Consider the following 47,832-nt stretch of genomic DNA (forward strand, 5'->3'; position numbering starts at 1 on the left):
CATACCTCGACGCAATCAGTCGCGCTCCCGCTGAGTGTCGGTGGCTGGGTGGTCGACACTCCCGGGATCCGGTCATTCGGCCTGGCACACATCGAACCCGATGATGTGATGCTCGCTTTCTCCGATCTGGCCGAGGCGATCAACGACTGCCCGAGGGGCTGCGGCCACATGGGCCCGCCTGCCGACCCCGAATGTGCACTCGACACGCTGACCGGTCCCGCCGCCGTTCGGGTCGCCGCCGCGCGCCGACTGCTGGCGGCGCTGCGGGAGGGTCACTGAAAAGAGCGAGGCCCTCTCCTTGCGGAGAGGGCCTCTGAAGGTGTGGGCTCAGCGGTGATAGCCGGGGACCATTTCCTCGACACGGCCCACGCCGTGATGGGTGGTGGGCGCCTGGGGGGCGGGGTGCGCGGTGGTCGTGGGGGCGTACTGGTAGCCGGGGCCGACCGGTTCTTGGGTCTGGGCGTTGGCGATGCCGGCCATGCCCAGCGCGGCGGCGCCGATGGCCAGCGGCAGTGCGATGCGGGCGACGGTCTTGGCGAAGGTGTGGTTCTTCATGTCGATACTCCTGTGTGAGTTGGCTTTCGGCCATATCGCCGGGGTGTGCCTGCGATGACTCAAGATTGCCGCCTCCTGGTGTCGGTGTATGTCGGGCGATCAGCCGGTCCACCGGGGGATTCGCGTGTCCCCCGATCGGCGGACACGAAAAAGCCCTCCCCGAAACGGGAAGGGCTTTCTCGGTCGATCAGATCAGGCGGCGAGTTCCCGCCCGCTTTGCAGCCGCTTCTCGCGACGTCGTGCGCGCACTGCGGAGATCGCCGACTTGAGCCCACGTCGCTGCTCGGGCTCGAGTTCGTCGAACATCCGCTCACTGCGGGTCTCCGGTGCATCGTCGCGGGTGGCGCGCAGGTACTTGTCCGGCAGCGACAACTTGGCGATGGTGCGCCACGTCTTGCCGTACTGCACGAGGAAGTTGCCCGTCGTGTACGGCAGGTCGTACTTGTCGCACAACTGGCGCACCCGGATCGAGATCTCCTCGTACCGGTTGCTCGGCAGGTCCGGGTACAGGTGATGCTCGATCTGATGGGACAGGTTGCCGCTCATGAACCGCAGTGCAGGACCCGCTTCGAAGTTGGCACTGCCCAGCATCTGGCGCAGGTACCACTGACCCTTGCTCTCGCCGACCATGTCGGTCTTGGTGAATTTCTCTGCGCCGTCGGGGAAGTGGCCGCAGAAGATCACGGCGTTGGCCCACACATTGCGGATGACGTTGGCAACCGCGTTGGCCTTCAGCGTCGACATGAAAGTCGCACCCGGGGACAGCGACGTCAGCGCCGGCCACACCACGTAATCCTTGGCGACCTGGTGGCCGGCCTTCACGCCGAACTCGCGCACGCGTTTCATCGTTGCGGCACGGTCGTCGCCGCCCTTGGCGATCTTGCCCAGCTCCAGGTGCTGCAGCCCCACACCCCATTCAAAGCCGATGGCCAGCAGGGTGTTGAAGAGCAGGTTGCCGTAAAGGTTGAACGGCTTCCACTTCGCGTCGCGCGTGACCCGAATGACGCCGTAGCCCACGTCGTCGTCCATGCCCAGGATGTTTGTGTACTTGTGATGCATGAAGTTGTGGGTGAAGCGCCAGTGCTTGGACGACCCGCTCATGTCCCACTCCCACGTCGAGGAGTGAATCTCGGGATCGTTCATCCAATCCCACTGGCCGTGCATGACATTGTGGCCGATTTCCATGTTCTCGATGATCTTGGCCACGCCCAGGGTGACGGTGCCCGCCCACCACGCCGAGCGGCGCGAGCTCGCGGCCAGCGTCAGTCGACCCGCCAACTCGAGAGCACGCTGGGCGGCGATGGTGCGGCGGATGTAGCGCGAGTCGCGCTCGCCGCGGGAGTCTTCGATGTCCTGGCGGATGGAATCCAGCTCAACAGCCAGACTCTCGATGTCCGCTTCGGACAGATGCGCGAATTCAGGAACGTCAGTGATTGCCATCGTCAAACCTCCTCTCAAATACCTACGTTATCGTAACCTACGTACCCGTAGGTTACTGGTCGGTAAACCTTATACGTCCAGTACGCAGTCGCCCGAAGCTGCGGAAACACAGGTCTGTATCCGGGTGCCCGGCTCGTGTTCGGCGCCCGTACGCAGGTCACGGACGTGCCCGTCGAGCAGGCCCACGACACAGGATTGGCAGATGCCCATCCGGCAGCCAAATGGCATCCGCACACCGGCACCCTCGCCGGCATCCATCAACGGCGTCGCGGCGTCCACCGTCACGGTCTTACCGCTGCGTGCAAACTCCACGGTGCCGCCCTGACCGTGTGCCGCGGCCTTGGACACCGCGAAACGTTCCAGGTGCAGTTGATCGGCGATGCCCGCGGCCGACCACACGCGCTCAGCGGCGTCGAGCATGCCCTCGGGGCCGCACGCCCAGACGTGGCGCTCGCGCCAGTCGGGCACCTCATGGTCGAGGCGAGACAGATCCAGGCGACCCTCGGTTCGGGTGGCACGCAGTCGTAAGCGGTACCCCTCATGACCGCGCTGCAGGTCCGCCAGCTCCGTCGCGAAGAGCACATCGGATTCCGTTGGCGCCGAATGCAAGTGGACGATATCGGTGATCTGATCGCGACGGGTCAGGGTACGCAGCATCGACATCACCGGGGTGATGCCCGAACCGCCGGTGATGAACAGCACCTTCGCCGGAGCCGGGTCGGGCATCACGAAGTTGCCCTGCGGTGCGGCCAGTCGCACGATCGTGCCGGGTGCGACCCCGCCGACGAGGTGGGTCGAAAGGAATCCCTCGGGCATGGCCTTGACCGTGATCGTGATCGTGCGCCTCGACCTGGAAATCACCGGTCCCGTGGCGCCGGCCGTGACCGGGCTCGAGGTCAGCGAGTACGACCGCCAACGCCAGCGTCCGTCGACCAGCAGTCCGATGCCTATGTACTGGCCCGGTTGGTAGTTGAAGGAAAAGCCCCACCCCGGCTTGATGACGAGGGTCGCCGAATCCTCGGTCTCGCGGCGCACTTCCACCACTCGGCCGCGCAGTTCACGCGCCGACCACAGCGGGTTGGCGAGTTTGAGGTAGTCGTCGGGTAGCAGTGGTGTGGTGATCCGCTGAGCGACGGTACGCAGCGCATGCCAGGCCGGGTGCTTCTCACCGACGACACCCGCTCGGGCCGTGTCGGCGACATTAGCCGAGATCTTTATCGAGTTCTTGGCCACGCAACCTACGGTACCGTAACTTACGGTCCCGTACTCAATACAGTTACCGCCGTCACAGCAGCTCGAGCAGGAACGGCAGCTCCTGCGGGGCGTACCAGGCCAAGTCATGGTCTTGGGCATCGCCGACCACGAACTCGGCGTCTTCGTCACCCAGGTCAGCGTCGTCGACGGCCTCGATTGCGGCCACCACCGCGGGCTCGGCATCGGCGTTGTCGACGTACGCCGCGATCACGTCGCTGAATGCGATCGGGCCGGACAGCCGCACCACCGCGTCGTCGAGATCGGGCCGAGGTGTCAGGTCACCGGCCTCGGCCACCACCACCGCCCGGCGCGACGGCATGTCCGATGCGCCCTCCCCTGCGAGCAGTCGCAGCGACGCGAGTGCCGCCTCACGCAGCGCCACGTCGGCCAATTCGTCGTCGTCGCCCTGGGCATAGGCCTCGCGCAGCGTCGGCGTCACCGCGAACGCCGTTCCGCTGCGGGCGTGCAACATTTGGTCCGCGACGAGCTGCTGCAACATGGCCAGGGTCGCTGGGACGTAGACGCGCACGTCCGAAGGTTAACCGGCTCCGCTCTTGCCGGCTTCGGGATCCTTCTCGACCACGATCACGAAATCGTCGCCGTGCTGTGTGACCCCGCTGACGACGGCGTTGTTGACCGCTTCGGACGCGTACTGCCGCCGCACCACCTTCGGGTCGTTGCGCAGGTCTTTCACCAGCGCGACCGCCAGGCCGACCATGACGAGCAGGAAGGGCAAAGCCGCGATGATGGTGATGGTCTGCAGCCCCTTCAGCGCGTCTTCTCCGCCGACCAGCAGCATCACGGCCGCCACCGCTCCCATCGCGACACCCCAGAAGATGACGGTGCCCCGGCCCGGTTTGATGGTCCCCCGTTCGGATAGCGAACCCATCACGATCGACGCTGCGTCCGCGCCGGAGACGAAGAAGATCGCGACCAGCACCATCACCAGAACGCTCGCGACCGTCGCTATCGGGTATTGGTCGAGCAGACCGAACAGCTGCGCCTCGATGCTGCCCTCGCCCGCGAGGTCGACGCCTTCCTGCTGGAGCTTGATCGCGGCTCCACCGAAGACCGCGAACCACACCAGCGAAACCAGGCTGGGCACCAGCAGCACCCCCGCGACGAACTGCCGGATGGTGCGCCCACGCGAGATCCGTGCGATGAACATGCCGACGAACGGCGTCCAGGACACCCACCATGCCCAGTAGAAGATGGTCCACGCCTGCAGCCAGGTGTTCACCTCGGCGCCCTCGGCCCCGGTGCGCGCGGACATCATCGCTATGTCGCCCAGGTAGCTGGCCATCGCGGTCGGCATCAGGTTGAGGATGAAAACCGTTGGGCCGACGACGAATACGAACAGCGCCAGCGAGACGGCCAGTACCATGTTGATGTTCGACAACCATTGGATGCCGCGGGCGATCCCCGACACCGCGGACAGTACGAACGCGATTGTCAGCACGGTGATGATCACGATCAGGATCGTGTTGCCGGATTCGCCGATTCCGCCGACGATCTGCAGGCCGCTACGGATCTGCAGCGCCCCCAGCCCGAGCGATGCCGCTGATCCGAACAGCGTGGCGAAGATCGCCAACATGTCGATGACCTTGCCCCACGGGCCATTTGCGCGTGCGCCCAGCAGCGGCTCGAACGCCGCGCTGATCAGCTGTAGCCGGCCCTTCCGGTACACGCCGTACGCGATCGCCAGCCCGACGACCGCGTAGATCGCCCAGGGGTGCAGGGTCCAGTGGAACAGCGTGGTCGCCAATGCGTTCTGGACCGCCTCCGGATTACCCGCGTCGCCGGTTCCCGGCGGCGGGGTGGTGAAGTGCGTCAGGGGCTCGGCGACACCGAAGAACATCAGCCCGATCCCCATGCCTGCGGAGAACATCATGGCGATCCAGGACACTCCGTTGAACTCGGGCTCCTCATCGTCGCGGCCCAGCGGGATGGTTCCGTAGCGGCCGAGCGCCAGCCAGAGCACGAAAACCACGAACCCCGAGCCCGTCAGGACGAACAACCAACCGGTGTTGTCCATGACCCAGGTCAGCGCGCTGCCCGACGCGTCGGCCAGCGACGGGGTGCTGACGAAGCCCCAGACCAGAAACCCGACCGCGATGACTGCGGTGACCCCGAAGACGACCCAGTCCACTCCGCGCGACCGCGTGTACGCGGCTTCTTCGACGGGTACATCCAGGACTGGATGCGGAACGACCCGGTCAGTGGGCGACGAGAGGGTCCGCCGGATGGACGTCTTCGGTTTTGGGTGCTCGGCGTCGATGCTCACCGATGAGCCATTCCCACCGCGGCTGAATTTCAACCAAGATCAGAAATGCGACCGTTCATCGTGCGGCTTCGAGCAATTCATCCAGCGATTCGCGCAACAGGGCCGGCAGCATGTCGACGTCGCTCATCGCGTCGCGGTCGGCGTTGATACCGAAATAGAGCATGCCGTTGTACGACGTCACACCGATGGCAAGGACCTGGTTGTGCAATAGCGGTGGTACCGAATAGGTCTCGAGCAACTTGGCGCCCGCGACGTACATCTGCTTCTGCGCGCCAGGAACATTGGTGATCAGGAGGTTGAACTGGCGCGCCGAGAAGCCCGTTGCCACGCGAATGCCCATGGCGTGCAACGTCGGTGGCGCGAAGCCCGACAACGTGACAATGGTCCTGGCGTCGACCAAACTGGCGGCGGTGGGGTGCGACTCGGTGGTGTGCGCGATCTGCGACAGCCGGACGACCGCATTGCCCTCCCCTACCGGAAGATCCACGAGGAACGGCGATACCTCGCTGATCGCCTGGCCGGGCCCCGTCGTGTCGAGGTCGGCGTCGGGGTAGACCGACATCGGGGCCATCGCGCGCATCGTCGTGGTCGCCGAAACCGGCTCGCCGCGGGACAGCAGCCAGTTTCTCAACGCACCCGCCACCACCGCGAGCACCACGTCGTTGACGTCACAGTCGTACCGGGCCCGGACCAGGCGGAAATCCTCCAGGTCGCCGCTGGCCACCGCGAACCGGCGGTTGCGGGACACCGTGGTGTTCAGCGGGCTGTTCGGCGCGGTGCCACGCGCGGCGGTACGGACCACGTCGACGAATCGCCTGCCGACGTCGGCCAGTTGACCGGCATTGGTGACGACACCGGTGACCGCCGAGCGCAGCTCCCCGATTTGTTCGGCGGGACGGGTTACCCATTCGCCGACGGCGCCGAACAGCAGTCCGCGGTCACTGGGTTCGCGCGCCGGAATCCAGATATCCTCACCGAACTCCGGGCGCTTCTGCGTGCGGTCGGCGATGACGTGTCCGATCTCCAGCGCCGTCATCCCGTTCACCAGCGCCTGATGCGACTTGGTGTAGATCGCGATCCGGTTCTTGGCCAGACCCTCGATCAGGTACATCTCCCACAGGGGCCTGGACTTGTCCAACTGCCGGGAGCCCAGCCGTGCGATCAGTTCGTGCAGCTGGTTGTCGCTGCCCGGAGACGGCAGGGCCGAACGGCGAATGTGGTAGGTGATATCGAAGTCGGGGTCGTCCACCCAGACGGGGCGCGCCAGTCCGAGGGTCACTTCGCGAACCTTCTGGCGGTAGCGCGGAATCTGTGGGAGCCGCTGCTCGACGGTTTCGAGCAGGGTTTCGTAGCTCAGTCCATTGCGCGGCTTGCGCAGAATCGACAGCGACCCCACATACATCGGCGTCGACGTGTTCTCCATACGGAAGAACGCCGCGTCGGAGGCCGACAACCTGGTCACCATCGCCGCGACGCCCCCTCGTTGACTACGCGGTTCTCGGCCGCGGTGGTTCTGATTACCAACGTAGCGACCAATCCTGTCGCTGCGCAGCACGGGTGCAGAGAACCCACTGCAAACCGTGCGATCATGAACAGGTCTGCAACTCTCCGGCAGATGCCGTCCCTGCCCCGTCAATCGCCGGAGAGCATTTCATGACCACACCCCCGACCCCTAAGCCGGGTGCACCATTGGTATCGCCGGTAGTCGACTACGAGCCGCAGCCCGTCGGCTTGGCGGCATGCCGATCGAAGCCGGTGCTGCACCGTCGTGCCTCGCGGCCGTCGTCGCCCGCGCGATACGGGGCGGCGGTTCGGGAAGCGGATCCGCCGCGCACCGCCGTCATGTTCGCCGATGCCGCGTTGCGAAGGGTGCTCGAGGTGATCGATCGGCGCAGGCCGGTGGCGCAGCTGCGGCCACTGCTGGCGCCCGCGCTGATCGACACGGTCATCGAGTTGAGCCGGTCCTCGCATAGTCGGAACGATCGCACGACAGGGGTGCGCACCGTCGCGAGGCTGCACCGGGTGCGGCTGCGCATCGTCGACGGCACCGACGGCACCGAAGCCGAGGTGTTCGGGACGTTCACCAATGGGCCGCGGGTGCGTGCGCTGGCCGCACGCATCGAGCTTTACCGGGATCGCTGGCGCATCGTCGCTCTGCAGATCGGCTGAGCCGGCGACCCGCCCTAGCCGCGCCGCTTGGTTTCGCGGGCCTGCTGACGCGCGGCCTCCCGCCGTTCCCTGCGTGAGCCGGTGGATGCGGCATGCTTACCGCCCCCGCCCGTGCGCCTGACCTCGGTTGACCCGTCCTCGGCAGGGCCGCTGTAGGTCATCGGTGGCGGTTCGTTGTCAATTCCCTTGGCTTGTATGCCGGTCGGCGCCGGACGCTCCTTGGTGGCGACTCCACCCTGGGTGCCCTCCTGAGCCTTGGCAGCGGCGGCCTGCGCGAACTCCGCGAGTCCCTGCGGCGCGGCGACCGGCGCCACCGCCGGTGCGGGCGCGGCTTCGACCGACACGTTGAACAGGAAGCCGACCGACTCCTCCTTCATGGCATCGAGCATGCCGATGAACATGTCGTAGCCCTCACGCTGGTACTCGACCAGCGGGTCGCGCTGCGCCATCGCGCGCAGGCCGATGCCCTCCTTGAGGTAGTCCATCTCGTAGAGATGCTCGCGCCACTTGCGGTCGACCACGTTGAGCAACACGTTGCGTTCCAGCTGACGCATCGCGCCCTCGCCGGCGATTTCCTCGAGCTCCTTCTCGCGGACCGCGTACGCGCGCTCCGCGTCCTTGATCAGCGCGTCGAGCAGCTCTTCGCGGGTCAGCTCGCCGGGCTCGCCGACGGCGTCGGAGTCGATGAGGTCGTGATGGTCGATGCCCACGGGGTACAGCTGCTTCAGCGCGGTCCACAGCTGCTCGAGGTCCCAATCCTCGGAGTAGCCCTCGGCGGTCGCACCGTTCACGTAGGCCGTCACCACGTCGATGAGCATCTTGTGAGCCTGGTCGGCGAGGTTCTCGCCCTCCAGGATCCGGCGGCGCTCGTCGTAGATGACCATGCGCTGCTTGTTCATCACTTCGTCGTACTTCAGGACGTTCTTGCGGACCTCGAAGTTCTGCTGCTCGACCTGCGTCTGCGCGCTCTTGATCGCGCGGCTGACCATCTTGGCCTCGATCGGCACATCGTCGGGCAGGTTCAGCCGGGTCAGCAGCGACTCCAGCGTCGCACCGTTGAACCGCCGCATGAGCTCGTCACCGAGTGAGAGATAGAACCGGGACTCGCCCGGATCGCCCTGGCGGCCCGAGCGACCGCGCAGCTGGTTGTCGATACGGCGGGACTCATGGCGTTCGGTGCCGAGCACGTAGAGACCGCCGACCGCTCGCACGCCCTCGGCCTCGTCGGCCGCCTCCGCCTTCACCTGGGGCAGCAGCTTGTGCCACGCCGCTTCGTAGTCCTCAGGCGTTTCGACCGGGTCCAGACCCTGGTCGCGCAGCTTCTTGTCGACCAGGAAGTCGACGTTGCCGCCGAGCACGATGTCGGTACCGCGGCCGGCCATGTTGGTGGCCACCGTGATCGCGCGCAGGCGCCCGGCCTCGGCGATGATGCTGGCCTCCTGCTCGTGATACTTGGCGTTGAGCACGTTGTGCGGGATGCGGCGCTTGGTGAACTGACGAGACAGGTACTCCGAGCGCTCCACACTGGTGGTGCCGATCAGCACCGGCTGACCCTTCTCGTACCGCTCGCTGACGTCGTCGACGACCGCGATGTACTTGGCCTCTTCGGTCTTGTAGATCAGGTCCGATTGGTCGTCGCGGATCATCGACTTGTTGGTCGGGATGCTGACCACACCGAGCTTGTAGATCTCGTGCAGCTCGGACGCCTCGGTCTGGGCGGTGCCCGTCATGCCGGCGAGCTTGTCGTAGAGGCGGAAGTAGTTCTGCAGCGTGATGGTGGCCAGCGTCTGATTCTCGGCCTTGATCTCGACGTGCTCCTTGGCCTCGATCGCCTGGTGCATGCCCTCGTTGTAGCGGCGCCCGACCAGCACGCGGCCGGTGAACTCGTCGACGATGATCACCTCGCCGTCGCGCACGATGTAGTCCTTGTCGCGCGTGAACAACTCTTTGGCCTTGATCGAGTTGTTGAGGTAGCTGACGAGCGGGGAGTTGGCGGCCTCGTAGAGGTTGTCGATGCCGAGCTGATCCTCGACGAATTCGACGCCGATCTCGTGCACGCCGATGGTCCGCTTGCGGATGTCGACCTCGTAGTGGACGTCCTTCTCCATCAGCGGGGCGAGCCGCGCGAACTCGGTGTACCAGTTCGACGCGCCATCTGCCGGGCCCGAGATGATCAGCGGGGTACGGGCCTCGTCGATGAGGATCGAGTCGACCTCGTCGACGATCGCGAAGTTGTGGCCCCGCTGGACCAGGTCCTCCAGGGAGTGCGCCATGTTGTCGCGCAGATAGTCGAAGCCGAATTCGTTGTTGGTGCCGTAGGTGATGTCGGCGCCATAGGCGACGCGTCGCTCGTCGGGCGTCAGGCCGGACAGGATGACGCCGACATCGAGGCCGAGGAATCGGTGCACGCGGCCCATCCACTCGGCGTCACGTTTGGCGAGGTAGTCGTTGACCGTGACGACGTGCACACCGTTGCCGGCCAGCGCGTTCAGATAGGCAGGCAACACACAGGTAAGGGTCTTGCCTTCACCGGTCTTCATCTCCGCGACGTTGCCGAAGTGCAGCGCGGCGCCACCCATCACCTGGACGTCGAAATGGCGCTGGTCCAACACGCGCCACGCCGCCTCACGAGCGACGGCGAACGCCTCCGGCAGCAGATCATCGAGGCTCTCGCCGCCCTCGTACCGCTTTCTGAACTCGTCCGTCTTGGCCCGCAGCTCGGCGTCGGAGAGCTTCTCCACGGAGTCGGACAGGGTGTTGACGTACTGAGCCACCCCCTTGAGGCGCTTGACCATGCGGCCTTCACCGAGACGGAGCAACTTATCCAGCACGCTATTCCTCAGGCTTTCCAAATGGGTTGGATCTGATAGAGCTCAACCCATGGTAGCGACGTGGCACGCCGCGCTGCCTAGACGCGTCAGGCCAGCCGAATCAGCCCACCGGCTACGCGAGCCGGATCAACCCGTAGTCGTAGGCGTGGCGGCGGTACACCACACACGGTTTGTCGCTCTCCTTGTCATGGAACAGGAAGAAATCGTGGCCGACCAGCTCCATCTGCGACAGGGCGTCGTCGGTGGTCATCGGTGTGGCCGGGTGCTCCTTGGTGCGCACGATGCGTCCAGGTTCGTGGTCGTCCAGCATGGCCGCGTCCACCTGCGGTGATTCCGATCCGGAACCGTTGAGGGTGTCGGGCATGGGGCCGATCGCGGTCGCCTCGGCCAGCGAAACGGGGGTCTTGTCGCCGTAATGGATCTTGCGACGGTCCTTGCTGCGCCGGAGTCGATTCTCGAGTTTGCAGACCGCGGACTCCAGCGCGGCGTAGAAGCTGTCGGCGCAGGCCTCACCCCGGACTACCGGGCCGCGGCCGCGCGCGGTGATCTCGACGTGCTGACAGTTCTTGCGCTGGCGCCGATTGCGTTCATGGTCCAGCTCGACGTCGAAGAGGTAGATGGTGCGGTCGAGTCGTTCCAGGCGAGAGAGTTTGTCTGAGACGTAGATGCGGAAGTGCTCGGGAATCTCGACGTTGCGACCCTTGACGACGATCTCGGCTCGCGGTTCGGCTTCGGGCGTCTCGTCGGTGGCCAGCGTTGATTGGTCCGAGCCAATGGAATGGGTTGACATACTTGGCAACTCGTTTCTCTTTCGCGTCCGCACGCGTCAGCGTGCCCGGCTGGATGTGGATACGCGCCGAGGGGACCTGCATGTCTTATGCCTTAGTCGCGGCCCGCCGGTGCAAGGTGTCGTCTACTCACCTCCTACCGCTGGTGGGCGATGCCGGCGCTGGTTGGTGATGCGCCGCCGTGAGGCATTCACGGGTGGTTGATCCCGACGGTAGTCCGTGTTCACCCGGTCGTGCCACAAAATCCACTGAGTTTTCAGGACCTGTTTTCAGTTCTTCACATCCCCTTGATGCCGGAGTAATTACCGGGACCGTCACCACCGGCGGTCAGGCAGTGGCGATAGCCAGCACAGCCGCCACAGCTACGCCGGCCCGCTGCAGGACACGGACAGATTCAGACGCGGTGGCGCCCGTCGTCACGACGTCATCGACGACCACGACGTCCCCTGCCAAGAGGCCGGCGGGGCGTACCAGCTTCACCCGGCCCGCGATGTTGCGCTGGCGGTCGGCGCTGGAGAGGCCTGCAGAATCGGCGACGAAGGCTCGCGTGCGCAGCGCTGGAACCACGGTGACGTCGGGCTCCCCGGAGGTCGCGGCAAGGGTGATGCGGGTGACCGGGTCCCCGCCGCGGCGCCTGGCCGCCCACCGACGTGTCGGTGCAGGCACCACGGTGAGCGGCGTCTCGACGACGCCCCAGGTCAGCATGTGATCCAGCCCCGCGCCGAGCGCGCCGCCGAGCGGCTCGACGAGGTCGGCGCGGCCATGCTCCTTGACGGCGACGATCGCTTGGCGACGTGCGCCCGCATAGCGGCCGAGCGAGAAGACGGGTATGCCGGGGTCGACGCGAGGGCTGACGAGGTGCGGTTCGTCTGGCTTGACGGCCAGGTCTTTGGCGCAGATGTCGCACCACCGCGTCGAGCGTGCGCCGCAGCCGCCGCACTCCAGCGGCAGGACCAGATCGAGCATGCCCGCAGTGTGGCGGTGATCGGTGACATCTGTTTGGGGTACTCCTCGTCTCATGCAGGAGGAACGTGAATCAGTCATCGTCAACTGCCTCGTCGACGCGTTCTCGGACCTGATGAGGGCCGATCCCGACGCGTTCCGAACGAAGTTCCGCAAGATGGCGGCTGAGCCGTTCGCCTTCTACCGCGGGAGCGCGTGCGTGTTCTACGCCGACGTCGCAGACCGCGAGGACCGGTGGGCGGACGAGCGGACCTCGCGCGTGTGGATCCAGGGTGACCTGCACGCCGAGAACTTCGGCACCTACATGGATGGCGCCGGGGTTCTCATTTTCGACGTCAACGACTTCGACGAGGCGTTCGTCGGCCATTTCACCTGGGACCTGCAGCGGTTCGCTGCCAGCGTCGCGTTGATGTGTTGGCAGAAAGCGCTGTCCGACGAGGTCATTCGCGACCTGATCATGACGTTCGCCTCGTCGTATCTCGATCAGGTGCGCTGGTTCCTCCGGACCGACGACGACGCGACCTTCTCGCTGAACCTGGAAACCGCGCGCGGCGCCGTGCTGACGGCCTTGCAGGATGCCCGGTTGTCAACGCGTGACGGGATGCTGGACCGGATGACCCGCGTCGACGAATCGGATCGCCGGTTCCGAGAGTCCCACGGCGTACGCCGCCTTGACGACGCTCAATACGCCAAAGTGGAGGCCGCGTTCGAGGCCTACCAGGACACCATCCCGAAATCGAAGCGGTTCCGGGAAGTGGCCTACGACGTCAAGGACCTCGTGGGCAGAACGGGGTTCGGGATCGGCAGCGCGGGGTTGCCGAGTTACAACGTGCTGATCGAAGGGTTCAACCAGGCTCTCGACAACGACATCGTCCTGTCGATGAAGCAGGGCAACGTCGCCGCGCCCAGCCGTGTTGTCGACGACGAGGCGGTGCACAACTACTTCAAGCATCAAGGCCACCGCACCGCAGTGTCACAGCGCGCTTTGCAGGCGCACGCCGATCCGCTGTTGGGCTACACCGAAATCGACGGTGTCGGTTACGTCGTCGCCGAACTGTCGCCGTACGAGTCCGACCTGGATTGGTCGGAGCTGACCGAACCCGACGAGCTGACCGAGGTGATCGATCAGCTCGGCCGCGCGGTCGCCAAGGTGCACTGCGTCGGCGACGCCGACAGCGACCAGGAGCTCGTGCCGTTCCAGACCGAAGAAGCGATCGTCGACGTGATCGCCGACCGCGACAACGAATTCTTCGATGACATGGTTTCCTTCGGTCTGGAGTACGCCGCGACGGTCCGCGATGACCATCGCCATTTCGTCGAGGCGTTCCGGGAGGGACGCATTCCCGGGGTCACGTCCACCTAGATCCGCGTTCGTCGGGCGGTCAGCCCAGGACGATCGAATCCCCCTGCACCGTCACGGGCTGCGACGCAAGCGGTTTCGTCGCCGGCCCGGCGGCGACGGAGCCGTCCAGGTTGAACTTGCTGCCGTGGCAGGGACAGTTGATGGTGCCGTCGACCACTTCGTTCACCGCGCATCCGGCATGTGTGCAGGTCGACGAGAACCCCTTGAAGTCGCCTGCCGCCGCCTGGGTGACGACGACGTCGCCGACGATGAGCCCCGAGCCGACCGGCACCTCCGATGTCTTGGCGATGACGTTGGCGGGTTGCGGCGCCGTCAGGCCTGTCGTCGGCGGAGACTTCGTCGTCGTCGCGGTGTCACCGGACGCCTCCGGATTCTTGCCGTAGGTCGTGCAGGCGGCGAGCACGGACGCGAGCAGTCCGACACCCGCCCCGATCAGTACCTTCTGCCGTGGGATGCGCAAGTCTGTCAATGACATAGAAAGTCTTTCCACTAGAACGTGATTCCGCTGGTCTGGAAGAACCAAAGGGCTGAGGTCAACCAGACGTACACGAGGACGAAGAACAGCAACCCGCCCGCGATCGGGATCACCCAGCCGCGGAGGCCTTTGCGGGTCAGCAACATCATCTTCGTGACAAAGACGCCGTAGAACAAGCATCCGAACAGCGAGTGGAACAGCACCCGACTGTCGGTCTCGGCGAATCCCAGGGCGTACAGGCAGTGCACGGCGACGGGAACGCTGGCCAGCACCGCCAGCCGCCCCGACCACACATGCGCGATGCTGATCCACGCGGGTGCCCTGCCACCCGGAAGCAGCCGGTACATCGCGAAGGCGGACACGAGCTGGAACAGCGCAAGAGCCACTGCGAGCGTCCCCAGCCACGCCTTCACCGCCGTACCACTGGAGAAACCCGCCAGGTTGACCGAAAAGAACTGGGGCTCATGGATTTTGCCGAATGCGCCGAGCCCGACGGCGACGAGCGAGCCGACCAGGACGGCGGTCAGCACCGCTGCGTCGCCCCGCGACGCCGTGATCCGCTTGGTGGCGAGCGACTCAGACATCGCTATTGCCGCCCACCCGTGCCGCGATGACCGTGTTCCCGTCGATGACCGCACTGCCGTCGGCCGCCAAGCCCGGAGCGGGCGCGGTCGATCCGTCGTCTCGCCGCAGCACGCCGGTCGCCTTACCCGAGGCGTCGACGATCCAGCTGCTGCGGACCCCGTCCTGCTCGTACACGTACAGCCCGGCCGGTGGCTGTGCAGGTTCTGCGGTGAAGTCCCACTTCTTCGCGCCGATCCAGAGGGTTCCGACGACAGCCGTGCCGTCCAGGCGTGCCTCGAGTCGGCCGGTCTTGTCCTTGCTTGTCAGGCTGACGGTGCCGTTGAGCGCTGGGCCTCGCATCCACGATTCGATCGCGTTGCCGTCACAGGCATAGGCGACGGCCTTGTCGCCCTCGACGGCGATATCCAAGGTGATGACGCCCTTGGCGGTCGGGATCTTGCCGACGTAGTCCGCCTTGGCCGGGAACGAGAACGAGGCGGGCGCGGGCGGTGCGGTGATGGTGGTCGGCGGCGGCGGCGCGGCCACCGGCGTGCCGGTCACCACCGACGGCTGCTCCTGGGAAATGTTGGCGAACAATAGACCGGCACCCAACACCGCGACCGCGCTGAGGGTGACCAGTGGACCACGAACCTTCATCGTCTCTCCTTGGCTGTCGGCCAACGCTTCTAACGCCGGCTCGTCAGCACAACGGGACTCGAGAGGAGATGGTTCAGTGCAACTTCAAGACAGATGCTCAGCCAGGTAGCACCGGTTGCGCGCCGGGCACCATCAGCGGACGCACCTCGGACCACACGGGATCGTCGTCGGCCGCCGTACCCGTCAGCTGCAGCACGCCGCGCTCGTCGGCGACGTAGACCGTCGACGGGTTCGCCGCGACGGTGGTGACCGGCATCAGCAGGTTGCGGCTGGGTCCGTCGGAGTTGACGCCGTCAAGGTTCACATACGACACCGGATGTTGCGGATCCGTGCGGCTGACGACGATGTCGTCGCCGGTACGCCAGGACAGTGAGACGACGGTGTTGCGCAGTCCGTACCCGAGTCGGCGCGGATACGTCAACGCGTATCCCCCACCGGGTGTTTGCTCCACCCCGGCCATGATGACCTGACCGTCGATGACCATCGCGGCGCGGGTGCCGTCCCGCGACAGTTGCAGTTCCCGGATCGCCCCGGGAAACCGTGACGACACGGGAGTGGAGTCGACGGGTATGCGCGCCGGTTGACCGGATGCGTCCTGGATGACGCGCACCACGTTGTTGCCGTCGACCACGACCCAGACTGCGTCGTCGAGGGCCCAACTGGGGCGCGACAGATTGCGGCCGTCCAGCGCCTGCGAGGCGTTGCCGCCCAACGGACCGAGCCACAATGACGACGCCATGTCGGGGGCGCCCGGGCGCAACGTCACGATCGACGCCACGTTCTGCCCGGTCCGCGATATCGCCGCCGAGGTCTGGTTGGGCGTTGCGCCGAATGCTCCAGGAACTCGCGGCGTGCGGGTTCCGTCCAAGAACACCAGCGACCCGCCCATCAACCCGTGCAAGCCTGCCGCCGCACCGGGAAATGCTCCCGGATCGGTGGCCGCCACATCGGAGGTCTCCCAGCCGTCGGCGAAGCGGTCGTCGAGCGCGGCGCCGTCGGCGGTGATCACGTACGGGCCGTTGATGCCGGCGCGCGACAGCGTCCAAATGATTTGCGCCGCAAGCAGTTGGCGACTGTGCGGGTCGGTGGTCGACAGGTTGTCCAGGTCGATCCGCGCGCCACCGTAGCCGCGGCCGACGCCCGTCTTGCCGCCGTCGGCGCGGGTCACCGGACCGCGCAACTTCAACGGCGGCCCCAGCAGGTTGCGCACACTCTTGGCAATTTCTGGACGTGGTCCGGCGATCAGCTTGCTGACCAGTTCGGTGGCCAATTGGTCGGGATCGGACACCGCGACGTAACGCGGATCGGGCACGACGGTGATACCGGTGGGGTCGGCGAAGTACAGGGTGTTGCGTTTGTAGGTGGCCTGAAATTGTTGCCAGTCAAGGAATACCCCGTTCGGCAGCTTGTCGATGCGCCAGCCGCCGGACGTCTTCACCAATTCGATCGGCCCGGGATCGGGCAATGCGCCCTCACCCGTCTCGAACACACCCAGGTCCGACAGCGATCCCAGAATGTCGGCGCGCATGTGCACCGTCACGCGATCGGGTCCCCTGGTTTCGGTGAACACGACGTTGTCGATCAGCAGCGCGCTGCCCGCGTCATCCCATGCGCTGGAACCGGATTCGGTGAGGAACTGACGCGCCGCCAGATGGCGATTGGCGGGGTCTGCGGTGGCCTTGAGGAATTCCCGCAACAGCACGTCGGGGTCCATGCCGGGCGTGGGCTTGGGCAGGCTCGGCGGCGCGGGCCGGTCGACAGTGCCGATCGCCTGTGGTGATGATGAACTGGGTACTCCTGCACAGCCGGCAAGCACGAACATCAGCATTGAGACGAACGCTAAACCGCGCACCGAGTGCGCGATCAGACCCGAGCGCTTCACACGGTTTCCGTTTCCCGAGCCGACCGGCGCGGCGGACGGTCAGGCTCAACGGGTTTCAGCGGTAGCGGGCTCGTTGTCACCTTGTGGCCGCGCACCAGCGGCAGGGTGAGCCGGAAACAGGCGCCCTTGCCAGGCTCGCCCCACGCCTCCAGCCGCCCCTGGTGCAGCCGGGCGTCCTCGATGCTGATGGCCAGGCCCAGACCGGTGCCGCCGGAGCGACGCACGCGAGACGGGTCCGAGCGCCAGAACCTGCTGAACACCAGCTTCTCCTCGCCCGGTCGCAACCCGACGCCGTAGTCGCGCACCGTGACGGCCACGGTGTCTTCGTCGACACCCATCCTGATGCGCACCGGCTTGTGCTCGGCGTGATCGATGGCGTTGGCGATCAGGTTGCGCAGGATGCGCTCGACCCGGCGCGGGTCGACCTCGGCGATGACGTCCTCTCCTGGCATGTCGACGATCAGCTCGATCTCGGCGTCGGCCGCCAGGTGGCCGACGTTGTCGAGCGCGCTCTGCACCGTCGCGCGCAGATCGACCGCCTCGACGGACAGTTCGGCGACACCGGCGTCGTGGCGCGAGATTTCCAACAGATCGTTGAGCAGCCCCTCGAAGCGGTCGAGTTCGTTGACCATCAACTCCGTCGAGCGGCGCAGCGCCGGGTCGAGGTCGTCGCTGTGGTCGTGGATCAGGTCGGCGGCCATGCGGACCGTCGTCAGCGGGGTGCGCAGTTCGTGGCTGACGTCGGAGGTGAACCGTCGCTGCAGGTTGCCGAACTCTTCGAGCGAGGTGATCTGGCGGTGCAGGCTTTCGGCCATGTCGTTGAACGACACGGCCAGCCGGGCCATGTCGTCCTCGCCGCGCACCGGCATGCGTTCGGTGAGGTGTCCTTCGGCGAACCGCTCGGCGATCCGCGAGGCCGACCGCACCGGCAGCACGATCTGTCTGGCCACCACAAGCGCGATCACCGCGAGCAAGCCCAGCAGCACGACGCCGCCGGTGGCCATGGTGCCGCGCACCAGCGTGATGGTGGACTCTTCGTTGCTCAGCGGAAAGATCAGGTACAGCTCGAGATTCGCGACCGGCGATGACGTCGGGCTGCCGATGATCAGCGCCGGGCCGGAGAAACCTTCGGTGTTCACGGTCGCGTACTGGTAGCTGACCTGACCGGCCTCGACGAACTCGCGCAGCGCGTTGGGGATCTGCTGCACCGGGCCTGCCGCGGTGGCGGCGCGCGGTCCGTCCCCGGGCACGACGAGCACCGCGTCGAAGGCGCCGGCAAGACCGGGACCCGCGTCGGCGGTGCGGTCGATCAGGGTGTTGCGGGCCAGCTGCAGGCTGCTGTCCAGCGAGCGGGTTTCCTCGCCGCCGACGATGCCGCTGACGGTGCTACGCGCGCGGTCGATCTCCTCGGTGGCGGCCCGCACCTTCACCTCGAGGATGCGGTCGGTGATCTGGCTGGTCAGCACGAAGCCGAGCGCCAGGATGACGGCCAGTGACAGGCCCAGCGTCAAGGTGACGACGCGCAGCTGCAGGGAACGCCGCCAGGCGAGACCCATCGCTCGACCCAGCGCGCCCAGTCCGCGTACAAGTGGTGCCGAACGCCGATGGATGCGCCTTCGCGAGCTCCAGATCACGGGGGTCCGGCCTTATACCCCACTCCTCGAACGGTCAACACCACCTGCGGATTCTCCGGGTCCTTCTCGACCTTGGCCCGCAAACGCTGGACATGGACGTTCACCAAACGAGTGTCCGCCGGGTGTCGGTACCCCCACACCTGTTCGAGCAGCACATCTCGAGTAAACACCTGCCGCGGTTTACGCGCCAACGCCACCAAGAGGTCGAACTCCAACGGCGTCAGGGAGATCTGCTCACCCAGTCGGGTGACCTTGTGAGCTGGCACGTCGATGTCCACGTCGGCGATCGACAGCATCTCGGCGGGCTCGTCCTCGTTGCGCCGAAGGCGGGCGCGCACGCGGGCGACGAGTTCCTTCGGTTTGAACGGTTTCATCACGTAGTCGTCGGCGCCGGACTCCAGCCCGAGGACGACGTCGACGGTGTCGGTCTTGGCCGTCAGCATGACGATCGGCACCCCGGAGTCCGCGCGCAGAACGCGGCACACGTCGATGCCATTCATGCCGGGCAGCATCAGGTCGAGCAGCACCAGGTCGGGCCGCAGTTCGCGGACCGCGGTCAGCGCTTGGGTGCCGTCACCGATGACCGCGGTGTCGAAGCCCTCCCCGCGCAGCACGATGGTGAGCATCTCGGCGAGCGAAGGGTCGTCATCGACAACCAGAATCCTTTGCCTCATGGTGTCCATGGTGTCACCAGATCGCGATAAACCCTGGCTACCACACGCGCGTTTTGCGTGTTGACCGGCTCTGGTGTGCATTCAGATCGCGATTGGGCGTGATCGGGGGCGGATTCGCGATCTGAGCGCACACTCCGCGAGGTGCGTGCGCCCGTTACGACAGCTCTGCGGCCAGCTTCGCGGCGTCGACTTCCGGAGGGACGATCTTCCACTGTCCACACCAGTTCGCGGCGGCCAGCTCGGCGTAGACCTCGCCGGTGCGGCGCTGGAGGCCGTCGTCGCGCTCGTAGGCGTCCTTCGCGCGGTCGGCTTCCTCGCGAGCCCGGTGGTCGGCGCGTGCTGCGGCGAGCTCGATCGGCACCGCCAGCAGAATCTGAGCGTCGGGCTGTGGCAGCTCGAGGCGGCCGTACTCGAGGTCGCGCACCCATTCGACGACCTCACCGTCGGCGCCCTGGTGCAACCGGGCGGCGCTGTAGGCCGCGTTGGAGGCGACGTAGCGGTCGAGGATCACCACGTCGTAGGCGTCGGCGCGTCGAGCGATCTCGGCTTTGGCGCCGGCACGGTCGAGGGCGAACAGCACGGCCATCGCATGCACCGACTCGGCGAGGTCGCCGTGGGCGCCGTGCAGGGCCTCGGCGGCGAGGTCGGCGGTGATCGATTCGTGGTAGCGCGGAAAGGCCAGGGTGGTGACGGTCTTTCGGGCGCCCTCGAACGCGGCGCGCAGACCGTTGGTCAGTGTGCGCTTGCCGGCGCCGTCGACACCTTCGATCACGATGAGCACGCAGCGAGCGTAACGGTGAGTTTCGACGCGGCTGACGGTCTATTCCACGAAGACCCATCGGAGGCGAGGAGAATGACGCGATGACAACGCACGCGGTCGGGACGCGCGAACAGTGGCGCGCCGCCTATGAGCGGCAGCTGGCCGACGAGAAGGAGCTGACGCGTCGCGCGACCGAGCTTGCGCGGGCGCGGCAACAACTGCCGTGGGTGCCGGTCGACAAGGAGTACGTGTTCGACACGACGGCCGGCCAGCGCACGCTCGCCGAGTTGTTCGACGGCCGGTCGCAGTTGATCGTGCGGCACTTCATGCACGGGCCCAAGACGCCTGAGGGTTGCCCGGGGTGCACGTTCGAAACAGACAACCTGGTCGGTGCCGCGCCGCATCTGGCGCGCCGGGATGTGACGTTTCTGCTCGCGTCGCGCTCGCCGCTGCCGGTCCTCACCGCATACAAGGAGCGGATGGGCTGGGACGTGGAGTGGGTGTCGTCCGGTGGCAGCGACTTCGACGTCGACTTCTTCGAGCACATGTATGTTCCGACGCCGCGGCGCGATCCCGGCCCGGGCGGCGGCAGCATGCTCGACGTGATGGAGCTGATGGCGCTGAGCTGCTTCGCGCTGCAGGACGACACCGTCTTCCACACGTATTCGACCTACGACCGCGGCACCGAGGCGTTGAACGCGACGTGGCAGTTGCTCGACCGTGCGCCGAAGGGCCGCGGTGACGACTTCTCCGATTGGCCACGCAAGCGCGACGAGTACGACACGTAGCACCGCGGACGCACTAGAACCGGCCGCAGTTCGGCGTCGTCGGTAACCCGTTGAATCGGTCGGCAATCCACTGCATCGCGCGCTCGCCGTCCACCAGCATCGGCAGCGCGTGGTTCACCACAAGCTTGTTGAGAAACGGTGGCTGCTCGTTCGTCCAGAACTGCACATCCGCACCTTGGGCACACCAGTCGATACCCAGCTGTCTGGCGGGCCCCCACGGCACCAACGGGTCAAAGCGATTACTCAAGATCATCACCGGCGCATTGGGTTTGTACTTGCCGATCTTCTGCATCTCGAACAGTGTGGTGAACGGTTCCTGCTTGACGAGCTCGAAGATGTCCTCGTTGAAGTACGGCTGCAGATGCCGAAACATGAACTTCGTGATCGTCTCCGCGATGCACTGGTCCTGCACCTTGTACAGCAGGTCCGCTCCCCGCGGCGTCATCTTCGCCCGGATGGTCTGCTCGAACTCCGGATAGGTGGTGATGACGGAGTTCAACGCGTATCCGACCACGCCGACGAGCGCGCTGCCGTCCGCGTACGGGAACAGTTCCTTCAGATCGGCGGGCGGCGCGCCCGCGTACGTCCCCACGACATGGAGGTCCGGCGCATACGACGACGCCAACTCGGCAGCTGCTGCCGCTGCGCCACCGCCCTGCGAGTAGCCCCAAAAGGCAACGGGGCCATGTGGATCCAGCGACGTACCTGGCAGCCGCATGGCTGCGCGGCCGGCGTCGAGCATCGCGTTCGCTTCAGCGACCCTGTTCACGTAGGTGTGCAGTCCAGGTGTGCCGAGACCCTGGTAATCGGTCATGACGATTGCGAAGCCTCGCGCCACCATCGTCGAGACGAACAACTCCTCGTAGTTGAACGCCAGGTCCAGCCACGGCGACCAGTGGATGCCCTGATTGAACTGCCGCGACGGCGCGCATTGGTCGCCCTGCCCCTGGGTGCCGGGGCCGTACACGATCAGCGGACGAGGGCCCTTGCCCGGCCAGGCGTTGTGGGGCTCAAAGTAGGTGCCCGTCACCGCCATCGGATTTCCGCGAGCATCGGTGCTGCGGTACATGATTCGCGTCCCGTTGGCCATGATCATGCCCAGCTCGCCCGACGGTTCCAGCACCAATCGCGACGGCTCGGTACGGATCAGATCGCCCGGCTGTCCGGGCGGTAACGGCACCGGGGGCGTATAGAAGGCCTGATACTCGTCTTCGTTGAAGTACGGGTGATGGTCGTCAATGGTCGGATCGTCGGCGTGCGCGTACGGCACGAAAGACGCTGTGAGAGCAATGAGCATGGCGACTACTCCGACCCCCCAGCGCACACAGGGACCGTAACAGAATCGGTATGGCCGACGGCAAGACCTGCGAGCCAATAAGTTCGGTTTGGCCGCGGACGGGGCACATGTGCGCCCGCTGCCGGTTTCCTGTGCAAGGCCTTGGGAAGCCATGCACCGGCATGAGGCAAACCCGAGACTGGCGACAGACAGTCGTACGTCCGTAAGACATGAGGAGTTTCCGATGCTCAACGTTCAGACCGCACGCCGGCTGGCGATTCCCCTGTTCGCCGGCGCGGCTTCGTGCGCCGCACTGCTTGGCGTATCTCCCATCGCGCAGGCGGACAACGGGATGAACCCGCCTAGCTGCACCACGGCCGACCTCGAAGGTGTCCGTGCAGGGGTGGATGCGTCCACGTCGGCCTATCTGTTCACTCGCCCCGACCTGAATGGCTTCATGAGCACGCTTTCTGGCCTGTCACGTGAACAGGTCGCCGGGCATGTCACGACCTACATGGAGACTCATCCGCAGGAGAAGGCGGAGATGTCCGGCATCCGACAACCGTTGACGGACATCAAGAATCACTGCGGTTCGATCGTCAATCCCTGACCGCGCAGAGCAAAGCCCCTGACACAAATGTGTCAGGGGCTTTGCTTTAGCGAGTGAATCTCAGTAGCGGTAGTGCTCCGGCTTGTACGGGCCTTCGACGTCCACGCCGATGTATTCCGCCTGCTCCTTGGTGAGCTTGGTCAGCGTGCCGCCGAGCGCCTCGACGTGGATGCGCGCCACCTTCTCGTCGAGGTGCTTGGCCAAGCGGTACACCGCATTGTCGTACTCGTCGTTCTTGGTCCACAGCTCGATCTGCGCGATCACCTGGTTGGAGAAGCTGTTGCTCATCACGAACGACGGGTGACCCGTCGCGTTCCCCAGGTTCAGCAGCCGACCCTCGGACAGCACGATGATCGACTTGCCGTCGTCGAAGCTCCACTCGTCGACCTGCGGCTTGATGTTGACGCGCCTGGCACCGGACTTCTCGAGGGCGGCCATCTGGATCTCGTCGTCGAAGTGACCGATGTTGCCGAGGATCGCCTGGTGCTTCATCGCCCTCATGTGGTCGAGCGTGATGATGTCCTGATTGCCGGTCGCCGTGATGACGATGTCCGCCCAGCCGATCGCTTCTTCGACAGACTTGACCTCGAAGCCATCCATCAACGCCTGCAGCGCGTTGATCGGGTCGATCTCGGTGACCGCGACTCGGGCGCCCTGAGCCTTGAGGGCCTCGGCGCAGCCCTTACCCACGTCGCCGTAGCCACAGACCAGGGCAGCCTTGCCGCCGATCAGCACGTCGGTGCCGCGGTTGATGCCGTCGATCAGCGAGTGCCGGGTGCCGTACTTGTTGTCGAACTTGGACTTGGTCACCGAGTCGTTGACGTTGATCGCGGGGAACGGAAGATCACCGGCCGCCTCGAACTGGTACAGGCGCAGCACACCGGTGGTGGTCTCCTCGGTGACACCCTTGACCGCCTCGGCGATCTTGGTCCACTTGTCCTTCTCGGTCTCGAAGCGAGTCCGCACCAGGTTGAGGAACACCTTCCACTCGGCGGAGTCGTCGTCCTCGGCGGGAGGCACGACCCCGGCCTTCTCGTACTGCGCGCCGCGCAGCACCAGCATGGTCGCGTCGCCGCCGTCGTCGAGAATCATGTTGGCGGGCTCACCCTCCCAGGTGAGCATCTGCTCTGCGGCCCACCAATACTCCTCGAGCGTCTCGCCCTTCCAGGCGAAGACCGGGGTGCCCTTGGGCTCCTCCTCGGTCCCGTTCGGTCCGACGACGACGGCCGCCGCCGCGTGGTCCTGGGTGGAGAAGATGTTGCACGACGCCCACCGCACCTCGGCGCCGAGCGCGACCAGGGTCTCGATCAGCACGGCGGTCTGGACCGTCATGTGCAGCGAGCCCGAGATGCGCGCACCCTTGAGCGGCTGCACATCGTGGTACTCGCGGCGAAGCGCCATCAGGCCGGGCATCTCGTGCTCGGCCAACCGGATTTCCTTGCGGCCGAACTCGGCCAGCGACAGGTCAGCAACCTTGTAATCGATGCCGTTGCGGACGTCGACCTTCAATTCAGTCATGGATTTCTAGAGCCCTTCTTCGTTCGTCTTTGCCTCTGGGGGCACAGATGTGCCCAGCCAACCCCTCAGCCTGCGGGCTCGCGGGACAGGCGCTCGTGCATGTGAAACGACGAGGGCGCTCTGACAGCTAAGAGGTATCCCCAACACCGTAGCGTTCGGCGAACGGCGTCATCAAACGGGCCAGGTCAGACGCGACATCATGATTAGCCTCGGGCGGCATCGACACGTAGCTCATGGCGAGGCGGACGATCGCCCGCGCCAGCACTCCCGCGTCCTCATCACTGCACCCGACCCAGCTGTCGACGAACGTCGCAGTGAGTCGCTGAGAGCAGTGCATGATGATCGGACCGCTGTCCGTGGTGATGAGCTGAAGCAGATCGGGTTTGAAGTCACCGGTCAGCAGCGAGATCACCAGCGGATCGGCGGCCGTTTCGGTGAAAAAGTCGCGAAAGCCCTGGACGAAGGCCGCGTGCACGTCGCCCTCGTTGCCGACAATCGCGTCCTCGATCTGGTCGACGAGCCGGTCGGCCAGGCGCAGCGCGTACGCCTGCGCCAGACCTTGCCGCGAGCCGAACTCGTTGTAGATGGTCTGGCGGCTGATGCCCGCGGCTTTGGCGACGTGCGACAGCGTGATCGCCGACCAATCACGGCTGAGCAGTTCCTCGCGCATGCCGTCCAGAATCGAATCGCGCAGCAACACCCTCGACGCTTCGGCGTACGGGATGCGCTGCGCGGTCCGGCGGTCGCGAGAGCTTCTCACCCTCGCGACACTAGTCATTCCCGTCGCTTCGCTCGCCTGGCCACAGTCACGAACGTGCCACCTCCACCATCTCGAAGTCGGACTTCGCGGCCCCGCAGTCCGGGCAGCTCCAGTCGTCGGGGATGTCGTCCCAACGCGTTCCGGGGGCAATGCCGTCCTCCGGCCAACCCTTCGCCTCGTCGTACTCGAATCCACACTGCACGCAGATGAACAGCTTGAAGTCACTCATTTCGTTGCTCCTATCGTTTCGAAGTCGACCTTCTCGCGTACTGCACAGTCGGGGCAGCACCAGTCCTCGGGGATGTCGCTGAACGCCGTGCCCGCCGGAAACCCCTCCCGCGGAGCACCTTTCGCCTCGTCGTAGACGTAGTCGCAACCGGGGCAGCGGTAGGCGGCCATCAGACCGTCGTCCCATACCGCGCGAGCACCTTGTCGCGGACGCGAGGGTGCACATTGACCCGGCTGATGTCGCCGTCGTAATGGTCCAGCACGCGGTGATCCATCACCTTGCGCCACAGCGGCGGGAAGTACGTCAGCGCAATCATCGATGCGTAGCCGCTGGGCAGGTTCGGCGCCCCCTCCATGCTGCGCAGCGTCTGATAGCGACGCGTCGGGTTGGCGTGGTGATCGCTGTGCCGCTGCAGGTGATAGAGGAACAGGTTGGTCACGATGTGGTCGGAGTTCCAGCTGTGCACCGGTGCGCACCGTTCATATCGACCGCTTTCGGTCTTCTGCCGCAGCAGCCCGTAGTGCTCGAGGTAGTTCACCGTCTCCAGCAGCGTGAACCCGAACACCGCGGAAATGAGGATGTACGGAATCAGGGCCACGCCGAACACCGCGATCAGCACGCCGTAGAACACCACCGACATCGCCCAGGCGTTGAGCACATCGTTGGACCAGTGCCACTTGCTCTTGCCTGCACGCTCGAGCCGCTTGGCCTCCAACTCCCACGAGGACTTCGCGCTCCCCCACACACTGCGCGGCAGGAACTCCCAGAACGTCTCACCGAAGCGAGCCGACGCGGGATCTTCCGGAGTGGCGACGCGAACGTGGTGACCCCGGTTGTGCTCGATGTAGAAGTGGCCGTAAAGCGTCTGGGCCAGCGTGACTTTCGCCAGCCAGCGTTCCAATTCGTCCTTCTTGTGGCCCATTTCGTGTGCGGTGTTGATACCCACCCCTCCGAGCATGCCCACCGACAACGCAAGGCCGATCTTGGCCGGCCAGCTCAGGCCACCGTCGAATCCCAGCCAGCTCAGATTCGAGGCCGTGAACAAGTACGCGCCGAAGATGACGCTGGCGTACTGGAACGGAATGTAGATGTAGGTGCAGTAGCGGTAGTACTTGTCGTTCTCGAGTCGCTCCATCACCTCGTCGGGCGGGTTTTGACCGTCGGGTCCGAACCGCAGATCCAGGGCGGGCAACAGGATGTACAGCAGGATCGGGCCGATCCAGAACGGCACCTGCGCCGCGCCGTGCCAGCCCCATTGGTTGAACGCCCATACCAGCGGCATCACGACAAACAGTGCGGTCGGGGCGATCAGCCCCATCAACCACAGGTAGCGCTTCTTGTCGCGCCACTGTGCGATCTCTTGCTCGGACATCTGCATGGTCACGGGGTGCCTCCTCATGTGAGTGCCATCACGACTGCGGTTGACTATAGAGCCAATTTTGTCCTCTGTCTAGACACAGATAGGTATTTTGTAAAGCAGATCGGCGTGCTTGCGGCTACCCTGTGACCTGCCATGGCTGATCCGCACAAGGCGAAAGCGCTCGAAGACCGCTCGCATGAATTGGCTGACGCGGGTCTCGCCGCCGAGGCCCTCGCGGCCTGCGAAGCCGCTGTCGCTCAGTACCGTGAATTGGCCGCCGCCGACCCCGGCGAGTACACCTTCGCGCTCGCGGTTGCGCTGACCAACCTGGGCGGCGCGCTCGAAAACGTCGACGCGGCCCAAGACACCGTCGCTGTTCAGGTTGAAGCGCTGCGCCTGTACCGCCAGCTCACCGACGCCGACCCGGGCCGATACGCCCCGTACGTCGGCCTCGCTTTGACCAACCAGGCGGGCGGACTGGCGAATCAGGGCAGGTTCCCAGAGGCGCTCGAAGCGGTCGACGCGGCTCTCGACCAATTCAGTCGGCTCAGCCCGTCGCTTCCCAGCGAGTTCAATCCCGCCGTGGGGCAGGCGCTGGCGACGCGGGCGTGGGTGCTGATGGACCTCGGCCGCCTCGATGCCGCGCTGGAGGCGGTCCGCGACGCATTGACATACCACGACCGAAACGGCTTGACCATCCCCGATTCGTTCGCCCCGGAACTGGCCGTGGCACTGTACGAGACCGCCGACACATTGTCCGACGACGACAAGCACGCGGAGGCTCGCGAAACCGCAGGCGCCGCCGTCGAACTCTTTCGTGAACTGACCGAACAGAGCTCAGGCGCCTTCGACATGGAGTTGGCACACGCGCTCTATCTGTTGTCCTACGAACTCAGTGAATTGGGCCGCTACGACGAGGCGCTGGCCCCGGCGGCTGAGGCCGTCGATCTGTTCCGGATCCAAGCCGCAGCCGACCCCGAGTCAGGTCTACCGGACTTGGCGATGGCACTGCACAACAGGGGATACCAGCTGACGATGCTCGAACGTTTCGACGAGGCCGTCGCCCCGGGCGGCGAAGCTGTCGGCATCTACCGCGAACTCGCCGCCGCCGATCGAACGGCCCGCACAGATCTCGCCGAGGCGCTCAAAGACCACGCTGTCGCGCTATACGGCGTGGGTCGGCGCATGGATGCGTCGGCCGTCGAACAGGAGGCAGAACGGCTATGACGACGGTTCTTCTGACCGTGCCGATACGGACTCCCGCTTGCCGAGGAGCGAGTGCCTGCGCCCGTAGATGAAATAGATGAGGACGCCGACGGCCATCCAGATGAGGAACCGGATCCAGGTCAGCGCCGTGAGGTTGAGCATCAGCCAGACGCACGCGATGATCGCCGCGATAGGCAGCAACGGCACGCCCGGCGCGCGGAAGCCGCGTTCGAGATCCGGGCGGGTGCGACGCAGGACGATCACCCCGGCGGACACCAGCACGAATGCGAAGAGCGTGCCGATGTTGACCATCTCCTCGAGCTTTCCGATCGGAAACACCGTTGCCGTCACCGCCACCAGCGCTCCGACGATCAGGGTGATCCGCACCGGCGTGCCGTGCTTTCCGGTCTTGGCCAGCGACCGCGGCAACAGCCCGTCGCGCGACATCGCGAACAGCACACGGGTCTGTCCCAGCACCAGCACGATCACCACGGTGGTGAGGCCCGCCAGCGCGCCGATCGAGATGATCTTCGCCGCCCAGTCGATACCGTTGGCGGCGAATGCGGTTGCGAGGTTGGCCTTTTCACCTGCCTCGCGCAACTCGGTGTAGCTCACCATGCCCGAGATCACGATGGCCACCGCGACGTAGAGGACGGTGACGATCGCCAGGGACGCAAGGATGCCGCGCGACACGTCACGCTGCGGATTCTTGGTTTCCTCCGCCGTGGTGGCGACGATGTCGAAGCCGATGAACGCGAAGAACACGATGGACGCACCGGCCAGCACGCCGTACCAGCCATACGTACTACCCCCGGCGCCGGTCAGCAGGGAGAACAGCGACTGCTCGGTGCCGGAACCACCTTCGCCGGCCTGCGCGGGAGGGACGAACGGGGTGAAGTTCTCCGCCTTGATGTAGAACGCGCCGACGGTCACGACGAGCAGCACGACCGCCACCTTTATCACCGTGATCGCCAGGCTGACCTCCGCCGAAAGTTTGGTGCCCCACGCCAAGATCACCGTCACGAAGATGATGATCAGCAGGGCGCCCCAATCCACCTGCAGCCCAGCCAGATCCGCCGTGCCACCGCCGAACCCGAACACTGTGCCCAGATAACTGGACCAGCCCTTGGCCACGACGGCGGCCGCCACCGCGAACTCGAGGATCAGATCCCAGCCGATGATCCACGCGACGAACTCGCCGAACGTCGCATAGGAGAACGTGTAGGCGCTGCCGGCCACCGGCACCGTCGAGGCGAACTCGGCGTAGCACAGCGCGGCCAGACCGCACGCGATCGCGGCGATCACGAACGAGATCGAAATCGCAGGGCCGGTGATGTTTCCCGTCGTTGACGCCGTGATCGTGAAGATGCCGGCGCCGATGACCACGGAGACCCCGAAGACGGTGAGATCCCACCAGTTCAGATCTTTTCGCAGGCGAGTTTCCGGTTCGTCGGTGTCGGCGATCGACTGCTCAACCGACTTCGTTCGCCTTGGCATCGGCGTTCCTCCCGTGGTCCGTCTCGGGAATGTACCGAGTACTGTCCACCCAATGGGGCGGAGTTATAAACACGTAGCCATCATCGGAGCCAGCCTGGGAGGCCTGTGCGCTGCCCGGGTGCTCTCCGATGTCAGCGAGCGCGTGACGGTCTACGAGCGCGACGGACTGCCGGACGGTCCGGCCAACCGGACGGCCGTCCCGCAGGGCAGGCACGTCCACCTTCTGATGGCACGGGGAGCTCAGGAATTCGAGAGCCACTTCCCGGGCCTGCTCGACGACATGGTCGCCGACGGCGTGCCGATCCTCGAGAACCGGCCCGACTGCATCCACTTCGGTGCCGCAGGTCACGTGCTGGGGACCGCCCACCGACTGCAGGACGAGTTCACCGCATACGTGCCGAGCAGACCGATGCTGGAGTGGCAGATCCGGCGCCGCGTCATGGCGATCGAGAACGTCGACCTCGTGCAGGCGACGATCACCGAAGCCACCTACGACGCTGCGCGCCGCCGTGTCACCGGCGTACTGCTCAACTCGGGCGAGGTCGTGTCGGCCGACCTCGTCGTCGACGCGACGGGCCGGGGCACCCGCCTGCCGGTGTGGCTGGAAAAGTGGGGCTATCCGCGACCACGCGAGGAAACCGTCGACGTGGGCATCGCTTACGCCAGCCAACGCGTACGGGTTCCTGACGGCCTTGTCGCCGAAAAGGTTGTGGTGGCAGGTGCGTCCCATGAGCATCCGGTGGGCGTGGGCGCGCTGTTCTACGAAGACGGCGTCTGGAACGTGACCGCCTTCGGTATCGCGAAGGCGGAGCCGCCGCAGGACTTTGCGCAGATGTGCGACCTGGTCGACGAGATCCTGCCCGAGCATTTCTCATCCGCGCTACGGCGGGGCACCCCGCTCGGCGAGATGGCATTTCACAAATATCCGACCAGCCGGTGGCGTCGATACGACAAGCTGCAAAGCTTCCCCGACGGCATCTTCCCGTTCGGCGACGCTGTCGTCAGCTTCAACCCGACGTTCGGGCAGGGCATGACGATGACGGCGATCCAAGCGGGCAACCTGCGCAAGATCCTCGAGTCGGGCGTTCCGGACGTCGCGAACCAACTCGCGAAAGCCACGGCAAAGACGACGTACCCGGTGTGGATGATGACGGTGATCGGCGACCTGGCGCTGCACGACGCCACCACGACCGACAAGGTGCCGTTCTGGTACAAGCCGGTGGGCGCGTTATTCGACCAATTCCTCGGGGCCGCCGAGACGGATCCTGTTCTGGCCGAGTGGTTTCTGCGCCGATTCAGCCTGCTCGACAGCCTGTACATGGTGCCCTCGGCGCGCCTGGTCGGTCGCACCATCCGGCACAACATGCGGGCGCTCCTTGCCGAGAAGCGTCAGGCCCGCTCGAGGCCCGATCAGGAGCTGGTCGCCGGTCGATAGCGGCACACGCCATTTCGCGTGGTTGGCGCCGCTAGATTCCGACAGTGGCCCTGAAGAGCTTCGCCGGGGCCTCGGCGGTCAGGCGGATCGGCCCCTCGTCGGCCGCCACCCACGCGGCGGATCCGCGCTGCAATGTGACCTTGTCGCCCTTGGCGAAGACCACTGTCGACCCCTCGGTGCACAACAAGATCTGCGGCCCGTCATGACGACACGGCGCGTCGATCTCGTGACCGACATGCTCGCCCTCGATGCGCAGCTCTGACACCGCGAACTCCGGAGCCGGTGTGTTGTACACCAATTCCATTCCGTCCCTTGTAGTCGTAGGGCGGATCGAGTCCTCACTGGCAGGGGTGAAGTCGAGCACGCGAAGCAGTTCGGGCACGTCGACGTGCTTCGGGGTGAGTCCACCGCGCAACACATTGTCGGAGTTGGCCATCACCTCGAGGCCAACGCCGTGCAGATATGCGTGGAGGTTCCCGGCGGGCAGATAGATGGCTTCGCCGGCCTGCAGGGTGATGCGGTTGAGCAGCAGGCTGGCCAGCACACCTGCGTCACCCGGGTAACGCTCGCCGAGTTCGAGTACCGTCCTTGCCTCGGCGGCGAATGTCTTGTCACCCGAACGCACATAGTGGATCGCGCCCTCGATCACCTGGGGCACCAGCACGTCGAGATCGGGCTGCGGAGCGGTGATCCACGTGGTGAACAGAGCCCGCAATCCGAACTCGTCGGGCTGACCAGCCAGCAGGGCGACATACGGGTCGAGCTCGGTCACCGCGAGCGCACGCATCAGCTCGACGCTGCGCGCGGCGGGCCGGAATCCTGCCAGCGCTTCGAATTCCCCCAGAGCGACCAGGATTTCGGGTTTGTGGCTGGGGTCGCGGTAGTTGCGATTGGGTGCGTTGACAGGGAGACCCAATCGGTCCTCGCGGGCGAAGCCCTCGGCCGCCTGCCGAGCACTGGGATGGGCCTGCAGCGACAGCGGCTCGTCGGCCGCGAGCACCTTGAGCAGGAACGGAAGCGTGTCACCGAATCTGGCGCGCACAGCAGGCCCGAGCTGTCCCTCGGGATCGTCGCGCAACGTGTCGAGCAGCGACCGTTCACCCTCTTCGGTCTCCAGCCACGCGGGATCGCCCGGATGAGCCCCGAACCACAACTCGGCCTCCGGATGCATTGTCGGGCTTGGCCTTCCGGTGAAGTCAGCGATCGCGGTCCGTGACCCCCAGGCGTAGGTCCGCACCGCTCCACGTAGCAAGTTCACTTGCTCAACCTCGAACCAGCTTCAGGTAGACGGCCGTCATCTCCATCCGAACAGCCAGCATCGCCAGCTGCTCTTCCAGGCGACCTGGACTGGTCGGAGCGGCAGGCAGGCGCTCGATGTCAGAGCCTTCGAGCGCCTCCGGCACATCCTCGGCGTGGATCACGTCGACGCCGTCCAGCCCGGCGACCCTGGCCGCGACCACGGCTCGCTCGGCGTCGACGGACAGCACAAAGGTCCGAACCCGTGGCGGCAGCGGACCGTCGATCTGCTCGTCATGGAATATCGACTGCTCGCGATCGGCGCCGGATGCCTCCCCCATTCCGCCGCGCAGCGCCACCATCGCCTCGGCCAGGCCCACCGCGGCCACCGCCCGATGAGCGACCCGCAACATCACGGCCGCGACGTGCCGCGCCAGCACCAGCGTCGCCGCGTTGTCGCCCGCGATGACGACCTCGGCGCCCGACATACGCTCGGCCAACGCCTTCGCGGGATTGGTGAGCAGCTCGCGAGCGGCGCTGTTGCGCAACGCTTCTGCGTCCAGCTCGTCGGCCAGCGCGGCCAGGTCGACCCGGAGTCCCTGGTCGACCGTGTGCAGTGTCGCCAGGCCGGCGGCCAGATAGCGGGAGAAACTGAATTCATCGGGCACCCACACCCGCGGGGCCAGTGCGACGGATCGTCCCGCAGTGGCGTCGCGCAACGGTCCCTCGTAGGGCGCGACGACGACGACGCGGGCGCCGCGACGCACTCCGGTGGCAGCGGCCGCCACCAAAGCGGGATCGCCGGGATCGTCGCCGGCCACGATCAGCACGTCCAGCGCGCCGATCCACGGCGGCACCTCGGGGGCGACGACGATCGGTGCGGCCACCGAACCACCTAACGCAGCGGCGAGCAATGACCCTGCCGCTTCGGCATTTCCGCGACCGGCCACCCAGATCACGGTGCGCGGGGGCTCGGTGCTTCGCAGCGGATCCAGGTCGCCCTCGTCGAGCGCCGCGGCGGTGGCGCGTACCTGCGCACCGGCCATCGCGACCGCGCGCAGCGATCCGTCGCGGTCGGCGGCCAGCAGTCCTTCCGCATCGTCGAGATCGACGAGAGAGTGGGTGGCGTTCACTTGGGCACCTCGGATGCCGCCTCAGTCGACGCCGAGATCCGTGCCGCGATCTGTTCGACGATCGCGTCGACCTCTTCCGTGGTCCGCGCCTCGACGTTCAGCCGCAACAACGGCTCGGTGTTGGACATCCGCACGTTGAACCAGGATCCGTCGCCCAGATCGACGGTCACTCCGTCCAGGTGGTCAATTGAGTGGATGCGGGCCGCGAAGGAGGACAACACCCGGTCGATGCACGCTTCGGCGTCGGTGACCGTGAAGTTGACCTCGCCCGACGCTTCGTAGCGTTGGTAGTCGGCCATCAGGTCGGACAGCGGCCGGTCCTGCTCACTGAGCGCGGCCATGACGTGCAGCGCCGCCAGCATGCCGGAGTCGGCGCCCCAGAAATCGCGGAAGTAGTAGTGCGCTGAATGCTCGCCGCCGAAGATCGCCCCGGTTTCGGCCATCAGCGCCTTGATGTATGAGTGTCCGACGCGCGACCGTACCGGGGTGCCGCCCCGTTCAGCCACGAGTTCCGGTACCGCCCTCGAGGTGATCAGGTTGTGAATCACCGTCGCGCCGATCTCGCGGCCGAGTTCGCGCGCGGCGACCAACGCGGTCACCGCCGACGGCGAAACCGGCTTACCGAGCTCGTCGACCACGAAGCAGCGGTCAGCGTCGCCGTCGAACGCCAGCCCGATGTCGGCACCGGTGGCCAGCACATGCGCTTGCAGGTCGACGAGGTTCGCCGGCTCCAGAGGATTGGCTTCGTGATTCGGGAACGTGCCGTCGAGTTCGAAGAACAACGGAGCGAGCGTGATCCCTGCAATCGATCCCAGCACAGCGGGAGCCGTGTGGCCCGCCATTCCGTTGCCCGCGTCGACGGCGACCTTCAGCGGCCGCAACCCGGCCAGGCTGACCAGTGACCGCAGAAAGTCGCCGTAGTCCGTCAGGACATCGCGGTCCGCTTTCGAGCCACGCGGCCCGTCGTAGACCGGTATCCCGGCGATCACGTCCTCGCTGATGGCCATCAGCCCGGTGTCCTTGCCGACGGGCTTGGCGCCTGCCCGGCACAGCTTGATGCCGTTGTAGGCGGCCGGGTTGTGGCTCGCGGTGAACATTGCGCCCGGACAGTCCAGCAGACCCGAGGCGAAGTACAGCTGATCGGTGGACGCCAGGCCGACGCGCACCACATCGAGGCCCTGCGCGACCACACCCTCGGCGAATGCGTCCGCGAGCGACGGTGAGCTGTCCCGCATGTCGTAGCCGATCGCCACCTGGGTGGCGTTCTCACCGCGCATGAGCCGAGCGAACGCGCCGCCGACGTCGCGGACGAAATCCTCGTCGATCTCTTCGCCGACCAGGCCGCGCACGTCATACGCCTTGATGACGCTATGGACAGCCGCGGCAGGCCGGGACATACAACTCCTTGTGACGTGGACTACTGGCGCCAGCCTAACCGTCGAATGAAAGAGGCATGTGCGCTAGCCCTCGCCGAAGCTCTGCTATTCAGGTGGGTCGGGCAACACCCGCAGGTGGCCCCGTCGGCGCCCGTTGGACTCGGACCTGCGGGCCGGCGGTGCCATCAGCGCGCCGCCGGACACACCGGTAACCGGATCGGAAAACCCTGCGGCCACTCCGTTGATCGGCGGCGCCATATCGCGTCCTTCTCGCACCGCGTCGGCGAGCGCCACCAGATCGTCCTCGTCGGGGTGCGACGGCAATGGACCCGCGTGGCGAACCAGCTCCCATCCGCGAGGCGCGGTGATCCGGCCGGCGTGCAGGACGCAGAGATCCCACGAGTGAGGCTCGGACACCGTGGCCAGCGGGCCGACGACTGCCGTCGAGTCGGAGTAGACGAATGTCAGCGTCGCGACCGCATAGTGGGGGCACCCGGGCCGGCAGCAGCGACGGGGAACGTTCACAGCGAGAGGTTATCGTGCGCAAACGGCGCAAGCCGCCGGACACGCGCGCCATCGGAGCGTCGATCTTCAACCGTTACGATCGCTCCGTGGCCGAACGCGGACACCACCGATCACGCCGCGGTCGCGAAATGCGCGGGCCGCTCCTTCCACCGACCGTGCCGGGCTGGCGCAGCCGCGCCGAACTGTTCGACATGGCGGTGCTCGAGGCGTATGAGCCCATCGAACGCCGGTGGCAGGATCGGGTGTCGACGCTGGACATCGCCGTCGACGAAATACCCCGTATCTCGGCCAAGGATCCCGAAAGCGTGCAATGGCCGCCCGAGGTCATCGCTGACGGGCCGGTCGCCCTGGCCCGGCTGATCCCCGCGGGCGTCGATGTCCGCGGCAACGCCACTCGGGCGCGAATAATGTTGTTCCGCAAGCCGATCGAACGGCGGGCGAAAGACACCGCCGAACTCTCGGAGCTGTTGCACGAAGTCCTGGTGGCACAAGTAGCCACGTATCTGGGTGTCGAACCCTCCGTTATCGACCCCACCATCGAGGACGAGTGAACAAACTCGCCTAGATCACGCCGCGTTTGAGGCGACGGCGCTCACGTTCGGAGAGCCCGCCCCAGATGCCGAAGCGTTCGTCATGGGCCAGCGCGTAGTCGAGGCACGCGTCGCGCACCTCGCAGCCCTGGCAGATGCGCTTGGCCTCACGAGTCGAGCCGCCCTTCTCGGGGAAGAACGCCTCGGGGTCGGTTTGTGCACACAATGCCTTCTCTTGCCAGAGGTCGTCCTCCGGAGTGAGCGTTGCCGGCACAGCCGGGATTACCGGCGGCACATCAATCGGGGCGGGCACCAGACTCAACTGGGGACGCCGAGGCGTCTCGAACGGTGCCGGTCCAAAATTGGTGTGCGGCGCGCTGTCAACTGAGCCAAGTAGCCGGTCGTCGAACCGGACCGCATGATCGAAATCGCTGTACTCAAAAGACATTTTCCGCCTCCTCACCTGATGTCGTAGATCCGTAACTTTGAGCCCCACTATTTACTGTGCGGCCATTTCCGATTCGAACATATGATCGAATCTCGGTCTGCGACACCGAAACCGGCTGGCCAACCGCGAAATGACACTGGTGTGATTACACACGCGCTAGCAGCCGTGGTCAAGCGTTGGAACAGAAATTCATACCATTCCGTGACCGGAATTCGGCGCGTCGGAATATCGGCGTGTCTGTCACACCCCTCGGCCACGTGCCCCAGCTCGCGCGCGACGGCCTAGTGTCGGTCACTGTGAAGGTCACGGTTCTGGTTGGCGGCGTAGGCGGCGCCCGCTTCCTGCTCGGCGTACAGCACCTGTTGGGGCTGGGCCAATTCCAGGATTCGGGGACGTCGGCACACGAGTTGACCGCCGTCGTCAACGTCGGCGACGACGCATGGATGTTCGGTGTGCGGATCTGCCCGGACCTCGATACCTGCATGTACACGCTGGGTGGAGGCATCGATCCCGAACGCGGGTGGGGTCATCGCAACGAAACCTGGCATGCCAAGGAAGAACTCGCCGCTTACGGTGTGCAGCCCGACTGGTTCGGCCTCGGCGACCGCGACCTGGCCACCCACCTTGTGCGCAGCCAGATGTTGCGCGCCGGCTATCCGCTGTCACAGGTGACCGAAGCGTTATGTGGCCGTTGGTCACCCGGTGCACGATTGTTACCCGCGAGCGACGACCGCAGTGAAACCCATGTCGTGATCACCGATCCCGGGGACGGCGAGAAGAAGGCGATCCACTTCCAGGAATGGTGGGTGCGATACCGCGCGCAGGTACCCACCCACAGTTTCGCTTTCGTCGGTGCCGAGGCGGCGAGTGCCGGTCCCGGCGTCGTCGAGGCCATCGAAACCGCCGACGTCGTACTGATTGCCCCGTCCAACCCGGTGGTGAGCATCGGATCGATCTTGAACATTCCCGGCATTCGCGGCGCTCTGCGCACGACGACGGCCCGGGTCATCGGCTACTCCCCGATCATCGACGGTAAGCCGTTGCGCGGCATGGCCGACGAATGTCTGTCTGTCATCGGTGTGGACAGCACCTCGGAAGCAGTCGGCATCCACTACGGGGCGCGCAGCGGCACCGGCATCCTCGACGCCTGGCTGATCCACGAAGGCGACCATGCCCAGATCGACGGTGTCGAGGTGCGCGCCGTACCGCTGTTGATGAAGGATCCGGCGACGACCGCCGACATGGTGCGCGCCGGAGTGGAGGTCGCCGGGCTGAAAGTGGATCCACGGCGATGACCGAACACGGATCCGCAGCAGCCGTCGAAATCCTGCCCGTGCCAGGGCTGCCCGAGTTTCGTCCAGGAGATGACCTTGCCGAGGCAATCGCCACGGCCGCACCCTGGCTCCGCGACGACGACATCCTCGTGGTCACCAGCAAGGTGATGTCCAAATGCGAGGGCCGAATCGTCGATGCACCCGTCGACGCCGAACAACGAGACATCCTGCGACGCAAACTGATCGACGCCGAAGCCGTACGCGTGCTGGCTCGTAAGGGCAGAACACTGATCACCGAGAACGCGATCGGCCTGGTGCAGGCAGCGGCCGGGGTGGACGGTTCCAATGTCGACTCGGCAGAACTCGCCTTGCTGCCAACGGATCCCGATGCCAGCGCCGCGAAGTTGCGAAGCGGTTTACGCGAACACCTCGGAGTCACCGTCGGGGTGGTGGTGACCGACACCATGGGGCGTGCGTGGCGCAACGGGCAGACCGACGTCGCGATCGGCGCAGCGGGACTGCGCGTGCTGCACGGCTACGAAGGGTCGCGCGATCGGCACGGCAACGAGTTGATCGTCACCGAGATCGCGGTCGCCGACGAGATCGCCGCGGCGGCCGATCTCGTCAAGGGCAAGCTGACCGACATCCCGGTCGCGGTGGTACGCGGGTTGTCCCTGCCGGATGACGGGTCCAATGCCCGTCGCCTGGTGCGCGCCGGCGAGGACGATCTGTTCTGGCTGGGCACCGAGGAGGCCATTGCGCTCGGTCGCAGTCAGACCCAGTTGTTGCGGCGGTCGGTGCGCACTTTCACCGACCAGGACGTGCCACCCGAGCTGATCGAGGCCGCGATCGGCGAAGCGCTGACCGCTCCCGCACCGCACCACACCCGGCCGGTCCGGTTCGTGTGGATACAGGACCCGCACCGGCGACTGGCACTTCTGGATCGAATGAAGGAGAAGTGGCGCGCCGATCTCACCGGTGATGGCCGACCAGCCGATGCCGTCGAACGCCGCCTCGGTCGTGGCCAGATCCTCTACGACGCACCAGAACTCGTCATCCCGTTCATGGTGCCCGACGGTGCGCACAGTTATCCCGACGCCGACCGCACCGCTGCCGAGCACACGATGTTCACCGTCGCGGTCGGGGCCGCCGTGCAGGCCCTGCTGGTAGCGCTGGCGGTGCGCGGTGTGGGGAGCTGCTGGATCGGGTCCACGATCTTCGCCGCCGATCTGGTGCGCGACGAGCTCGACCTGCCGGCCGATTGGGAGCCGTTGGGCGCCATCGCGATCGGTTTCCCGCCTGAGCAGCCGGGACCACGCGATCCGGTGCCGACCGACGATCTGCTGGTGCGCAAGTGACCCTGCACGCGTCGGCGGTCCAGGCGTTGACCGAATGGCATGCACCCGATCCCGGTCAGGACTCGCTGCGCCACGCCGTGCTGGCGTTCCTGGCCGCGCGCCCCGACGGCTGCCTGCGGTCGTGCGAGCCGGGGCACGTGACCGGTTCGGCGTTGGTGATCGACCACACCGGAACCCACGCGCTCCTCACGCTCCACCCACGGTTCGGCCGGTGGCTGCAACTGGGCGGGCACTGCGAGGAATCCGACCCCGACATCGTCGCCGCGGCGCTGAGGGAGGCCACCGAGGAGTCGGGCATCGACGGCCTGCAGATCGATCCGGTACTGGCCGCGTTGCACGTACACCCGGTCACATGTTCGCTGGGTGTGCCGACCCGTCACCTCGATATGCAATTCATCGTGCGTGCGCCCGCAGGCGCGGAAATCGCGCGCAGCGACGAGTCACTGGACCTTCGGTGGTGGCGACTGGACTCATTGCCCGACGACGTCGACTTCGGCCTCACCCAGTTGGCGGCAGCGGCTCGGCGAATCCGCGAATTCGGCGCGCACACGCACCGCGACGGTTGATTAGCGCGCCGGATTCGCAACCGCTTAGATGTCCGTCGAGTAGCGGATGCCGCCGTCGGGGATCGTGACCCCCGGCCACACCCGTGCACCGCGCAACAGCTCGCAGCGCGCACCGATGTCGGCGCCGTCGCCGATCACACCGTCGCGGATGAGCGCGCGGGGTCCGATGCGCGCTCCGAAGCCGATGATCGACCGCTCAATCACCGCCCCTGCGCCGATCTTGGCGCCGTCGAAGATCACCGCACCGTCCAGACGGGCACCACCGGCGATCTCGGCGCCTCGACCGACGACCGTGCCGCCGATGAGCAGCGCACCCGGCGCGACGCTCGCCCCGTCGTGGACGAGCTCCTCACCGCGGTGCCCGTGCAGCGCGGGTGACGGTGCGATACCGCGGACCAGATCGGCCGATCCGCGCACGAAATCTTCGGGCGTGCCCATGTCCCGCCAGTACGTGGAGTCGACGTAGCCACACACCCGCAGGCCGTCGGCGAGCAAGCCCGGGAACACCTCGCGTTCGACGGACAGCGCACGCCCCTTCGGGATGCGATCGATGACCTCGCGCTTGAAGACGTAACATCCGGCGTTGATCTGATCTGTCGGCGGATCCTGTGTCTTCTCCAGGAACGCCGTGACGACACCGTCGGAATCAGTTGGCACACAACCGAATGCCCTGGGGTCGCCGACTCGAACCAGATGCAGAGTGACATCGGCGTCGTTGTTCTCGTGGCTGTCCAGCAGCGCGCGCAGATCAGCGCCGGACAACACGTCGCCGTTGAAAACCAGCGCATTGGAGTGCCGAAGCTTGGACGCCACGTTGGCGATGCCGCCGCCGGTGCCCAACGGCTCGGTCTCGACGACGTATTCGATCTGCAGCCCGAGCTTGGACCCATCACCGAACTCCGACTCGAAGACCGCCGCCTTGTACGACGTGCCGAGGACGACGTGCTCGATGCCGGCATCGGCGATCCTCGACAGCAGGTGGGTGAGGAACGGCAAACCCGCGGTCGGCAGCATCGGTTTGGGTGCCGACAGCGTCAATGGGCGCAATCGGGTGCCCAGACCGCCGACCAATATGACGGCATCTACTTCCGCAGGGTTCATCGGACCCGTCCCCCCTTCGCCTGTTTGCGCCGGGAATTGCGCACGACCAGGCCAGCGCGCGCAGCCAGAGCGGCCTTGATTGTCCATCGCAGAGGCGCCTGTGACCAGTGCGGATAGCGATCCGCAAGGAAAGTGTAGGTGCTGGTGTGGTGGGCGGCCAGGTTGCGGGCAGGATCCCGTCCTGTCGCGTGACCCTTGTCGTGCAAAATTTCGGCTGACGGCACGTACACATTCTGCCAGCCCGCGCGTCCCAGACGATCTCCCAGGTCAACGTCCTCCATGTACATGAAGTAGCGCTCGTCAAACCCCGCGATCTCGTCGAACGCAGCCCGCCGCAGCAACAAACAAGACCCAGACAGCCAACCGACGGCACGTTCGCTGGGACGCTCCCTGGCCTGCCGGTAGGTCGCGGTCCACGGATTGGACCGCCACAGCGGTCCGACGACCGCGTGCATACCGCCCCGGATCAGACTGGGCAGGTGTCGCGCCGACGGGTACACCGTGCCGTCGGGGTCGCGGATCATTGGCCCCAGAGCACCCGCGCGCGGCCAGCGTGATGCGGCGTCGATGAGGATGTCGATGCTGTGCGGACCCCACTGCACGTCGGGGTTGGCGACGATGAAGAATTCCGAGTCCCCCGAGATCGCTTGAGCCGAGCCGCCTTTCAGGTACTCGTTCACGGCACGATTCACCGCACTGCCGTAACCCAGGTTGGCTCCGGTGCGCAACAGGCGCACGTTGGAATAGTGCTCCAACGCTTCTTCAGGCGCACCGTCGGTCGACCCGTTGTCGGACATGATGACCGTCACCGCGCGGTCGGTGGCATGCGACAGCGACGCCAGGAACCGGTTCAGATGCGGTCCCGGCGAATAGGTCACCGTCACCACTACGAGCTCGTCACTCACGTGACGGCTACCAACTCATGCTTCACGGCGTAGAGGTTAATGGGCTGTGGTCCGCGATCGCCGCGGCGAGCGCCTCACGCCAAGGCCGCAGCGGAGTCAGCCCGGCATCGGCGGACAGCCGGGCCGACAGCGCCGAGTACTGCGGCCGCGGGGCTGGCCTGGGATGGCGGTCGGTGCCAACCGGGCGCACCCGGGCAGGATCGGCTCCCACGGCCTCGAAGACCGCTTGTGCCTGCTCGTAGCGGCTGGCTTCGCCCGCGTTGGCGGCATGCAGCACCGGCTCTCGGATGTTGCCCTCTGCCACCTCGAGCAGGGCGCCCACCAGGTCGGCGGCGTATGTGGGCGAGCCGACCTGGTCGGCCACCACGTCCACGGTCTGATCCCCGGCGGCAAGACGACGCATCACCGCCACGAAGTCGCTGCCGTCACCGCCCTCGTAGATCCACGCCGTCCGGACGATGTGCGCATCGGGCATCGCGGCGAGCACCGAAAACTCACCAGCGAGTTTGGTGCGGCCGTAAACGCCCACCGGCGCGGTCTCGTCGTCGATCTCGAACGGGGTGCGCTTCGGGCCGGAGAAGACGTAGTCGGTGGAGATGTGGATGAAATCTGCGCCCGCGCGGGCACAGGCGTGCGCGATATTGGCGGGCCCCACGGCGTTGACGGCGTGGGCGCGCTCCTCGTCGGACTCCGCCGCGTCGACCTTGGTGTAGGCGGCACAGTTGATCACCACGTCACCCGATTCGATGAATCGCTCGGCCGCCGGCGCGTCGGTGATATCCCACTCTGACGAGGTCAGCGCCAGTACCTCGCGGCCCCGACTGCGCGCCTGAGCTGCCAATTCACGTCCGACCATGCCACCGGCACCGGAGATAACGATTCGGGCAGATTCTTGGAAACCCATGGTGACGAGTCTGGCACGCCGACCCGGGCTACCGGCTCTGCGCCCTTATCGCAAGTAACCTGGGCTGATGCCCGCTCGTACTCTTCGTGTCATCGCCGTGTCGATGGCACTGGCGATCGTCGTCGGCACCGGCGTCGCCTGGGGCAAGATCCGATCGTTCGAGTCAGGCATCAACCACATCTCCCCCATTTCGTTGGGCGGGGGCGGTGAAGACGGTGCGATCGACATCCTGCTGGTCGGTGTCGACAGCCGCACCGATGCGCACGGAAACCCGTTGAGCCAGGAAGAACTCGCAACGCTGCGGGCAGGCGATGACGAGGCGACCAATACCGACACGATCATCTTGGTGCGAATTCCCAACAACGGTAAGTCCGCCACCGCGATCTCGATACCGCGCGACTCCTACGTCGAGGCGCCCGGGGTCGGCAAGATGAAGATCAACGGGGTCTACGGCTCGGCCCATTTCGAGAAGCTCGTCGAGCTGGTCGAACAGGACGGTATGGAAAAGGCGCAAGCCGAACCGGAAGCCATCGAAGCCGGCCGCGAGGCGTTGATCAAGACCGTGGCCAGCCTGACCGGCGTCACCGTCGACCACTACGCCGAGATCGGGCTGCTCGGGTTTTCGCTCATCACAGACGCTCTCGGCGGCGTGAATGTCTGCCTGACGAACCCTGTCTACGAACCCCTTTCGGGTGCCGACTTTCCGGCGGGCTGGCAGAAGCTGAGCGGTCCGCAAGCGCTGAGCTTCGTTCGCCAGCGTCACGATCTGCCCCGCGGCGACCTGGACCGGGTGGTGCGCCAGCAGGCGGTCATGGCATCGCTTGCCCACGAAGTCATTTCGAGCAAGACACTGTCGAGCCCGGCGACGCTGAACCGGCTCGAGGACGCGGTGCAGCGCTCTGTCGTGCTGTCCGACGGTTGGGACGTCATGGAATTCGCCGAACAGTTGCAAAAGCTGGCCGCGGGCAACGTCGCCTTCGCCACGATTCCCGTGCTGCAGGAGAACGGTTGGAGTGACGACGGCATGCAAAGCGTGGTGCGGGTCGACGCGGGCGAGGTCAAGGATTGGGTCGACAGCCTGCTGCACGACCAGGACGAGGGCAAGACCGAGGAATTGGCCTACACGCCCGAGAAGACGACCGCCGACGTGGTCAACGCCAGCGACGTCAACGGTCTGGCCTCCGCGGTCTCACAGGTGCTGACCAACAAGGGCTTCTCCCCGGGCAGCACCGGAAACCATGAAGGTGCCCCGGTCACGGGCAGCCAGGTGCAGGCGGCCAAGGCCGATGACCTCGGCGCGCAGGCGATTGCCAAGGATCTGGGCGGACTGCCGATCGTCGAGGACGCGTCGGTGGCGCCCGGCTCGGTACGGGTGGTCCTCGCTGCCGATTACACGGGTCCCGGTTCGGGCCTCGACGGCATCGACCCGACGCTGACCACCGCCGACCCCGTAGCGGCCGGCTCAACGGCGGAAGACCCACTGGCGTCGCCGATCATCACCGCAGGCTCGAACGACCCGGAGTGCGTCAACTAGCTGTGAGCACAGTCAGTTCGGCGATCCTCGATCCGCTCATGGCATCCGATCCTGCCGGTCCGCGGATCACCTACTACGACGACGCGACCGGTGAGCGCATCGAATTATCCACCGCCACACTGTGGAACTGGGCGGCCAAGACCGGCAACCTCCTGCGGGACGAACTGGGCGCGGGTCCGTCCAGCAGGGTCGCGGTGCTGTTGCCCGCGCACTGGCAGACCGCGGCCGTGCTGTTCGGAATTTGGTGGATCGGCGCCGAAGTCGTCACTGCCGGAGAAGCCGACATCGCGTTGTGTACCGCGGATCGTCTCGACGAGGCCGACGACGCCGTCGGAGTGGGCGAGATCGCCGTGCTGTCGCTGGATCCGTTCGGCAAGCCGGCGCCCGATCTTCCCGTGGGCGTGACCGACTACGCCACCGCGGTGCGTGTACACGGCGACCAGATCATCCCCGAACGCCATCCCGGTGCAGCGCTCGAGGGCCGGTCGGCGGCCGACGTGGTGTCCGACGCGCAGGCGTCCGCTGCCGAACAGGGGCTCACGGCCGACGACCGCGTGATGTCGACGGCCGACTGGACGCACGCCAACCACCTGACCAAGAATCTGCTCGCAGTCTTCGCGGCCGGTGCATCGCTGGTGCAGGTGGCGAATCAGGATGCCGCGGCGATGGGTCGCCGCAGACAAATGGAGAAGATCACCCGCGGTTGAGCGAACGATGCCACGCTGAATCATGATCAGTCGGCGTCAGTTCATGGTCGTGGGCGCGTTGGGTGTGGCGGGCGTAGCAACGGCCTGCTCGCAGTCGCAGACACCGTCAGCCGGACCGGCGAACCTCTCTCTGGCGGCCGGTGAGTCCGACCTCGACCTCGCCGGCGCTACGCTTCGCACCTGGGCCTATAACAAGCAGGTGCCCGCTCGTGAAATTCGCCTGCGCAAGGGGGAGCGACTCCGGGCCGAACTGACCAATGCCCTGCCCCAGGACGTCACCGTGCACTGGCACGGCATCGCGATTGTCAACGATATGGACGGGGTACCGCCCCTGACGCAGGCGGCGGTGGCCAATGGTCAGACGTTCACCTACGACTTCGTGGTGCCCGACGCCGGAACCTATTGGTTCCATTCTCATGTCGGCACCCAACTGGACCGCGGCCTGTACGGGCCACTCATCGTCGAGGACCCCGACGAGAAGGTCGACTACGACGACGAACTCGTTGTCGTGCTGGACGATTGGATCGACGGCACCGGCACCAACCCCGACCAGGTGTTCGAGAATCTGCGCAAGACGGGGATGAAGCCGATGGAACCAGGCGGCCCCGGCGTGACGCCGACGACTCCGCTCGGCCAAGACGGCGGCGACGTCACCTACCCCTACTTCATCATCAACGGCCGTGCCGCGAAAGATCCCCAGGTTGCGGATTACCGCACGGGCCAACGGATTCGGCTGCGGGTGATCAACGCGGGTTCCGACACGGCGTTTCGGGTGGCGGTACCCGGCACGTCCATGCGGGTCATTCAGACCGACGGCTTCCCGGTGGTTCCCGTGCAGGCGGACTCCGTGCTCCTTGGCATGGGTGAGCGGTTCGACGCGATCATCGCCGTCGACGAGTCGCGGCCGGTCATCGCCGTGCCCTACGGCAAGCCGGGCCATGCCCAGCTGAACATGCGGGTCGACAACAAGCCCGCCGCAGTGAACGTCGACGAGTTCGTGGCGTCGGTAGGGACGCAGGCGCCGCTGGACACCGCGACGCTGTCACCCGCGCCGGAGGTGACGCTGCCCGCGAAAAAGCCCGACCAGATCATCGACGCCCGCCTGGCCGGACCCGTCGACGGCTACAACTGGCCGATCAACGGAAAGCTGTACGACCCGCCGCGCGATGGGGTGACGGTGCAGCCGAATCAGCGGGTCCGCATCAGGTACATCAACGAGTCGATGATGTTTCACCCGTTCCATCTACACGGCCACACATTCCAGGTGATGAACGGTGACACCCCGAAGGCGCGCAAGGACACGGTGCTGGTGCCGCCGCTGCAGACCGTCGATGTGGACTTCGACACCGATAATCCCGGCAAGTGGATCACTCACTGCCACAACACCTATCACCTCGAGGCCAGGATGGCGTTCTTTCTCCAGTACGCCGGCTGATCCCTACTTGAGCAGGGCGCGCGACATGACCACACGCTGAATCTGGTTGGTGCCCTCGTAGATCTGCGTGATCTTGGCGTCGCGCATGAACCGCTCGACGGGGAAGTCCACCGTGTAGCCGTAGCCGCCGAACAGCTGCACCGCATCGGTGGTCACCGACATCGCGACATCGGACGCGTAGCACTTGGCCGCCGAGGAGATGAATCCGAGATCGGGCTCGCCGCGTTCGGCGCGCGCGGCAGCGGTGTACACCATCAGCCGGGCCGCCTCGATCTTCATCGCCATGTCGGCGAGCATGAACTGCACCGCCTGGAAATCTGCGATGCGCTGACGGAACTGCTTGCGCTCCTTGGTGTATGCGATCGCAGCCTCGAGCGCGCCCTGGGCGATGCCGACAGCTTGGGCACCGATCGTCGGGCGGGTGTGGTCGAGAGTGGCCAGTGCGGTCTTGAAGCCGGTGCCCTCGTCGCCGATGATCCGATCGCCCGGGATGCGGCAGTCCTCGAAATACAGCTCTGTCGTCGGGGACCCCTTGATGCCCAACTTACGCTCCTTGGCGCCGACCGCGAACCCGGGATCGTCCTTGTGCACGACGAACGCCGAGATCCCGTTGGCGCCCTTGTCCGCATCGGTCACCGCCATCACGGTGTACCAGGTGGAGTGCCCGCCGTTGGAGATCCAGCACTTGGCGCCGTTGAGCACCCAGTCGTCTCCGTCGCGGCGCGCACGGGTCCGCATCGACGCCGCATCGCTACCGGCCTCACGCTCGGAGAGCGCATACGACGCCGCCGCTTCACCGGCGGCGATGCTCGGCAGCACCTGCTTCTTGAGTTCTTCGGACCCCCGCAGCAGCAGGCCCATGGTGCCGAGCTTGTTGCAGATCGGAATCAGCGACGACGACGCGCACACCCGCGCGACCTCTTCGATGACGATGCAGGCGGCCACCGAATCGCCGCCCTGGCCGCCGTACTCCTCGGGGATGTGGATCGCGGCCATGCCGGCCGCGGTCAGCGCCGCTTCGGCTTCGTCGGTGTAGCGCGCCTTCTCATCGACGTCCGCGGCGTGCGGAGCGATCTCCTTGTCACACAGGTCGCGCAGCACCGCGCGCAACTCGGTGTGCTCTTCAGAAAGCTTGAAAGCGTCGAACGACGGGTTTCCGATGGCCATGACAACTCCTTGCTACTCGTCGGTAACTTTACCGTCCCGGCCGAGCAGCCGGTCACGCAGAGCCTCGTCCTTCTGCAGGACCATGTCCGACAGCGCGCTCTGGAAATCCTCGACGCGCTTGCGCAGCGCGGCATCCGACGACCCGAGAATCCGCACGGCCAGCAGCCCGGCGTTGCGGGCGCCACCAATCGACACGGTCGCTACGGGCACCCCGGCGGGCATCTGCACGATCGACAGCAGCGAATCGAGACCGTCGAGCTTGGCCAGGGGCACCGGAACGCCGATCACGGGCAGCGGCGTCGCCGAAGCCACCATGCCCGGCAGGTGCGCGGCTCCGCCGGCACCGGCGATGATCACCTCGACGCCGCGCGCGGCGGCCGACTTCGCGTAATCCAGCATCCGATCGGGCGTGCGGTGCGCCGACACGACGCCGACCTCGAACGGAATGTCGAACTCGGCCAGCGCAAGTGCCGCGTCCTCCATCACCGACCAGTCGCTGTCGCTACCCATGATCACGCCGACGCGTGGCGTCGTGCCGTCACTCATGGTTGTCTCTCTTCGCGCAAGCGCTCATCAGGTTGTCTCTCTTCGCGCAAGCGCTCATCGGGTTGTCTCTCTTCGCGCAAGCGCTCATCGGGTTGTCTCTCTTCGCGCAAGCGCT

47 protein-coding genes (1 of these 47 cut by a window edge) are annotated in these 47,832 nt (G+C 65.9%); 14 read left to right on the forward strand and 33 right to left on the reverse strand.

Features of this window, described 5'->3' with window-relative positions; translation table 11 throughout:
* On the forward strand, positions 1-279 hold the 3' portion of the coding sequence (gene rsgA / locus M1248_RS09490) for a ribosome small subunit-dependent GTPase A (RefSeq protein WP_163736283.1). 705 nt of this gene lie to the left of the window's left edge; 279 of the gene's 984 nt are visible here — the last part of the coding sequence; the start codon falls outside the window, past its left edge; its stop codon occupies positions 277-279.
* Positions 280-327: 48 nt separating this feature from the next.
* On the opposite strand, the gene M1248_RS09495 is transcribed toward rsgA, so the two are convergent.
* The 6 genes from M1248_RS09495 to M1248_RS09520 all read right to left on the reverse strand — a co-directional run bounded on the left by M1248_RS09495 (position 328) and on the right by M1248_RS09520 (position 6,998).
* On the reverse strand, positions 328-555 hold the full coding sequence (locus M1248_RS09495; RefSeq protein ID WP_317148192.1) for a hypothetical protein: 228 nt from the start codon (positions 553-555) through the stop codon (positions 328-330).
* Between the two features lie 192 nt (positions 556-747).
* Positions 748-1,995, reverse strand: a complete 1,248-nt coding sequence (locus M1248_RS09500) for a fatty acid desaturase family protein (RefSeq protein ID WP_163686758.1) — start codon at positions 1,993-1,995, stop codon at positions 748-750.
* A 69-nt stretch (positions 1,996-2,064) separates the two neighbouring features.
* On the reverse strand, positions 2,065-3,228 hold the full coding sequence (locus M1248_RS09505; protein WP_163736277.1) for a ferredoxin reductase: 1,164 nt from the start codon (positions 3,226-3,228) through the stop codon (positions 2,065-2,067).
* A gap of 52 nt (positions 3,229-3,280) precedes the next feature.
* Positions 3,281-3,778: a DUF6912 family protein gene (locus M1248_RS09510; RefSeq protein WP_163686760.1), complete on the reverse strand. Its 498-nt coding sequence runs from the start codon at positions 3,776-3,778 to the stop codon at positions 3,281-3,283.
* 9 nt (positions 3,779-3,787) lie between these two features.
* Complete coding sequence (locus M1248_RS09515) at positions 3,788-5,494, reverse strand: BCCT family transporter (RefSeq protein WP_232076744.1); 1,707 nt, start codon at positions 5,492-5,494, stop codon at positions 3,788-3,790.
* 94 nt (positions 5,495-5,588) lie between these two features.
* Positions 5,589-6,998: a WS/DGAT/MGAT family O-acyltransferase gene (locus M1248_RS09520; RefSeq protein ID WP_163686762.1), complete on the reverse strand. Its 1,410-nt coding sequence runs from the start codon at positions 6,996-6,998 to the stop codon at positions 5,589-5,591.
* A 188-nt stretch (positions 6,999-7,186) separates the two neighbouring features.
* On the opposite strand from M1248_RS09520, the gene M1248_RS09525 reads away from it, so the two are divergent.
* The gene (locus tag M1248_RS09525; protein ID WP_317148193.1) at positions 7,187-7,702 is read left to right on the forward strand and encodes an Rv3235 family protein; all 516 of its coding nucleotides are present in this window, start codon (positions 7,187-7,189) and stop codon (positions 7,700-7,702) included.
* Positions 7,703-7,716: 14 nt separating this feature from the next.
* Here M1248_RS09525 and secA read toward each other — a convergent pair whose 3' ends face one another.
* The 3 genes from secA to M1248_RS09540 form a co-directional block, all read right to left on the reverse strand.
* The gene (secA, locus tag M1248_RS09530; protein ID WP_163736265.1) at positions 7,717-10,533 is read right to left on the reverse strand and encodes a preprotein translocase subunit SecA; all 2,817 of its coding nucleotides are present in this window, start codon (positions 10,531-10,533) and stop codon (positions 7,717-7,719) included.
* 112 nt (positions 10,534-10,645) lie between these two features.
* Positions 10,646-11,323 carry a ribosome hibernation-promoting factor, HPF/YfiA family gene (gene hpf, locus M1248_RS09535; RefSeq protein WP_163736260.1) on the reverse strand — a complete coding sequence of 226 codons (678 nt, stop codon included), beginning with the start codon at positions 11,321-11,323 and terminating at the stop codon, positions 10,646-10,648.
* 325 nt (positions 11,324-11,648) lie between these two features.
* A complete protein-coding gene (locus M1248_RS09540) occupies positions 11,649-12,287 on the reverse strand; it encodes a ComF family protein (RefSeq protein ID WP_317148194.1) in 639 nt (212 codons plus the stop codon).
* Between the two features lie 52 nt (positions 12,288-12,339).
* On the opposite strand from M1248_RS09540, the gene M1248_RS09545 reads away from it, so the two are divergent.
* A complete protein-coding gene (locus M1248_RS09545) occupies positions 12,340-13,647 on the forward strand; it encodes a DUF2252 domain-containing protein (protein WP_317148195.1) in 1,308 nt (435 codons plus the stop codon).
* Between the two features lie 19 nt (positions 13,648-13,666).
* Here the strand turns inward: M1248_RS09545 and M1248_RS09550 are convergent, their stop codons facing one another.
* The 7 genes from M1248_RS09550 to M1248_RS09580 all read right to left on the reverse strand — a co-directional run bounded on the left by M1248_RS09550 (position 13,667) and on the right by M1248_RS09580 (position 20,314).
* Entirely contained in the window at positions 13,667-14,122 is a 456-nt protein-coding gene (locus M1248_RS09550; protein ID WP_317148196.1) for a Rieske (2Fe-2S) protein, read from the reverse strand.
* Positions 14,123-14,136: 14 nt separating this feature from the next.
* Complete coding sequence (locus M1248_RS09555) at positions 14,137-14,706, reverse strand: DUF6529 family protein (RefSeq protein ID WP_317148197.1); 570 nt, start codon at positions 14,704-14,706, stop codon at positions 14,137-14,139.
* Positions 14,699-15,343 (reverse strand): hypothetical protein, encoded by a 645-nt coding sequence (locus M1248_RS09560; protein ID WP_317148198.1) that lies wholly within the window; start codon positions 15,341-15,343, stop codon positions 14,699-14,701. The genes M1248_RS09555 and M1248_RS09560 overlap by 8 nt, the downstream gene beginning before the upstream one ends.
* A gap of 97 nt (positions 15,344-15,440) precedes the next feature.
* Positions 15,441-17,195, reverse strand: a complete 1,755-nt coding sequence (gene lpqB / locus M1248_RS09565; protein WP_317148283.1) for an MtrAB system accessory lipoprotein LpqB — start codon at positions 17,193-17,195, stop codon at positions 15,441-15,443.
* 26 nt (positions 17,196-17,221) lie between these two features.
* Positions 17,222-18,859, reverse strand: coding sequence for an MtrAB system histidine kinase MtrB (gene mtrB / locus M1248_RS09570; RefSeq protein ID WP_163736244.1), 1,638 nt, complete (start codon positions 18,857-18,859; stop codon positions 17,222-17,224).
* Entirely contained in the window at positions 18,856-19,542 is a 687-nt protein-coding gene (gene mtrA, locus M1248_RS09575; protein WP_163686772.1) for a two-component system response regulator MtrA, read from the reverse strand. Before mtrA ends, mtrB begins: the two co-directional genes overlap by 4 nt.
* 145 nt (positions 19,543-19,687) lie before the next feature.
* Positions 19,688-20,314, reverse strand: a complete 627-nt coding sequence (locus M1248_RS09580; protein WP_163736241.1) for a dTMP kinase — start codon at positions 20,312-20,314, stop codon at positions 19,688-19,690.
* An 80-nt stretch (positions 20,315-20,394) separates the two neighbouring features.
* On the opposite strand from M1248_RS09580, the gene M1248_RS09585 reads away from it, so the two are divergent.
* Positions 20,395-21,081, forward strand: coding sequence for a DUF899 domain-containing protein (locus M1248_RS09585; protein ID WP_317148199.1), 687 nt, complete (start codon positions 20,395-20,397; stop codon positions 21,079-21,081).
* Between the two features lie 13 nt (positions 21,082-21,094).
* Here the strand turns inward: M1248_RS09585 and M1248_RS09590 are convergent, their stop codons facing one another.
* Complete coding sequence (locus M1248_RS09590) at positions 21,095-22,378, reverse strand: lipase family protein (RefSeq protein ID WP_163736209.1); 1,284 nt, start codon at positions 22,376-22,378, stop codon at positions 21,095-21,097.
* Between the two features lie 223 nt (positions 22,379-22,601).
* Here M1248_RS09590 and M1248_RS09595 point away from each other — a divergent pair, with 223 nt between their 5' ends.
* Positions 22,602-22,967, forward strand: coding sequence for a heme-binding protein (locus tag M1248_RS09595; protein ID WP_317148200.1), 366 nt, complete (start codon positions 22,602-22,604; stop codon positions 22,965-22,967).
* A 60-nt stretch (positions 22,968-23,027) separates the two neighbouring features.
* On the opposite strand, the gene ahcY is transcribed toward M1248_RS09595, so the two are convergent.
* From ahcY to M1248_RS09620, 5 genes are all read right to left on the reverse strand, one after another.
* Positions 23,028-24,485 carry an adenosylhomocysteinase gene (gene ahcY / locus M1248_RS09600; protein WP_163736200.1) on the reverse strand — a complete coding sequence of 486 codons (1,458 nt, stop codon included), beginning with the start codon at positions 24,483-24,485 and terminating at the stop codon, positions 23,028-23,030.
* A 127-nt stretch (positions 24,486-24,612) separates the two neighbouring features.
* Positions 24,613-25,263, reverse strand: coding sequence for a TetR family transcriptional regulator (locus M1248_RS09605; protein ID WP_317148201.1), 651 nt, complete (start codon positions 25,261-25,263; stop codon positions 24,613-24,615).
* A 28-nt stretch (positions 25,264-25,291) separates the two neighbouring features.
* Positions 25,292-25,474 (reverse strand): rubredoxin, encoded by a 183-nt coding sequence (locus M1248_RS09610; protein ID WP_163736194.1) that lies wholly within the window; start codon positions 25,472-25,474, stop codon positions 25,292-25,294.
* Positions 25,471-25,644, reverse strand: a complete 174-nt coding sequence (locus M1248_RS09615; RefSeq protein ID WP_163736192.1) for a rubredoxin — start codon at positions 25,642-25,644, stop codon at positions 25,471-25,473. The genes M1248_RS09610 and M1248_RS09615 overlap by 4 nt, the downstream gene beginning before the upstream one ends.
* Positions 25,644-26,852, reverse strand: coding sequence for an alkane 1-monooxygenase (locus M1248_RS09620; RefSeq protein WP_317148284.1), 1,209 nt, complete (start codon positions 26,850-26,852; stop codon positions 25,644-25,646). The genes M1248_RS09615 and M1248_RS09620 overlap by 1 nt, the downstream gene beginning before the upstream one ends.
* Positions 26,853-26,987: 135 nt before the next feature.
* Here M1248_RS09620 and M1248_RS09625 point away from each other — a divergent pair, with 135 nt between their 5' ends.
* Positions 26,988-28,061 carry a tetratricopeptide repeat protein gene (locus M1248_RS09625; protein WP_317148202.1) on the forward strand — a complete coding sequence of 358 codons (1,074 nt, stop codon included), beginning with the start codon at positions 26,988-26,990 and terminating at the stop codon, positions 28,059-28,061.
* Here the strand turns inward: M1248_RS09625 and M1248_RS09630 are convergent.
* Positions 28,056-29,537, reverse strand: coding sequence for an amino acid permease (locus tag M1248_RS09630; RefSeq protein WP_163736183.1), 1,482 nt, complete (start codon positions 29,535-29,537; stop codon positions 28,056-28,058). The two genes, M1248_RS09625 and M1248_RS09630, sit on opposite strands and share 6 nt — an antisense overlap.
* A 52-nt stretch (positions 29,538-29,589) precedes the next feature.
* On the opposite strand from M1248_RS09630, the gene M1248_RS09635 reads away from it, so the two are divergent.
* Positions 29,590-30,972, forward strand: a complete 1,383-nt coding sequence (locus tag M1248_RS09635) for an FAD-dependent oxidoreductase (RefSeq protein WP_317148203.1) — start codon at positions 29,590-29,592, stop codon at positions 30,970-30,972.
* Positions 30,973-31,003: 31 nt separating this feature from the next.
* Here the strand turns inward: M1248_RS09635 and manA are convergent, their stop codons facing one another.
* The 4 genes from manA to M1248_RS09655 form a co-directional block, all read right to left on the reverse strand.
* Entirely contained in the window at positions 31,004-32,230 is a 1,227-nt protein-coding gene (manA, locus tag M1248_RS09640; RefSeq protein WP_317148204.1) for a mannose-6-phosphate isomerase, class I, read from the reverse strand.
* Between the two features lie 4 nt (positions 32,231-32,234).
* Positions 32,235-33,341: a TobH protein gene (locus M1248_RS09645; RefSeq protein WP_163736174.1), complete on the reverse strand. Its 1,107-nt coding sequence runs from the start codon at positions 33,339-33,341 to the stop codon at positions 32,235-32,237.
* A complete protein-coding gene (locus tag M1248_RS09650) occupies positions 33,338-34,738 on the reverse strand; it encodes a phosphomannomutase/phosphoglucomutase (RefSeq protein WP_163736171.1) in 1,401 nt (466 codons plus the stop codon). Before M1248_RS09650 ends, M1248_RS09645 begins: the two co-directional genes overlap by 4 nt.
* Positions 34,739-34,822: 84 nt before the next feature.
* Positions 34,823-35,242, reverse strand: coding sequence for a DUF3499 domain-containing protein (locus M1248_RS09655; RefSeq protein ID WP_083125002.1), 420 nt, complete (start codon positions 35,240-35,242; stop codon positions 34,823-34,825).
* A 128-nt stretch (positions 35,243-35,370) separates the two neighbouring features.
* On the opposite strand from M1248_RS09655, the gene M1248_RS09660 reads away from it, so the two are divergent.
* Positions 35,371-35,793, forward strand: a complete 423-nt coding sequence (locus tag M1248_RS09660; protein WP_163690643.1) for a metallopeptidase family protein — start codon at positions 35,371-35,373, stop codon at positions 35,791-35,793.
* A gap of 10 nt (positions 35,794-35,803) precedes the next feature.
* Here the strand turns inward: M1248_RS09660 and M1248_RS33360 are convergent, their stop codons facing one another.
* Positions 35,804-36,220, reverse strand: a complete 417-nt coding sequence (locus tag M1248_RS33360; RefSeq protein WP_410506647.1) for a WhiB family transcriptional regulator — start codon at positions 36,218-36,220, stop codon at positions 35,804-35,806.
* A gap of 296 nt (positions 36,221-36,516) precedes the next feature.
* On the opposite strand from M1248_RS33360, the gene cofD reads away from it, so the two are divergent.
* Genes cofD through M1248_RS09680 form a run of 3 tightly spaced genes read left to right on the forward strand, consistent with a single transcriptional unit; the run spans position 36,517 to position 39,418 of the window.
* Positions 36,517-37,515 carry a 2-phospho-L-lactate transferase gene (gene cofD, locus M1248_RS09670; protein ID WP_317148286.1) on the forward strand — a complete coding sequence of 333 codons (999 nt, stop codon included), beginning with the start codon at positions 36,517-36,519 and terminating at the stop codon, positions 37,513-37,515.
* Positions 37,512-38,852 carry a coenzyme F420-0:L-glutamate ligase gene (locus M1248_RS09675; RefSeq protein ID WP_163736165.1) on the forward strand — a complete coding sequence of 447 codons (1,341 nt, stop codon included), beginning with the start codon at positions 37,512-37,514 and terminating at the stop codon, positions 38,850-38,852. Before cofD ends, M1248_RS09675 begins: the two co-directional genes overlap by 4 nt.
* Positions 38,849-39,418, forward strand: a complete 570-nt coding sequence (locus M1248_RS09680; RefSeq protein WP_163736161.1) for an NUDIX hydrolase — start codon at positions 38,849-38,851, stop codon at positions 39,416-39,418. The genes M1248_RS09675 and M1248_RS09680 overlap by 4 nt, the downstream gene beginning before the upstream one ends.
* A gap of 24 nt (positions 39,419-39,442) precedes the next feature.
* Here the strand turns inward: M1248_RS09680 and M1248_RS09685 are convergent, their stop codons facing one another.
* The 3 genes from M1248_RS09685 to rfbD are packed head-to-tail and all read right to left on the reverse strand — an operon-like array spanning position 39,443 to position 42,328.
* Positions 39,443-40,519 (reverse strand): sugar phosphate nucleotidyltransferase, encoded by a 1,077-nt coding sequence (locus tag M1248_RS09685; RefSeq protein ID WP_163736159.1) that lies wholly within the window; start codon positions 40,517-40,519, stop codon positions 39,443-39,445.
* Complete coding sequence (locus M1248_RS09690; RefSeq protein ID WP_317148205.1) at positions 40,516-41,424, reverse strand: glycosyltransferase family 2 protein; 909 nt, start codon at positions 41,422-41,424, stop codon at positions 40,516-40,518. Before M1248_RS09690 ends, M1248_RS09685 begins: the two co-directional genes overlap by 4 nt.
* A gap of 22 nt (positions 41,425-41,446) precedes the next feature.
* Complete coding sequence (gene rfbD, locus M1248_RS09695) at positions 41,447-42,328, reverse strand: dTDP-4-dehydrorhamnose reductase (RefSeq protein ID WP_163736154.1); 882 nt, start codon at positions 42,326-42,328, stop codon at positions 41,447-41,449.
* 67 nt (positions 42,329-42,395) lie between these two features.
* Here rfbD and M1248_RS09700 point away from each other — a divergent pair, with 67 nt between their 5' ends.
* From M1248_RS09700 to M1248_RS09710, 3 genes are read left to right on the forward strand one after another with little or no spacing between them, the layout of a single operon-like run.
* Positions 42,396-43,862 carry an LCP family protein gene (locus tag M1248_RS09700; protein ID WP_163736151.1) on the forward strand — a complete coding sequence of 489 codons (1,467 nt, stop codon included), beginning with the start codon at positions 42,396-42,398 and terminating at the stop codon, positions 43,860-43,862.
* 2 nt (positions 43,863-43,864) lie between these two features.
* Positions 43,865-44,569 (forward strand): TIGR03089 family protein, encoded by a 705-nt coding sequence (locus M1248_RS09705; protein ID WP_232076405.1) that lies wholly within the window; start codon positions 43,865-43,867, stop codon positions 44,567-44,569.
* Between the two features lie 22 nt (positions 44,570-44,591).
* The gene (locus tag M1248_RS09710; protein WP_317148206.1) at positions 44,592-46,004 is read left to right on the forward strand and encodes a multicopper oxidase family protein; all 1,413 of its coding nucleotides are present in this window, start codon (positions 44,592-44,594) and stop codon (positions 46,002-46,004) included.
* A gap of 3 nt (positions 46,005-46,007) precedes the next feature.
* On the opposite strand, the gene M1248_RS09715 is transcribed toward M1248_RS09710, so the two are convergent.
* Positions 46,008-47,171: an acyl-CoA dehydrogenase family protein gene (locus tag M1248_RS09715; protein ID WP_317148207.1), complete on the reverse strand. Its 1,164-nt coding sequence runs from the start codon at positions 47,169-47,171 to the stop codon at positions 46,008-46,010.
* Between the two features lie 12 nt (positions 47,172-47,183).
* Positions 47,184-47,717, reverse strand: a complete 534-nt coding sequence (purE, locus tag M1248_RS09720) for a 5-(carboxyamino)imidazole ribonucleotide mutase (protein ID WP_317148208.1) — start codon at positions 47,715-47,717, stop codon at positions 47,184-47,186.
* Between the last annotated feature and the right edge of the window lie 115 nt (positions 47,718-47,832).

Origin of the sequence: Mycobacterium sp. 29Ha (assembly GCF_032883055.1) — a bacterium.
Lineage (GTDB): Bacteria > Actinomycetota > Actinomycetes > Mycobacteriales > Mycobacteriaceae > Mycobacterium > Mycobacterium gallinarum.

Coding starts and splice junctions, on each gene's coding strand:
- M1248_RS09495 (WP_317148192.1), bottom strand. CDS start 555: ATGAAGAACCACACCTTCGCCAAGACCGTCGCCCGCATCGCACTGCCG.
- M1248_RS09500 (WP_163686758.1), bottom strand. CDS start 1,995: ATGGCAATCACTGACGTTCCTGAATTCGCGCATCTGTCCGAAGCGGAC.
- M1248_RS09520 (WP_163686762.1), bottom strand. CDS start 6,998: ATGGTGACCAGGTTGTCGGCCTCCGACGCGGCGTTCTTCCGTATGGAG.
- M1248_RS09525 (WP_317148193.1), top strand. CDS start 7,187: ATGACCACACCCCCGACCCCTAAGCCGGGTGCACCATTGGTATCGCCG.
- hpf (WP_163736260.1), bottom strand. CDS start 11,323: ATGTCAACCCATTCCATTGGCTCGGACCAATCAACGCTGGCCACCGAC.
- M1248_RS09540 (WP_317148194.1), bottom strand. CDS start 12,287: ATGCTCGATCTGGTCCTGCCGCTGGAGTGCGGCGGCTGCGGCGCACGC.
- M1248_RS09545 (WP_317148195.1), top strand. CDS start 12,340: ATGCAGGAGGAACGTGAATCAGTCATCGTCAACTGCCTCGTCGACGCG.
- M1248_RS09550 (WP_317148196.1), bottom strand. CDS start 14,122: ATGTCATTGACAGACTTGCGCATCCCACGGCAGAAGGTACTGATCGGG.
- M1248_RS09555 (WP_317148197.1), bottom strand. CDS start 14,706: ATGTCTGAGTCGCTCGCCACCAAGCGGATCACGGCGTCGCGGGGCGAC.
- M1248_RS09560 (WP_317148198.1), bottom strand. CDS start 15,343: ATGAAGGTTCGTGGTCCACTGGTCACCCTCAGCGCGGTCGCGGTGTTG.
- mtrA (WP_163686772.1), bottom strand. CDS start 19,542: ATGGACACCATGAGGCAAAGGATTCTGGTTGTCGATGACGACCCTTCG.
- M1248_RS09585 (WP_317148199.1), top strand. CDS start 20,395: ATGACAACGCACGCGGTCGGGACGCGCGAACAGTGGCGCGCCGCCTAT.
- M1248_RS09590 (WP_163736209.1), bottom strand. CDS start 22,378: ATGCTCATTGCTCTCACAGCGTCTTTCGTGCCGTACGCGCACGCCGAC.
- M1248_RS09595 (WP_317148200.1), top strand. CDS start 22,602: ATGCTCAACGTTCAGACCGCACGCCGGCTGGCGATTCCCCTGTTCGCC.
- ahcY (WP_163736200.1), bottom strand. CDS start 24,485: ATGACTGAATTGAAGGTCGACGTCCGCAACGGCATCGATTACAAGGTT.
- M1248_RS09605 (WP_317148201.1), bottom strand. CDS start 25,263: ATGACTAGTGTCGCGAGGGTGAGAAGCTCTCGCGACCGCCGGACCGCG.
- M1248_RS09610 (WP_163736194.1), bottom strand. CDS start 25,474: ATGAGTGACTTCAAGCTGTTCATCTGCGTGCAGTGTGGATTCGAGTAC.
- M1248_RS09615 (WP_163736192.1), bottom strand. CDS start 25,644: ATGGCCGCCTACCGCTGCCCCGGTTGCGACTACGTCTACGACGAGGCG.
- M1248_RS09620 (WP_317148284.1), bottom strand. CDS start 26,852: ATGCAGATGTCCGAGCAAGAGATCGCACAGTGGCGCGACAAGAAGCGC.
- M1248_RS09625 (WP_317148202.1), top strand. CDS start 26,988: ATGGCTGATCCGCACAAGGCGAAAGCGCTCGAAGACCGCTCGCATGAA.
- M1248_RS09630 (WP_163736183.1), bottom strand. CDS start 29,537: ATGCCAAGGCGAACGAAGTCGGTTGAGCAGTCGATCGCCGACACCGAC.
- M1248_RS09635 (WP_317148203.1), top strand. CDS start 29,590: ATGGGGCGGAGTTATAAACACGTAGCCATCATCGGAGCCAGCCTGGGA.
- M1248_RS09650 (WP_163736171.1), bottom strand. CDS start 34,738: ATGTCCCGGCCTGCCGCGGCTGTCCATAGCGTCATCAAGGCGTATGAC.
- M1248_RS09660 (WP_163690643.1), top strand. CDS start 35,371: ATGCGCGGGCCGCTCCTTCCACCGACCGTGCCGGGCTGGCGCAGCCGC.
- M1248_RS33360 (WP_410506647.1), bottom strand. CDS start 36,220: ATGTCTTTTGAGTACAGCGATTTCGATCATGCGGTCCGGTTCGACGAC.
- M1248_RS09675 (WP_163736165.1), top strand. CDS start 37,512: ATGACCGAACACGGATCCGCAGCAGCCGTCGAAATCCTGCCCGTGCCA.
- M1248_RS09685 (WP_163736159.1), bottom strand. CDS start 40,519: ATGAACCCTGCGGAAGTAGATGCCGTCATATTGGTCGGCGGTCTGGGC.
- rfbD (WP_163736154.1), bottom strand. CDS start 42,328: ATGGGTTTCCAAGAATCTGCCCGAATCGTTATCTCCGGTGCCGGTGGC.
- M1248_RS09700 (WP_163736151.1), top strand. CDS start 42,396: ATGCCCGCTCGTACTCTTCGTGTCATCGCCGTGTCGATGGCACTGGCG.
- M1248_RS09710 (WP_317148206.1), top strand. CDS start 44,592: ATGATCAGTCGGCGTCAGTTCATGGTCGTGGGCGCGTTGGGTGTGGCG.
- M1248_RS09715 (WP_317148207.1), bottom strand. CDS start 47,171: ATGGCCATCGGAAACCCGTCGTTCGACGCTTTCAAGCTTTCTGAAGAG.
- purE (WP_317148208.1), bottom strand. CDS start 47,717: ATGAGTGACGGCACGACGCCACGCGTCGGCGTGATCATGGGTAGCGAC.